At 71.5% G+C, this 55,263-nt stretch carries 55 protein-coding genes, 6 pseudogenes and 1 riboswitch (2 of these 62 running past the window's edge); of the genes and pseudogenes, 22 read left to right on the forward strand and 39 right to left on the reverse strand.

Annotated features, from left to right (window positions below):
- A protein-coding gene (locus WBG99_RS31045; RefSeq protein ID WP_338899509.1) for an alpha/beta fold hydrolase crosses the window boundary here: on the reverse strand, positions 1–730 show its 5' portion. It extends 104 nt beyond the left edge of the window; 730 of the gene's 834 nt are visible here — the first part of the coding sequence; its start codon is at positions 728–730; the stop codon falls past the left edge of the window.
- 158 nt (positions 731–888) lie between these two features.
- On the opposite strand from WBG99_RS31045, the gene sigJ reads away from it, so the two are divergent.
- Both sigJ and WBG99_RS31055 read left to right on the forward strand, forming a co-directional pair.
- Positions 889–1,770, forward strand: coding sequence for an RNA polymerase sigma factor SigJ (gene sigJ, locus WBG99_RS31050; RefSeq protein WP_338900538.1), 882 nt, complete (start codon positions 889–891; stop codon positions 1,768–1,770).
- Between the two features lie 175 nt (positions 1,771–1,945).
- On the forward strand, positions 1,946–2,704 hold the full coding sequence (locus WBG99_RS31055; RefSeq protein ID WP_338899510.1) for a GntR family transcriptional regulator: 759 nt from the start codon (positions 1,946–1,948) through the stop codon (positions 2,702–2,704).
- Between the two features lie 366 nt (positions 2,705–3,070).
- Here WBG99_RS31055 and WBG99_RS31060 read toward each other — a convergent pair.
- The 3 genes and pseudogenes from WBG99_RS31060 to WBG99_RS31070 all read right to left on the reverse strand — a co-directional run.
- A pseudogene (locus WBG99_RS31060) lies at positions 3,071–3,199 on the reverse strand (transcriptional regulator); the annotation flags it as partial.
- Between the two features lie 25 nt (positions 3,200–3,224).
- Complete coding sequence (locus tag WBG99_RS31065) at positions 3,225–3,890, reverse strand: response regulator transcription factor (RefSeq protein WP_338899511.1); 666 nt, start codon at positions 3,888–3,890, stop codon at positions 3,225–3,227.
- Positions 3,891–3,929: 39 nt separating this feature from the next.
- Complete coding sequence (locus WBG99_RS31070) at positions 3,930–5,087, reverse strand: histidine kinase (protein WP_338899512.1); 1,158 nt, start codon at positions 5,085–5,087, stop codon at positions 3,930–3,932.
- Between the two features lie 108 nt (positions 5,088–5,195).
- Between WBG99_RS31070 and WBG99_RS31075 the strand changes: the two genes are divergently transcribed.
- Positions 5,196–6,263, forward strand: a complete 1,068-nt coding sequence (locus WBG99_RS31075) for an ATP-binding cassette domain-containing protein (RefSeq protein ID WP_338899514.1) — start codon at positions 5,196–5,198, stop codon at positions 6,261–6,263.
- A 40-nt stretch (positions 6,264–6,303) separates the two neighbouring features.
- On the forward strand, positions 6,304–6,741 hold the full coding sequence (locus tag WBG99_RS31080) for a hypothetical protein (protein ID WP_338899515.1): 438 nt from the start codon (positions 6,304–6,306) through the stop codon (positions 6,739–6,741).
- A gap of 30 nt (positions 6,742–6,771) precedes the next feature.
- Here WBG99_RS31080 and mug read toward each other — a convergent pair whose 3' ends face one another.
- From mug to WBG99_RS31120, 8 genes and pseudogenes are all read right to left on the reverse strand, one after another.
- Positions 6,772–7,269: a G/U mismatch-specific DNA glycosylase gene (gene mug / locus WBG99_RS31085; protein ID WP_338899516.1), complete on the reverse strand. Its 498-nt coding sequence runs from the start codon at positions 7,267–7,269 to the stop codon at positions 6,772–6,774.
- 44 nt (positions 7,270–7,313) lie between these two features.
- A complete protein-coding gene (purB, locus tag WBG99_RS31090) occupies positions 7,314–8,756 on the reverse strand; it encodes an adenylosuccinate lyase (protein WP_338899518.1) in 1,443 nt (480 codons plus the stop codon).
- A gap of 11 nt (positions 8,757–8,767) precedes the next feature.
- Positions 8,768–9,183: pseudogene (locus WBG99_RS31095) on the reverse strand (DUF4326 domain-containing protein).
- A gap of 36 nt (positions 9,184–9,219) precedes the next feature.
- Positions 9,220–10,002, reverse strand: a complete 783-nt coding sequence (locus tag WBG99_RS31100) for an SGNH/GDSL hydrolase family protein (protein ID WP_338899519.1) — start codon at positions 10,000–10,002, stop codon at positions 9,220–9,222.
- 67 nt (positions 10,003–10,069) lie between these two features.
- A complete protein-coding gene (locus WBG99_RS31105; RefSeq protein WP_338899520.1) occupies positions 10,070–11,086 on the reverse strand; it encodes a hemolysin family protein in 1,017 nt (338 codons plus the stop codon).
- Positions 11,083–12,419 (reverse strand): annotated as a pseudogene (locus WBG99_RS31110) (hemolysin family protein). Before WBG99_RS31110 ends, WBG99_RS31105 begins: the two are co-directional and overlap by 4 nt.
- 232 nt (positions 12,420–12,651) lie before the next feature.
- Positions 12,652–12,882, reverse strand: a pseudogene (locus tag WBG99_RS31115) (GNAT family N-acetyltransferase); the annotation flags it as partial.
- 18 nt (positions 12,883–12,900) lie between these two features.
- Positions 12,901–13,320 carry a GNAT family N-acetyltransferase gene (locus WBG99_RS31120; RefSeq protein ID WP_338899521.1) on the reverse strand — a complete coding sequence of 140 codons (420 nt, stop codon included), beginning with the start codon at positions 13,318–13,320 and terminating at the stop codon, positions 12,901–12,903.
- A 314-nt stretch (positions 13,321–13,634) separates the two neighbouring features.
- Here WBG99_RS31120 and WBG99_RS31125 point away from each other — a divergent pair.
- Positions 13,635–13,856: pseudogene (locus WBG99_RS31125) on the forward strand (SCO5918 family protein); the annotation flags it as partial.
- A gap of 59 nt (positions 13,857–13,915) precedes the next feature.
- On the opposite strand, the gene WBG99_RS31130 reads toward WBG99_RS31125, so the two are convergent.
- Entirely contained in the window at positions 13,916–14,275 is a 360-nt protein-coding gene (locus WBG99_RS31130; RefSeq protein ID WP_338899522.1) for a hypothetical protein, read from the reverse strand.
- A gap of 46 nt (positions 14,276–14,321) precedes the next feature.
- Positions 14,322–14,522 carry a hypothetical protein gene (locus WBG99_RS31135; protein ID WP_338899523.1) on the reverse strand — a complete coding sequence of 67 codons (201 nt, stop codon included), beginning with the start codon at positions 14,520–14,522 and terminating at the stop codon, positions 14,322–14,324.
- 1,570 nt (positions 14,523–16,092) lie between these two features.
- Between WBG99_RS31135 and WBG99_RS31140 the strand changes: the two genes are divergently transcribed.
- The gene (locus tag WBG99_RS31140) at positions 16,093–16,431 is read left to right on the forward strand and encodes a MerR family transcriptional regulator (RefSeq protein ID WP_338899524.1); all 339 of its coding nucleotides are present in this window, start codon (positions 16,093–16,095) and stop codon (positions 16,429–16,431) included.
- Positions 16,432–16,688: 257 nt separating this feature from the next.
- Here WBG99_RS31140 and WBG99_RS31145 read toward each other — a convergent pair.
- The 3 genes and pseudogenes from WBG99_RS31145 to WBG99_RS31155 form a co-directional block, all read right to left on the reverse strand.
- A pseudogene (locus tag WBG99_RS31145) lies at positions 16,689–16,841 on the reverse strand (LLM class F420-dependent oxidoreductase); the annotation flags it as partial.
- 218 nt (positions 16,842–17,059) lie between these two features.
- The gene (locus WBG99_RS31150) at positions 17,060–19,630 is read right to left on the reverse strand and encodes an FtsX-like permease family protein (protein ID WP_338899526.1); all 2,571 of its coding nucleotides are present in this window, start codon (positions 19,628–19,630) and stop codon (positions 17,060–17,062) included.
- 4 nt (positions 19,631–19,634) lie between these two features.
- Positions 19,635–20,510: an ABC transporter ATP-binding protein gene (locus WBG99_RS31155; protein ID WP_338899527.1), complete on the reverse strand. Its 876-nt coding sequence runs from the start codon at positions 20,508–20,510 to the stop codon at positions 19,635–19,637.
- A 219-nt stretch (positions 20,511–20,729) separates the two neighbouring features.
- Between WBG99_RS31155 and WBG99_RS31160 the strand changes: the two genes are divergently transcribed.
- Together WBG99_RS31160 and WBG99_RS31165 are read left to right on the forward strand one after the other, a co-directional pair.
- Entirely contained in the window at positions 20,730–20,969 is a 240-nt protein-coding gene (locus WBG99_RS31160) for a toxin-antitoxin system HicB family antitoxin (RefSeq protein WP_338899528.1), read from the forward strand.
- Positions 20,970–20,973: 4 nt separating this feature from the next.
- On the forward strand, positions 20,974–21,348 hold the full coding sequence (locus WBG99_RS31165; protein WP_338899529.1) for a fic family toxin-antitoxin system, toxin component: 375 nt from the start codon (positions 20,974–20,976) through the stop codon (positions 21,346–21,348).
- Here the strand turns inward: WBG99_RS31165 and WBG99_RS31170 are convergent.
- The gene (locus WBG99_RS31170; protein ID WP_338899530.1) at positions 21,317–21,997 is read right to left on the reverse strand and encodes a class I SAM-dependent methyltransferase; all 681 of its coding nucleotides are present in this window, start codon (positions 21,995–21,997) and stop codon (positions 21,317–21,319) included. The genes WBG99_RS31165 and WBG99_RS31170 overlap by 32 nt on opposite strands.
- Positions 21,998–22,162: 165 nt before the next feature.
- Positions 22,163–22,849 (reverse strand): triacylglycerol lipase, encoded by a 687-nt coding sequence (locus tag WBG99_RS31175; protein ID WP_338899531.1) that lies wholly within the window; start codon positions 22,847–22,849, stop codon positions 22,163–22,165.
- Positions 22,850–22,958: 109 nt separating this feature from the next.
- On the opposite strand from WBG99_RS31175, the gene WBG99_RS31180 reads away from it, so the two are divergent.
- Entirely contained in the window at positions 22,959–25,181 is a 2,223-nt protein-coding gene (locus WBG99_RS31180) for a LuxR C-terminal-related transcriptional regulator (protein WP_338899532.1), read from the forward strand.
- An 84-nt stretch (positions 25,182–25,265) separates the two neighbouring features.
- Here the strand turns inward: WBG99_RS31180 and bioD are convergent, their stop codons facing one another.
- The 3 genes from bioD to bioB are packed head-to-tail and all read right to left on the reverse strand — an operon-like array spanning position 25,266 to position 28,495.
- Entirely contained in the window at positions 25,266–26,003 is a 738-nt protein-coding gene (gene bioD, locus WBG99_RS31185) for a dethiobiotin synthase (protein ID WP_338899533.1), read from the reverse strand.
- A gap of 1 nt (position 26,004) precedes the next feature.
- Positions 26,005–27,294: an adenosylmethionine--8-amino-7-oxononanoate transaminase gene (locus WBG99_RS31190; RefSeq protein ID WP_338899534.1), complete on the reverse strand. Its 1,290-nt coding sequence runs from the start codon at positions 27,292–27,294 to the stop codon at positions 26,005–26,007.
- Positions 27,287–28,495 carry a biotin synthase BioB gene (gene bioB / locus WBG99_RS31195; RefSeq protein ID WP_338899535.1) on the reverse strand — a complete coding sequence of 403 codons (1,209 nt, stop codon included), beginning with the start codon at positions 28,493–28,495 and terminating at the stop codon, positions 27,287–27,289. The genes WBG99_RS31190 and bioB overlap by 8 nt, the downstream gene beginning before the upstream one ends.
- Positions 28,496–28,734: 239 nt before the next feature.
- Here bioB and WBG99_RS31200 point away from each other — a divergent pair, with 239 nt between their 5' ends.
- Positions 28,735–29,862 carry an 8-amino-7-oxononanoate synthase gene (locus WBG99_RS31200; RefSeq protein ID WP_338899536.1) on the forward strand — a complete coding sequence of 376 codons (1,128 nt, stop codon included), beginning with the start codon at positions 28,735–28,737 and terminating at the stop codon, positions 29,860–29,862.
- Between the two features lie 57 nt (positions 29,863–29,919).
- Here WBG99_RS31200 and WBG99_RS31205 read toward each other — a convergent pair whose 3' ends face one another.
- Complete coding sequence (locus WBG99_RS31205; protein ID WP_338899537.1) at positions 29,920–30,144, reverse strand: DUF397 domain-containing protein; 225 nt, start codon at positions 30,142–30,144, stop codon at positions 29,920–29,922.
- 9 nt (positions 30,145–30,153) lie between these two features.
- Entirely contained in the window at positions 30,154–31,014 is an 861-nt protein-coding gene (locus WBG99_RS31210; protein WP_338899538.1) for a helix-turn-helix transcriptional regulator, read from the reverse strand.
- Between the two features lie 246 nt (positions 31,015–31,260).
- Here WBG99_RS31210 and WBG99_RS31215 point away from each other — a divergent pair, with 246 nt between their 5' ends.
- Complete coding sequence (locus WBG99_RS31215; RefSeq protein WP_338899539.1) at positions 31,261–31,686, forward strand: ATP-binding protein; 426 nt, start codon at positions 31,261–31,263, stop codon at positions 31,684–31,686.
- Between the two features lie 4 nt (positions 31,687–31,690).
- On the opposite strand, the gene WBG99_RS31220 is transcribed toward WBG99_RS31215, so the two are convergent.
- The 4 genes from WBG99_RS31220 to WBG99_RS31235 all read right to left on the reverse strand — a co-directional run bounded on the left by WBG99_RS31220 (position 31,691) and on the right by WBG99_RS31235 (position 34,308).
- Positions 31,691–32,239, reverse strand: a complete 549-nt coding sequence (locus tag WBG99_RS31220; protein WP_338899540.1) for a DUF6328 family protein — start codon at positions 32,237–32,239, stop codon at positions 31,691–31,693.
- Positions 32,240–32,314: 75 nt separating this feature from the next.
- Positions 32,315–32,788 (reverse strand): C40 family peptidase, encoded by a 474-nt coding sequence (locus tag WBG99_RS31225; protein ID WP_338899541.1) that lies wholly within the window; start codon positions 32,786–32,788, stop codon positions 32,315–32,317.
- Between the two features lie 3 nt (positions 32,789–32,791).
- Positions 32,792–33,011: riboswitch (cyclic di-AMP (ydaO/yuaA leader) on the reverse strand.
- Positions 33,012–33,342: 331 nt separating this feature from the next.
- Positions 33,343–33,660: a hypothetical protein gene (locus WBG99_RS31230; RefSeq protein ID WP_338899543.1), complete on the reverse strand. Its 318-nt coding sequence runs from the start codon at positions 33,658–33,660 to the stop codon at positions 33,343–33,345.
- 6 nt (positions 33,661–33,666) lie between these two features.
- Entirely contained in the window at positions 33,667–34,308 is a 642-nt protein-coding gene (locus WBG99_RS31235) for an ATP-dependent Clp protease proteolytic subunit (RefSeq protein ID WP_338899545.1), read from the reverse strand.
- Positions 34,309–35,112: 804 nt separating this feature from the next.
- Between WBG99_RS31235 and WBG99_RS31240 the strand changes: the two genes are divergently transcribed.
- The 7 genes from WBG99_RS31240 to WBG99_RS31270 all read left to right on the forward strand — a co-directional run bounded on the left by WBG99_RS31240 (position 35,113) and on the right by WBG99_RS31270 (position 40,461).
- The gene (locus WBG99_RS31240; RefSeq protein ID WP_338899546.1) at positions 35,113–35,391 is read left to right on the forward strand and encodes a type II toxin-antitoxin system Phd/YefM family antitoxin; all 279 of its coding nucleotides are present in this window, start codon (positions 35,113–35,115) and stop codon (positions 35,389–35,391) included.
- 316 nt (positions 35,392–35,707) lie between these two features.
- Positions 35,708–36,010: an urease subunit gamma gene (locus tag WBG99_RS31245; protein ID WP_048819736.1), complete on the forward strand. Its 303-nt coding sequence runs from the start codon at positions 35,708–35,710 to the stop codon at positions 36,008–36,010.
- 9 nt (positions 36,011–36,019) lie between these two features.
- On the forward strand, positions 36,020–36,331 hold the full coding sequence (locus WBG99_RS31250) for an urease subunit beta (protein WP_338899548.1): 312 nt from the start codon (positions 36,020–36,022) through the stop codon (positions 36,329–36,331).
- The gene (locus WBG99_RS31255; protein WP_338899549.1) at positions 36,324–38,045 is read left to right on the forward strand and encodes an urease subunit alpha; all 1,722 of its coding nucleotides are present in this window, start codon (positions 36,324–36,326) and stop codon (positions 38,043–38,045) included. The genes WBG99_RS31250 and WBG99_RS31255 overlap by 8 nt, the downstream gene beginning before the upstream one ends.
- 48 nt (positions 38,046–38,093) lie before the next feature.
- A complete protein-coding gene (locus WBG99_RS31260) occupies positions 38,094–38,768 on the forward strand; it encodes an urease accessory UreF family protein (RefSeq protein WP_338899550.1) in 675 nt (224 codons plus the stop codon).
- 203 nt (positions 38,769–38,971) lie between these two features.
- Positions 38,972–39,655: an urease accessory protein UreG gene (gene ureG, locus WBG99_RS31265; protein ID WP_338899551.1), complete on the forward strand. Its 684-nt coding sequence runs from the start codon at positions 38,972–38,974 to the stop codon at positions 39,653–39,655.
- Entirely contained in the window at positions 39,652–40,461 is an 810-nt protein-coding gene (locus WBG99_RS31270) for an urease accessory protein UreD (RefSeq protein WP_338900540.1), read from the forward strand. The genes ureG and WBG99_RS31270 overlap by 4 nt, the downstream gene beginning before the upstream one ends.
- A gap of 171 nt (positions 40,462–40,632) precedes the next feature.
- On the opposite strand, the gene WBG99_RS31275 is transcribed toward WBG99_RS31270, so the two are convergent.
- The 6 genes from WBG99_RS31275 to WBG99_RS31300 form a co-directional block, all read right to left on the reverse strand.
- The gene (locus WBG99_RS31275) at positions 40,633–41,658 is read right to left on the reverse strand and encodes an NAD(P)-dependent oxidoreductase (RefSeq protein WP_338900541.1); all 1,026 of its coding nucleotides are present in this window, start codon (positions 41,656–41,658) and stop codon (positions 40,633–40,635) included.
- Positions 41,659–41,777: 119 nt separating this feature from the next.
- Positions 41,778–42,497 carry a lysophospholipid acyltransferase family protein gene (locus WBG99_RS31280; RefSeq protein ID WP_338899552.1) on the reverse strand — a complete coding sequence of 240 codons (720 nt, stop codon included), beginning with the start codon at positions 42,495–42,497 and terminating at the stop codon, positions 41,778–41,780.
- A gap of 160 nt (positions 42,498–42,657) precedes the next feature.
- Positions 42,658–42,825 (reverse strand): helix-turn-helix domain-containing protein, encoded by a 168-nt coding sequence (locus WBG99_RS31285; protein WP_338899553.1) that lies wholly within the window; start codon positions 42,823–42,825, stop codon positions 42,658–42,660.
- A gap of 315 nt (positions 42,826–43,140) precedes the next feature.
- On the reverse strand, positions 43,141–44,373 hold the full coding sequence (gene rocD, locus WBG99_RS31290; protein ID WP_338899554.1) for an ornithine--oxo-acid transaminase: 1,233 nt from the start codon (positions 44,371–44,373) through the stop codon (positions 43,141–43,143).
- On the reverse strand, positions 44,370–45,200 hold the full coding sequence (gene ddaH, locus WBG99_RS31295) for a dimethylargininase (protein WP_338899555.1): 831 nt from the start codon (positions 45,198–45,200) through the stop codon (positions 44,370–44,372). Before ddaH ends, rocD begins: the two co-directional genes overlap by 4 nt.
- Before the next feature lie 121 nt (positions 45,201–45,321).
- On the reverse strand, positions 45,322–45,813 hold the full coding sequence (locus WBG99_RS31300; protein ID WP_338899556.1) for an Lrp/AsnC family transcriptional regulator: 492 nt from the start codon (positions 45,811–45,813) through the stop codon (positions 45,322–45,324).
- A gap of 102 nt (positions 45,814–45,915) precedes the next feature.
- Here WBG99_RS31300 and WBG99_RS31305 point away from each other — a divergent pair, with 102 nt between their 5' ends.
- From WBG99_RS31305 to WBG99_RS31320, 4 genes are all read left to right on the forward strand, one after another.
- Positions 45,916–46,671 (forward strand): LytTR family DNA-binding domain-containing protein, encoded by a 756-nt coding sequence (locus WBG99_RS31305; protein WP_338899557.1) that lies wholly within the window; start codon positions 45,916–45,918, stop codon positions 46,669–46,671.
- A gap of 9 nt (positions 46,672–46,680) precedes the next feature.
- The gene (locus WBG99_RS31310; protein ID WP_338899558.1) at positions 46,681–47,040 is read left to right on the forward strand and encodes a hypothetical protein; all 360 of its coding nucleotides are present in this window, start codon (positions 46,681–46,683) and stop codon (positions 47,038–47,040) included.
- A gap of 29 nt (positions 47,041–47,069) precedes the next feature.
- Complete coding sequence (locus WBG99_RS31315; protein ID WP_338899559.1) at positions 47,070–48,815, forward strand: cation acetate symporter; 1,746 nt, start codon at positions 47,070–47,072, stop codon at positions 48,813–48,815.
- A gap of 77 nt (positions 48,816–48,892) precedes the next feature.
- Positions 48,893–50,101 (forward strand): histidine kinase, encoded by a 1,209-nt coding sequence (locus tag WBG99_RS31320; RefSeq protein ID WP_338900542.1) that lies wholly within the window; start codon positions 48,893–48,895, stop codon positions 50,099–50,101.
- Between the two features lie 19 nt (positions 50,102–50,120).
- Here WBG99_RS31320 and WBG99_RS31325 read toward each other — a convergent pair whose 3' ends face one another.
- The 5 genes from WBG99_RS31325 to WBG99_RS31345 form a co-directional block, all read right to left on the reverse strand.
- Complete coding sequence (locus tag WBG99_RS31325) at positions 50,121–50,276, reverse strand: hypothetical protein (RefSeq protein WP_338899560.1); 156 nt, start codon at positions 50,274–50,276, stop codon at positions 50,121–50,123.
- Positions 50,277–50,290: 14 nt separating this feature from the next.
- Positions 50,291–52,147: a protein kinase gene (locus tag WBG99_RS31330; protein WP_338899561.1), complete on the reverse strand. Its 1,857-nt coding sequence runs from the start codon at positions 52,145–52,147 to the stop codon at positions 50,291–50,293.
- A 17-nt stretch (positions 52,148–52,164) separates the two neighbouring features.
- Positions 52,165–53,607 (reverse strand): PASTA domain-containing protein, encoded by a 1,443-nt coding sequence (locus WBG99_RS31335; protein WP_338899562.1) that lies wholly within the window; start codon positions 53,605–53,607, stop codon positions 52,165–52,167.
- A gap of 235 nt (positions 53,608–53,842) precedes the next feature.
- Complete coding sequence (locus WBG99_RS31340) at positions 53,843–54,787, reverse strand: cytochrome c oxidase assembly protein (RefSeq protein ID WP_338899563.1); 945 nt, start codon at positions 54,785–54,787, stop codon at positions 53,843–53,845.
- Positions 54,788–54,899: 112 nt separating this feature from the next.
- Positions 54,900–55,263: the 3' end of a 6-phosphofructokinase gene (locus WBG99_RS31345; protein ID WP_338899564.1), read on the reverse strand. Its footprint extends 662 nt past the window's final position; only the last 364 of its 1,026 coding nucleotides appear in the window; its start codon lies off the right edge, out of view — the gene reads right to left on this strand; it ends in the stop codon at positions 54,900–54,902.

Here is a 55,263-nt window from a genome sequence, read left to right on the forward strand (position 1 = left end):
CCCGCTTGGCGCGGACGCCCTGGCGGCGCACGAGCAGCCAGTCCCGGGTCCCCCAGGCCACGGTGACCGGGAGGCCCGGGATGTCGTCGGTGAACAGGACACTGCCGCCGGCCCGGAGGGTCTCGTCGAACCCGGTGGCCCCCGCCAGCGCGAGGGTCTCGGCGACCACAGCCTCGGGTGAACGGCGGCCCGGACGGGCGTAGATGGTGCTCGTCAGGGCGGAGCGGCCGGCCGCCGAACGGGACAGCGACTCGACCAGCGGCAGTGGCAGCCGCCGCGAGATGTGCCGCATGGTGAGCAGAACGCCGAACGCGTAACGCCGTTCGGCCTCGTTCCAGAACCCGGCCGGCGACAGAGCCGTGACGGACCGTACGAGCTTCTCGCGGGCCAGCTCCAGGGCGAGCAGTCCGCCCAGGGAGTTGCCCGCCACATGGGGGCGGTCGAGCTCCAGCGCCTCGCAGAAGGCACCGAACACGGCGGACGTCGTGGACAGGTCGTAGGTGAGGCCGTCCGGCAGCGCGGGGGACTCGCCGAAACCGGGCAGGTCCACGGTGATGACCTCGCGCTCGGCCGCCAGGAGGTGGACCACCGGGTCCCAGGCCTGCCGGTGGTGACCGATGCCGTGCAGCAGGAGCAGCGGCTCGCCGGTTCCCTCGCGCGCGTGGGAGACCGTCACGGGCCGCGGGCCGAGCGGGGAGGGGACCTGGAAGGAGACCGTGGCGGCTGACATGGTGCAGCTCCTCGTCCATGAGGTGGGCGGGCCGGCGTACGACATTCGGTAGACAGCTTGTCAGCAACTGCTACCGGCGGGTAGCCCTTGGCGGCAACAAGCCGTACGGGCCTTGGAATCGCCTGGACACGGCCGCGCTCCCCGAGATGGGTGGGACGGTGACCCCCGACATCGCGACCGACGTCTTCGAAGGGCACCGCCCCGTCCTCATGGGAGTCGCCTACCGCATGCTCGGCCGGGTCGCCGAGGACGTGGTCCAGGAGGCCTGGCTGCGTTGGTCCGGCGCCGACCGGTCCGAGGTGCGCGAACCGCGCGGTTACCTGGTCCGCGTCACCACCCGGCTCGCCGTCGACCGGCTGCGCCAGGTGCGTGCGCGCAACGAGGCCTACCCCGGCCCGTGGCTGCCCGGGCCGTACGTCACCGACTACGGGGCCACCGTCCCGGACACCGCCGAGCGGGCCGTCCTCGCCGACACCGTCTCGCTCGCCGTCCTCGTCGTCATGGAGTCCCTCTCGCCCCTGGAACGCGCGGTGTTCGTGCTGCGGGAGGCCTTCGGCCACCCGTACGCCGAGATCGCCGCCATGCTCGACCGCACCGAGCCCGCCGTGCGCCAGCTCGCCGGGCGGGCCCGCAGGCATGTCGACGAGCGGCGCCCGCGCTACGACGTCGACCCGGCCGAACGCCGCGAGCTGACCGAGCGGTTCCTCGCCGCCGCGGCCGGCGGGGACCTCAACGGCCTCATGTCGCTACTGGCTCCCGACGTCCGTCTGGTGGGCGACGGCGGCGGTCTCGGCAAGGCCCCGGTGCGGGTCCTCGAAACCGCAGACAAGGTGGGACGGTTCCTGCAGGGCGCGGCCGGCAAGGGCCTCGCCGAGGTGTCGTTCCGCCTCATGGAGATCAACGGCGGTACGGCGGTGGTCGTCCTGTCCGGCGGCAGGGTCGACAGCGTGTTCCAGCTCGATGTCGCCGACGGCCGCATCCAGTCCGTCTACATCGTGCGCAACCCGGAGAAGCTGCTCTCCCTGGTGGTGGAGCAGTAGCCCGCTCGCCTCGATGAACGCTGTGCCGCGCCCGGTCCGGCGGATGCCCGAGGGGCCGACGATTGGTCTTGACCAAGGGTGGGGGCAGGCCTATGGTCGCAGGAAAAGTGCAACAACCTTTAACAAACAAGGGGCGCTAAGAACGCCGGGCCACGGCGAAGCAGCGGAGGACAGGGTGGGGACCCAGCAGCTGGAATCGGTGCCGGAACCGAAATACTGGCATCTGAAGACCGTGCTCAGTGAGGCATTGGACTCCGACTTCTCGGTGGGCGAGATCCTGCCCAACGAACGCGATCTCGCGGCCCGCTTCGGCGTCGCGCGGGCCACGCTCCGCCAGGCGCTGGAGCAGCTCGAACTGGAGGGCCGGCTGCAGCGCCGGCGCGGCGTCGGCACCACCGTGGCCCCGCCGCGCGTGGGAGTCGCCGTCGGCGCCGAACAGCACGCGTGGCCCGGCACCGTCGGCGACGCCTGGCAGGCGGTGGACTGCGCGGACTCCGCGCCGCCCGCCGCGGTGGCCGACATCCTGGAGACCGAGCCCGGCGAGCAGGTGCACGTCGTGCGCCGCTCCCGTGTCTCGCACGGCCAGCCCGTCGCCGCCGAACTGCTCTACGTTCCGGCGGACTCGGTGCCCGCCCTCTCCGCCATCGAGCCCTCCGGTGCGGCACGCGCGCGTGCCGTGCTGCGCGAGCTGCAGTGCCTGGAGCTTGAAGGGCAGGATCGCTCGGTGGAGCTGGGCTCGGCCCGCGCGGACGACGCCAGGGAACTCGACCGGCTGCCCGGCGCGCCCGTCCTCGTCGTCACCACCCGCTTCTTCGCCGAGGGCCGCGCCGCGGCCGTCTCCCTGGCCACCTACCGCGCTGACACGTGCCGCCTGACCTTCGGCGACTCGGGCGGCGTCGAGATCCACCACGGCCCGGAACGCCGCGCCTCCTAGAAGGCCGATGAAGATCTTGCTCCGGCCGCCCGGCTCGCCCCGGATCGCCGGTAAATGTCAATCGGCATGAATGGGTGCAAGCCGGGCGTGACTTCAGGATTTTCAGGGCACTTCTAGGGCGGGTTGCGAAAGTGGCGTCGTCCGCCCGGAGGGCGGGGCCCGCGGCGTCCGGTGGGTGCTCTCGGAGTGCCGGCCGGGGATTCCTCCGTCGGGGAGGGCCTGCCACGCCTTGAGGAAGGGAGGGCGTGCCGGGCGCCGTGACGGGGCGAACGTCGCCGGCCGGGGCAGCAGCCCGCGCCGACCGCACCCGCCGCGCTCCGGACGTCCGGAGCGCGGCGTTCTTCCGCGTGCCCAGGTACCGGCTCGGCGTCGTGCCGTCACCGAGCCCTCCACCGTGAACAGCTGTTCCTCGACGTGGTCCAGGGCCAGCCGGAGCGCGCCCATGGCGACGGCCGCCTCGCCGAGCCGGGCGAGAGCCACGCGGGGCGGGCGCAGCCCGACCGGCCCGGGCCGACCGGGCTCAGCCGGGCCTCACGAAGCCCGACTCGTACGCCGCGATCACCGCCTGCGTACGGTCCCGCGCCCCCAGCTTCGCGAGCACGGCGCTGACGTGTGACTTCACCGTCTCGGCGCCGACGACCAGCCGAGCGGCGATCTCCGCGTTCGACAGACCCCGGGCCATCAGCCGCAGCACCTCCGCCTCCCGACCGGTCAGCGAGGCCCGCTCCATGACCGATCGCGCCGCCCCACCGCCCGCACCGTCGGCGTACTCGGCGGCCAACTGCCGCACGGAGGCCGGAAACAGCAGCGACTCGCCCTCCGCGACCAGCCGCACCGCGTGGACGATCTCGGCGGGCCGCGCCCGCTTCAGCAGGAAACCGTCCGCACCGGCGCGCAACGCCTCATACACGTACTCGTCGTTCTCGAAGGTCGTCACCACGAGGATCTTCGGGGGCTCCGGCACGGTCCGCAGCACCGCCCGGGTGGCCTCGATGCCGTCCAGCAGCGGCATGCGCACATCCATGGCGACGACACTCGGTTTCAGTTGCCGCACCAGGGGGATCACCGCCGCGCCGTCCGCCGCCTCGCCCACGACCTCGATGTCCGGCTGCGCCTCCAGAACGGCCCGCAGGCCGGCGCGTACGAGTGGTTCGTCGTCGACGAGCAGCACGGTGATCGGGGACATCCCGCCAGCGTAGATCAGCTCCTGGGGACGAACGGCTGTTCAGCTCAGCGGTAGTTCGACGTGGACCTGCCAGTCGCCCCGGTCGGGGCCGGTCCGCGCCCGCCCGCCGAGCAACGCGGCACGCTCGCGTATGCCACGCAGGCCACTGCCCCGGCCTCGTCCCGGTATGTCCGCCGTCAGCCGATTGCGGACCTCCAGGTCGAGACTCCCGTCCCCGACCGAGATCCGCACCCGGACCGGGACGTCGCCCGCATGCCGGAGCACATTGGTCAGCGACTCCTGGAGGATGCGGTAGCCCTCGCGGGACACCGGGCCGGGCACCGTCTCGAGCGGCCCCGCCACCTCGGCGTCCACCGTCGCGCCGGAGGCGCGCGCGGACTCCAGCAGCCGGTCGGCTTCGGCCAGCGTGGGTCTGCCCTGCACGGGCCCGCCGGTCTCCCGCAGCGCGCCCAGCACCCGCTCCAGGTCCTCCAGCGCGGCCCGGCCGGTGTCCTCGATGGCGGTGAGCGCCCTGCCGGTGAACACGGGATCGCCGGCCGCCCGCGCCGCGCCCGCCTGCACCACCGCCACCGTCAGCGCGTGCCCCAGGGAGTCGTGCAACTCCCGGGCGATCCGGTTGCGTTCCAGCAGCTGCTCGGTCCGCTCCTCCAAGGCGGTCAGCCGCTGGGCCGCCGAGGGTCCCAGGAGCCGGCGGGCGACGGCGGTGATCAGCTCGCCGAGGCCGATGACGGCGGCGAACGACAGGGCGAGCGGGAAAGGCGCCAGGAGGCCGTACGCCCAGTGCGGCGCGACACCCCTCAGCACAGGATTGTCCGTCGGCACGTGCCCGAACGCGACCGAGATCAGGTCGTACGTGAGGATGGGAAGCCAGACGGTGCCCCCTACGGCCAGCGCTCCGAGCGCCATCCGCAGCTCCAGCCACACCACTGTGCGGAACCGGTCCCGCCAACTGGCCGCCGGCACCACGGAGATCCCTGATTCCTCCTCTTCACCCGGTGTCAGCAGCAGCCGCGCCTGCACGCCCTCACCCAGTCGCACGGCGGGGATCAACCCGACCGGGATCAGGAACAGCGCCGGCACCCACGGGTGCGTGGGCAGGATGAACATCCACACGCTGATGATCAGCATCGGCACCCACAGGTGCAGCAAGCGCGTGTACGTCGTCCCCCGGAGCAACGGGCGCAGGAAGCGGGCCATTCGGTCATCGTGTCAGCCGCCACCGACAACGGGCCTCCCCCGGGCGGGGGAGAGGCCCCACACCCGCGGGGGAGGACGCGGCGTCCCACAGGCGGCCAGGCTGGTGCCATGACCAGCATCGACGTGCAGGACCTGACCAAGGAGTACGGCGCCGTCCGAGCCGTGGACCACCTCACTTTCCGTGTCGAGCCCGGCCGCGTCACCGGCTTCCTCGGCCCCAACGGCGCCGGGAAGTCCACCACCATGCGACTCGTCCTCGGCCTGGACCGGCCCACCACCGGCACCGCCACCGTCGGGGGCCGGGGCTACGCAGGCCTCGATGAACCGCTGCGCCACGTGGGCGCCCTGCTCGACGCGCAGGCCGCGCACGGATCACGCACCGCCCGCGACCATCTCCGGGCGCTCGCGGCGAGCAACCGCATCGCGCCCGCCCGCGTGGACGAGGTCCTGGAGGGGACGGGTCTCGGGAAGGTCGCACGGCGCCGGGTGAGGACGTACTCCCTGGGCATGCGCCAACGCCTCGGAATCGCGGCGGCCCTGCTCGGCGACCCGCCCGTGGTCCTGCTCGACGAACCGTCCAACGGCCTCGATCCCGAAGGGATCGTCTGGATCCGTGCGTTGTTGCGCCGCCTGGCTCGCGAGGGCCGTACCGTCCTGGTCTCCAGCCATCTCATGAACGAGACCGCCTCCTTCGCCGACCATCTGATCGTCCTCGGCCGAGGACGCCTCCTCGCCGACACCCCCATGCGGGAGTTCATCCACGCGCGCGTGCAGCCCCGCGTACGGGTGCGCGCCACCGACGGCGAGGCCCTCACCGACGCCGCCCTCGGGGACAGGGCGAGTGGGCTCTCGGCGGCCGAAGCTCTGCGGGGTGTCGTCGGCTGCGGCGTCTACCTCACCCTGATGGCGCTTCTCGCGGCCGGCCTGACCGCCCTCCTGCGCAGCGGCGTGGCCACCCTGGGCATCCTCGTCCCGTTCCTGCTCATCGTCTCCTTCGTCGTCGGTGGAGTCTCCGGTGGCGTCGCCGACTTCCTGCCCGACAAAGCGGGCCAGGTGATCCTCCACGAGACGTCCGACGGCGCGCTGGGCGCCTGGAGCGGCCTGGCGGTGACCGCGGTGTGGGCGGCGCTCGCGCTGGCGGCGGGAGCGTGGGGCGTGCGGCGGCGGGACGTCTGACGCCGCGCCGGTTGTCGGTGGTGCCCGGTTTACTGGACCCATGAGCATCACGCAGCACCTCGCCGTCATCGACCGGCTGTGCTCCGGGGATTTCCCGGCGGAGCCCGGCCGGTCGGACGTGGGCACGGCCGGGCCGGGTTATCACGTCGCCGAGTTACAGACGAGCGTCGACTTCTGGGAGGACGACGGCACGCGACGGGAGGAGACCGAGGAGCAGTACGAGGCGGACCGGGACGCCCTGTCACGGCTGCTCACCGAACGCTGGGGCGCCCCGGACGTGTTCAGCCTGTTCAGCGTCCTCGACCGATCCATGGGCGGCGAGGACATACCCGGCCCCTGGGCCGTGCTCAGCTCCCATGTCCCGGACGTGCACCTCTGGCGGGCCGACGGCCGTTGGGTGGCCCTCGGCGTCTCACAGTGGGACAAGGAACTGCCGTTCCAACTCGTCGCGCTGATAACGGAGACCGACCCACCCTGACACGTGGACCGCACCGACGAATCCCGCCGGTCAGCCCTCCGCCGCGACCCGCAGGCGTCCGAACTCCTCCGCCATCGTCGCCGTCGTCCAGTGCGCGTTCAGCCCGCTCGGGTTGGGCAGCACCCACACGCGCGAGTCCCCGATCGCCCGCTCCTGCGGACCGACGACGGCCTTGCGGTCGCCGAACGCGGCCCGGTAGGCGGTGACACCCACGACCGCGAGCCAGCGTGGCCGCAGCCGCTCCACCCTGGCGGTCAGCAGGCGCCCGCCCTCGACGTACTCCTCCGTCGTCAGCTCGTCCGCGCGGGCCGTGGCCCGGGCGACCACGTTCGTGATGCCGAGCCCGTGCGACGGCAACTCGCCCTGCTCGGCGGGCTTGAGCAAGCGGGGCGTGAAGCGGGACAGGTGCAGGACCGGCCAGAAGCGGTTGCCCGGGCGGGCGAAATGGTGGCCGGTCGCCGCCGTCGTCAGTCCCGGGTTGATGCCGCAGAAAAGGACCCGGAGGCCGTCCGCGGTGACATCCGGCACCAGCCGGTCGCGGGCGGCCTCCAGTTCGGCCTGGGTGAAGCGGTTCAGAGGATCGCTCCCGGTGTGTAGCCCGCGGCCTCCGGGCGCTGCTTCACGATCTCCTCGATCCGGCCGACGACGACGGCGACCTGGTCGGACGCGGCGCCCGTGAAGGAGAGCTTGTCGGCCATGAGCGCGTCGAGCTGGGTACGGTCCAGCGGGATGCGGTCGTCGGCGGCGAGCTTGTCGAGCAGTTCGTTGCGCTCGGCGCCCTGCTCGCGCATCGCGAGCGCGGAGGCGACGGCGTTCTCCTTGATGGCCTCGTGCGCGACCTCACGTCCGACGCCCGAGCGCACCGCGCCCATCAGCACCTTGGTCGTGGCGAGGAACGGCAGGTAGCGGTCCAGCTCCCGGGCGACGACGGCCGGGAAGGCACCGAACTCGTCCAGGACGGTCAGGAAGGTCTCCAGCAGCCCGTCCAGCGCGAAGAACGCGTCCGGCAGCGCGACGCGGCGCACCACCGAGCAGGACACGTCGCCCTCGTTCCACTGGTCGCCCGCCAGCTCACCCGTCATCGAGGCGTAGCCGCGCAGGATGACCATGAGGCCGTTGACGCGCTCGCAGGAGCGGGTGTTCATCTTGTGCGGCATGGCGGACGAGCCGACCTGCCCCGGTTTGAAGCCCTCGGTCACCAGCTCGTGCCCGGCCATCAGCCGGATCGTCTTCGCCAGCGAGGACGGTGCCGCCGCCACTTGCACCAGCGCGGTCACCACGTCGTAGTCCAGCGAGCGCGGGTAGACCTGGCCGACCGAGGTGAACGCCTGCGCGAAGCCGAGGTGCCCGGCGATCCGGTCCTCCAGCTCGGCCAGCTTGGCGGCGTCCCCGCCCAGCAGGTCCAGCATGTCCTGGGCCGTACCCACCGGGCCCTTGATGCCGCGCAGCGGGTAGCGCTCCAACAGCTCCTCGATGCGCCCGTACGCCACGAGCAGCTCGTCGGCGGCGGTCGCGAAACGCTTGCCGAGCGTGGTTGCCTGCGCGGCCACGTTGTGCGAGCGGCCGGCCATGACCAGCTCGCCGTACTCACCGGCCAGCCTGCCCAGCCGCGCCAGTACGGCCACCGCACGGTCGCGGATCAGCTCCAGCGAGAGACGGATCTGCAGCTGCTCGACGTTCTCGGTGAGGTCGCGGGACGTCATGCCCTTGTGCACGTGCTCGTGCCCGGCGAGGTCGTTGAACTCCTCGATCCTGGCCTTCACGTCGTGCCGTGTGACCTTCTCGCGCTCGGCGACGGAGGCCAGGTCGACGGTGTCCAGGACCCGCTCGTAGTCGGCGAGCGCCTCGTCCGGCACCTCGATGCCGAGGTCCTTCTGGGCCCGCAGCACGGCCAGCCAGAGCTGCCGCTCCAGCCTCACCTTCTGCTCGGGCGACCAGAGCGTGGCGAGCTCGGCGGAGGCGTAGCGTCCGGCGAGGACGTTCGGAATGCGGGGCTTGGCTGGCGCAGAAGTCACGTGTACGGAGTCTACTGGCGATTCGTGCAGGTGGGCGCAGCGGGTCTCTTCGGAGGAACCTGCGAAGAGGAGTCCGGCGCGTCGGCGACCTCCGCCAGCATGGCCCCGTGGCACGGCTCCGGCGCGCACCAGCAGGCCGGCGTCCTTCCGCGCAGCTCCGGCTCCAGGGCCAGCAGCTCGGGGGCGGCCATCAGATACTCCCGGTACTCGGCCATCACCCCGGCCCGCGTCCCGTCGCGCTTCTTCCTGGGGGTGTCGTAGGGAACGGGTTGTGGAGCGGGTGCCGGGGCAGGTCCCAGTGGCCCATGGTCCAGCGGCGGCCGACGTGGACGAGATCGGCGGGGGTGTGTTCCAGCCGGGTGCCGAAGTCGCGGATGCGGCCCTTGGGGTTGATGACGGTGGTGACCGCCTCAGGCGCGTCAGGCATGTCGGGCTCTTTCCGGCGACCGTCCGTCGGCGCCTCTTACGCTCTTGGCCCCTCCCACGGCAACAACTCGGGCCGCTTGGCCGGGAGGCCGTCGCCGGAGGAGCGCCCCGTGAGGCGGCGGCCTATCCATGGCAGCAGGTACTGCCTGGCGAACCGCACGTGGGCCAGCTGCCGTGCGGTCCATCCGGGCGGCGCCGCCACGGGCATCGGTGTCCGCCACTCCGTGTCCTCCGCCGCGTAGCCGAGCCCCTGCCAGACCGCCTCGGCGACCCGGCGGTGGCCCTCGGCGGTCAGGTGCAGCCGGTCCACGTCCCACATGCGGGGATCCCTCAGCGAGGGGGCGCCGTACAGGTCGACGACGAGGGCGCCGTGCCGGGCGGCCAGCCCGTCGACGCAGGCGAACAGCTCCTCCATGCGCGGCCGGAACCGCTCCAGGACGGGGCCCTGGCGTCCCGGGCTGCGCATCAGGACGAGCTGCTTGCAGGCGGGCGCCAGCCGCTCCACGGCCTCCTCCAGCAGGCCGCGCACCCTCTCCATGTCGCACTTCGGGCGCAGGGTGTCGTTCAGGCCGCCCACCAGCGTGATCACGTCCGCCTCCATGGCGGCGGCCACGTCCACCTGCTCGGCGACGATCTGTCCGATCAGCTTTCCGCGCACCGCGAGGTTGGCGTACCGGAATCCGGGCGTCCGCGCGGCCATCCGGCCCGCGAGGAGATCCGCCCAGCCCCGGTACGAACCGTCCGGCAACAGGTCGGACATGCCCTCGGTGAAGGAGTCGCCGACCGCGACAAGGCTGGAGTGTGTGGGATTCGTCTGCATGGCGGAAACGATGCTAACGCGTTCACATACCCGGCGGTCGGTCGACCTCTTCGCCTCCTCGGACGGGTCACACGGCGGGCTGTCCGAACAGCTCCCGCAGCACGTCCTCCATGGTCACGATGCCGGCCAGCCGCCCGTCCGCGCCTTGGACCGCCGCCAGATGCGTACGGCTGCGGCGCATCGCGGTGAGCACGTCGTCCAGTGGTGTGCTCTCCCGCACCCGGGCGATGGACCGCGTGTCGCGGACGGAGAACGGTACGTCACGCGGTGCCGCGTCGAGCGCGTCCTTCACATGGAGATAGCCGACGATCCGGCGCCCCTCGTCGACCACGGGGAAGCGGGAGAACCCGGACTCGGCCGACAGCCGCTCCAGTTCCTCCGGGGTGACCCCCATGCCCGCGTAGACGACGCGTTCCAGCGGGAGGACGACGTCGCGCACGGGTCGGCGGCCCAGCTCCAGCGCATCGCGCAGCCGCTCCCGCGCGCGGTCGTCGATGAGTCCGGCCTCGCTGGAGTCCCGGACGAGGCGGGCCAGTTCGGTGTCCGAGAAGGTCGCCGTGACCTCGTCCTTCGTCTCGATCCGCATCAGCCTCAGCAGCGTGTTCGCGAAGGCGTTGACCGTGAAGATCACCGGGCGGAGCGCCCGCGACAGGGTCACCAGCGGCGGGCCGAGCAGCAGGGCGCTGCGCACCGGCTCCGCGAGGGCGATGTTCTTCGGCACCATCTCGCCGAGCAGCATGTGCAGATAGGTGGCGAGCGCCAGGGCGATCACGAAGGACACCGCGTGGCCCGCGCTCTCCGGCACGCCGATCGCGTGGAACAGCGGCTCCAGCAGATGCTCGATCGCGGGCTCCGCGACCACACCGAGGACCAGGGTGCACAGTGTGATGCCGAGCTGCGCCGTCGCCATCAGCGCCGACACGTGCCGCAGCCCCCACAGCACGCTGCGCGCCCGCCGGTCGCCCTGTTCGGCGTACGGTTCGATCTGGCTGCGGCGTACGGAGATCAGGGCGAACTCGGCGCCCACGAAGAAGGCGTTGGCGACCAGCGTCGCGAAACCGATCAGCAGCTGGACGGCGGTCATCGCGTCTTCTCCTCGTGCTCCTCGTCGGCGGTGACCGGCGCGTGCAGCAGCACCCGCGCGGCCCGGCGGCCGGTGGAGTCCACCACGTCCAGTCGCCAGCCGGCGACCTCGACGGTGTCGCCGACGGCCGGGATACGACCCAGCTCGGTGGCGACGAGGCCGGCGAGCGTCTCGTACGGCCCCTCCGGCGCGCGCAGGCCGACGCGGGCGAGCTGGTCGGTGCGCGCCGAGCCGTCGGCCGAGTACAGCTCGCGGCCGTTCACGTCGGTGCCGACGGAGGCCAGGTCGGGCGTCTCGTGCGGGTCGTGCTCGTCCCGTACCTCGCCGACGACCTCCTCGACGATGTCCTCCAGGGTCACGACGCCGGCGGTGCCGCCGTACTCGTCGATGACGACGGCCATCGTGCGCTTGCCGGAGAGCCGGTCCAGGACCCGGTCGACGGTCAGCGACTCGGGGACGAGGAGCGGCTCACGCAGCAGCTCCGCCACGGAGGTGCGCAGTCGGCGCTCGGCGGGCACGGCGAGGACGTCCTTGATGTGCACCGTGCCGACGACCGAGTCGAGGCTGCCGCGGTAGACGGGGAAGCGGGACAGCCCGGTGGCCCGGGTCGCGTTCGCCACGTCCTCGCAGGTCGCCTGGGCATCGAGGGCGATGACCTGGACGCGGGGGGTCATCACGTTCTCCGCGGTCAGATCGGCGAGGTTCAGCGTCCGCACGAACAGCTCTGCGGTGTCCGCCTCCAGGGCGCCCTCCCTGGCCGAGTGCCGGGCGAGAGCCGCCAGCTCCTGAGGGCCGCGCGCGGAGGCCAGCTCCTCGGCCGGCTCGATGCCGAAGAGGCGTACCAGGTGGTTGGCGGTGTTGTTGAGGTGGCTGATGAAGGGCTGGAACGCGGCGCTGAACCAGCGCTGCGGGTTCGCCACCTTCTTCGCCACGGGCAGGGGCAGGAGATCGCCCAGTTCTTGGGCACCAGTTCGCCGACGACCATCAGTACGACGGTCGACAGGGCCGTACCGATCACCAGGGCCACCGAACTCGACGCGGAGCCCGGCACGCCGACCGCCTCCAGCGGGCCCGCGATCAGCTTGGCGATGGACGGCTCGGCGAGCATGCCGACCACCAGGTTGGTGACGGTGATGCCGAGCTGGGCGCCGGAGAGCTGGAACGTCAGATTCCGTACGGCCTTGAGGGCGCCGGCGGCACCCCGCTCACCGCGCTCCACGGCCCGCTCCAGCTGGCCGCGCTCGACCGTGGTCAGCGAGAACTCGGCGGCGACGAAGGCACCACAGATCAGCGAGAGCAGCACCGCCACCAGAAGGAGGAGTACTTCGGTCATCGGGTCACCTCCGCCCCATGGTCGGACAGGGGCGGGAGGACCGTGCGATGTCGGGCACGTGGTGTGCCGGGCGGGGTACTGGGAGGCTCGCCCATGGGCGGACGCTCACAACCTTTCCGTGGAGGCTGACTGGTCCACTCATGGTAAAGGGTCGGCAAAGTGCCGTTGTGCCACCTCTGACTCCGACTCCGCCCCCCGGTATCTACTCCCCGAGCGGCTTCACCCGCCGCCGTCAGGTCTCCTCGGGCGTATACCCGGCCGCCCGCCACGCGTGGTGGGCCGTCTCGTTCCGTACGAACAACCATCACGACGCGATGGTTGTTCGTACGGTCGCGCCGCGCCGCCCGCCGAGCCGGACGAACCGTTCCTCGGCGGCGCTGAGCAGGGCCGAGCCGATGCCCTGCCGCCATCGCTCCGGGTGCGCCGCCAGCCGTCGAATCCTGGCGGCTCCCAAACATTCGTCTGAGAGCCCTGCCCAGCCTTACAGGGGTTTGACCCAGCGCCGCCAGTGGTCCTCGCGATGGTAGCCAGCGGCGGCCCATGTGTGGTGGGCCTGTTCGTTGGCTTCCAGGACCATGGCGTCGACGCGTCGCCCGCCGAGGGCGGCGAAGCGTTGTTCGGCGGCTTCCAGGAGGGCGGTGGCGATGCCTTGCCGGCGGTGGTCGGGGTGTACGGCGAGTCGGTAGGCGGAGCATCGCCATCCATCGAAGCCGGCTATGACGGTTCCCGTGAGGAGACCGTCGCGCTCTGCGAGGAGCAGGGCTTCGGGGTCTGTCGTGACGAGTCGGGCCACTCCGTCGTGGTCGTCGCTGATGCTCGTGCCTTCCGCGGCTTCGCACCAGAAGTGCAACACGGTATCGATGTCCGAGAGGGTGGCGCTGCGGATGTGGAGATCGCTCATGGGACGAGCCAAGCAGAGCGCCGACCCGTCTGGCGAACCGTTGCCGTCCGACGAATCGAGAGCGGGCCATCCGCATGTCTTTGACGCCCGGTTGACGCTCGTTGATCACTGTCCCCATACATCACGGCCGACCAGGCACGATCTCGGCGAGCGGGTCCTCAAAGGGCGTGCGGCCGTGGCGGCCCGTTCGCCGGCCCGGTGGCAACCCACCGATGACGCAGAGCCTCAGGGCGGTCAGCGGGGGATAGCCGTGAGCCTGCCCCAGGACGCCGTTACGAGCTGCTCGTCGCCCGAGGCGTCAAGCCCGCACCGGCACCGGCGAATCCGTGGCCATCGGCCGCCGCCACTACCCGGTCAAGCAAGTCGGCCAGTTCATCACTGCCAGGACCGCCGTGACTTCAGCGCCGCCGAAGTCCTCCGGGCCATGACTCGGCTCGGCTTCACCTGCCGCACCCTCCCCCAGGGCCGCACCCGTACGCATCCCGAGCTCGCTCCAGCAAGCCTCCGGGGTGCCCGGCACCCCCGTATCCGTCTGACCGAAAGAACAGGCACGAGCCCACACCGCCGTTCAGGGGGTTCCCGTCGCAGTGGTTGCTCAGCGGTCGGAATAGCTGAAGTCGCCCACGGTCCAGGCGCTGACGTCCTCGATCGCGACACGGTACATTCCGCCTGTCTCCGGGATCCCCACCGTGCCCTGCAGGATCCGGGCGACATGGAAGTGAAGATGTGTGGGCGGCCCGTTCTTCTTCGCGGGGGCGTCGAAGACGGCGGAGAACTCGCCCAAGCGGTCCGAATCCGTCAGCACATCCGACACCCTCTGCCTCCAGACCGCTTCGGGAGCCAGCCGACCGGTGATGACAGCACCACTGGTGACCACGGTCAGGGACATCTGATTGCTCTGCCCGGACTCCACCAGGGTGGCGACGTCAACCAGCAGCTCGTCAGGCTTCGACATGGGGCAGATTATATTCACCGGCGATCCAGTTGCTTGAGCGGTGGCGCTACCGGGCGAGGCGGGCGCTCGCGGCCTTGCCGTCGGAGGCGTGGCGGGTGACCGCGGTGGCGCGGGCGAGGCCGTTGACCATGGGCCGGCCGAAGCCTCCGGTGCCGCCGTTCAGGTCAACGGTGCGTATGCGCGGCGCATGCCGACCGGCGTCGTGGACGGCCCCTCGATGGTGGCGGGGTGCGCAGTCGGTTCCCATGCGCAGCGGCGGCCCCCGCCGTGCGCCGGGCGTGGGTGACGAGCTCAGGCACGACCAGGACCACGATGCCCGCTTCGTCAGGGGCCACGGTCGGCTGCCGCAGGCATTCCCGGCTGCCGCAGGCATTCGAGGAAGGCCCGTGCCGAATCAGGTGCGTCGGCAACGGCTGTCGTGGAACGGACGGTTGTCGGCGTTGAGGCCATCATGTTCATCAGCGTCACCCTGATCTGTGGATCGTCCATGCCCGGCCTCTGCCTACCTGACCTCTGCGCCCCGCCCCTCCGCCCGCCGACCCGGCAGAGCAGCAGCGCTTGCCGGAGAAACTGACGGCCACAGTCGACGCGTGGTGGCCCGCTGCCGTGTGCCCGCAGCAGCCCGTGCCACGGTGCGGGCGCACGGCCTGCTCGAGTCGGGGGCCCGCGCCGGTTCGAGCCGACGGCCCATCCGAGGCGACGCTACCGGTGGGGCGACCACGAGAGAGAGTGGCCGCGGGCCGAAGAAGCAGTCCTCGTCGAGGCGCTGACGTGGCAACAGGAGCGCCCGTCTGCGAATCGCGGCACCAGCTCCGGCGTGCAGCGCTTCCAGGAGCTGCTCGGCCACCGGGCCAGGATCGTCAGGGTCGGCGCGGATCCTCGTGTGACGCCCGTCACCGGTCGACCTGTCGGGGTGACACGGCCGGAAGCATGAGTGCCCGGTGGTGGCCGGTACCTGCCGACAGTTGGGGCTGCGCGGCTGTGGGTCACTCCGAGTGCCGGACCTCATCCTCGGGGCTGCTACGACCATCCATGGGCCAGTTGAGGCGAGCTACCTCATCTTCGAGTGGGCGGAAATCTATGCCCGTCGGAGTAGACATTGGGTGGTGGTGTGGTTATGGTTTCTCTCGTAGTCGAGATCGAGCAAAGCCCGGCGGGGACGAACTGCCGGGCGCAGTACAGGCAGTCGCAGTGCGCAGGACGGTGCGGTGGTGGAGTTCCGAAGCCAGGGTTGTCGCATGACGGCGACGGGGCTGATGACCGGACCGGGTGGCCCGCAGTGATCAGGGGCCGCCGTGATCAGGGCCGCGGTTGACGCGGTGGCAGTACCCGTAAGTGCAGTTCGCGGTACGCAGCAGTGAAGTCAGTGAGCGGTACCTCGGTGAAGGCGTCGGCTGCGGGCGCGCGTGCCGGGAGGTTCGGCAGTGGGGTTCTGAGCCAGGGCAGTCGCAAGATGGGCGACGGGGCTGGCTGCCGAAGAGTGGCGCTGTCACAGGCCATCGAGTAGTTCGCTTCACCAGCAGTGCGCATTACCCCGCTTGGTGAGTAGCCGATCACCGAGGGAAGAACGGAGGAGCCAAGCGCCATCAGGATCGCCCGGGCGGAAGTCTCGAGCCCGGGTACCGCAGGACATCGATAGTGAGGTGGTCTCCGGTCAAGCAACCGCGATCCCCGCGCCCCCGACAGTATCTCGATCGGGTCAGCGGACACAGAAGGCCGACGCGGCACTAGGGTCGGCAGATGGTGTAGCAGTTCCTTCGGGGCCCTGGTGTCAGTACGGCACCAGGGCCCCTCGACGCGTTCCACAGAGAGGTGAGATGACAGCAGACGATTCCTTCGGCCGTCTCGACGACGATGATTACCCCGCCTACACCATGGGCCGGGCTGCCGAGATGCTCGGCACCACCCCCAACTTCCTCCGCGCCATCGGTGAGGCCAGGCTGATCACCCCGCTCCGCTCGGCGGGCGGACACCGCCGCTACTCCCGTTACCAACTGCGCATCGCGGCCCGCGCCCGGGAACTCGTCGACCACGGCACCCCCATCGAGGCCGCCTGCCGCATCGTCATTCTGGAAGACCAGCTCGAAGAGGCCCAGCGCATCAACGCCGAACACCGCCGTGCCGCCGGATCACCCAACCCCCCGGCCGCGGCATGAGATGAGCGTGGGGGCCTATGGGGAATTAGTGTGACTCGTCCGTTCGGCCTACAAGTTCCTTGGTGGGCTGTTCGGCCTCCACCCGTACGAGCACGGCGTCGAGGTCGTCGGGCGTCGCCCGCCCGTATGCGCAGCTCGGTCATGGAACGACCCCACCGCGGGGGCCGGACGGTGATCCGGAAACTCCAGGATGCGGACAGCGTCCGGGCGGCGACGGACCTGCCGGGGTCCCGCGGCCGTCCTCGCTCCGCCGCACGTCACCTCCCGCGCAACGCCTCGACGACCCGGGCGAACACCTCCATGTTCGGTTCCAGGACGGTCAGATACGAGAATCCGTACCGCTCCCGCTGCGCCAGCACCTGATCGACGATCTCCTCCAGGGTCCCCACGAGTACCAGCACTTCGCACGCCACTCCTCGGCGGACGTCGGGCTGAGCAGATTGACTCCGAAGCGGAACGGGTGCGGCATGAACTCTCCTCATCTCTAAGGGACTTGAGCCGGCACACCAGCGAGTACACCACTTGGGTACGCGTGCCGCCAGCACATGCGCGCGCCCACCGCGCGGCAGGAGCCCGGCCCCGACGGGCCATACCGCCGAGGCGACCCACGTGGCCGCCTGTACCCGGCTCATTCGTGCGCGATGGCCGCCAGCACGTTCATGCGGGACGCGCGCAGCGCGGGCAGCAGGGCGGCCACGACACCCACCACCGCCGACCCGATCACCACGGCGATGACCGTGCCCCACGGGATCGCCAGTGCCTTCATGCCCTGCAGCGCGAGCACCTGCTGCACGCACACGCCCCAGACCAGCCCCAGCGCGAGGCCGAGGACCGCGCCGAACACGGCGATCACCACCGACTCCAGCCGGATCATCCGCCGCAACTGCCGCCGGGACAGCCCGATCGCGCGCAGCAGCCCGATCTCACGGGTGCGCTCGACGACCGACAGAGCGAGGGTGTTGACCACGCCGAGCACCGCGATGACGATCGCGAGGCCGAGCAACGCGTAGACCAGATAGAGGAGTACGGCGATCTGGCCGCGGACCAGCTCCTTGTAGTCGGCCTGGTCACGGACCTGCACCTGCGGATAGGCCTCCAGCGTCCGCTCCAGGTCCGCCCGCAGCTCGTCGGCGCCGACGCCGGAGGCGGCGTTCACGTACAGTGCCGAGTCCTGGCCGTCGGGCACGTACTTCTCGATGGTGCCCATTCCGAAGTACAGCCCGCCCCGCATCCCGAAGCCGTCGGCGGTGTCCTGGTCGGTGAGCGCTCCCACCCGCAGCTCGGCGTTCTTCCCGGCGGGGAACCGCACGGGAATGGTGTCGCCGAGCGTCACGTCGTGGTCCCGCGCGAACTCCACGTCCATGGCGATGCTGCCGTCCGCCAGCGCGGCGGCGCTGTCGCCCTCGGCGTAGGTGACGTTCGCGACCTCGTCGAGCCGCGAGTCGTAGGCCGCGGCGGTCGTCTCCACCCGCTCGCCGTCCGGCAGCCGTACCGCGACCGGGGTGAACCGCTGCCGTACGACGAGGCCGGTGCCTTCCGTGGCGCGGATCTTGTCGGTGACCTCCTGTGGGAAGGGCGTGAAGTTCTGGTTCTGGACGACGAAGTCGGCGCCCAGCGTCTTGTCGATCTCGTCGTCGAACGACTCGGTCATCGACGCGCTGGCCACGGACATACCGCCGACCAGCGCGATCCCCACCATCAGCGCGGCGGCGGTGGCCCCGGTCCGGCGCGGGTTGCGCAGGGCGTTGCGCTGGCTCATCCGGCCGACGGAGCCGAACAGCGCGGGGAACGCGCCGCCGAGGACCCGGATCACCGGCCGAACGAGAAGCGGTCCCGCGATGACGGTCGCGACGAGTGTGAGGACCACGCCGAGACCGAGGAAGGCGGCCGCCGAACCCGTGTCCGACGACACCACGCACCCCACGAGCGCGGCGGCACCGGCCGCGGCGACGATCCCGCCGACCAGTGCGCGCACCCGCAGCGGCCGGCCCATTCCGGCGGTCTCGGCGTCCGAGAGCGCCGCCATCGGCGACACGGTCGCCGCCCGTCGCGCGGGCAGATAGGCCGCCACGAAGGTGACGCCCAGCCCGACGACGTACGCGGCGACGGGGGTGCCCACGCCGATCACCATCTCGGTGGACTTCAGGTTCATCCCGAGCAGGCCCATGAGCTCGATCAGCCCGAAGGCCAGCCCGATGCCCGCGGCGAGGCCGAGCGTCGACCCCACCAGGCCGAGCAGCGCCGCCTCGGCGAGCACCGACCGCCGCACCTGCCGCCGGTCGGCACCGAGCGCGCGCAACAGGCCCAGTTCACGGGTGCGCTGGGCGATGAGCATCGAGAAGGTGTTGACGATGAGGAAGATCCCGACGAGCGTGGCGATCCCGGCGAAGCCGAGCATCACGTACTTGATGACGTCGAGGAAGCCGCCGAGCGAGGCCGCGGCCGACTCGGCCTGCTCGTCGGCGGTCTGGTACTCGTACGTGCGCGGCCCGAGTTCGTCGGCGATCCGCTGCTTCAACTGTGCGTCGCTGACGTCGGGCGCCGCGGTCACCGAGATGCTCGTGGCGGCGTCGGGGTCGCCCAGCAGCCTGGCCTGCGCGGTCGGGGTGTCGAGGAAGACCAGCGCGGCGCCGGGGTTGGTGGTGGTGAAGGTGGCGATGCCGACGATCCTCACCTCGAAGGAGCCCGGCTGGGCGAGCACCGTCAGGGTGTCGCCGATCTCCACGTCCTTGTTCTTCGCGGTGTCCGCGTCGAGCAGCGCCTGGTCGGGACCCTCGGGCGCGTGTCCGCTGGTCAGTTCCACCGGGCTGCGGTCGGTGACGTACCAGTTGGTGGCGATGGTGGGGGCGCCCGTCGTCGGCCCCACCGACTCGTTCCCGCTGTCGACGATCGTGATGTTCTCCACGGCCGCGTCCACATGGGTGTCCGCGACGCCGTCGATCCCCGCGACCCGCTGCGCCAGCGAGGCGGGCACGGTCTGCACGGCCCCCGTCGGCAGCTGCCCCGACAGGTCGTCGTCCCTCGGGCCCACGGTCACGTCGGCCGAGGTGGAGGCGAAGAGGCGGTCGAAGGTGCGGGTGACCGTGTCCGAGAAGATCAGACTGCCCGCGACGAAGGCCACGGACAGGACGATCGCCAGCGCCGAGAGCAGCAGCCGCCCCTTGTGCGCGAGGAAACTCCGCAGGGTCGCCTTCAGCACGGTCTCAGTCCTTGTCGAGGTCGGCGGGCCCGGTCGTGGGGACGTCGCTGGGTGCGCCCGCCGCGTCCGCGGTCGCCCCGGCGGTGTCGAAACCGGGGCTCTGGGGGCTCGCCCCGGCGAAGAGGCGCATGCGCTCCAGCACCGCCTCGGCCGTAGGACGCTCCATCCGGTCCACGATCCGCCCGTCGGCGAGGAAGAGCACCAGGTCGGAGTGGGCGGCGGCGCCCGGATCGTGGGTGACCATGACGACCGTCTGGCCGAGCTGGTCGACGGCCTCGCGCAGGAAGCCGAGCACTTCGAGCCCGGCCCGGGAGTCGAGGTTGCCGGTCGGCTCGTCCGCGAAGATCAGCTCGGGCCGGGAGGCCAGCGCGCGGGCGCAGGCGACGCGCTGCTGCTGGCCGCCGGAGAGCTGGGAGGGCCGGTGCCCCAGCCTGTCCCGCAGCCCGAGCGTGTCGATGACCTGGTCCAGCCACTTGTCGTCGGGCTTCTTGCCCGCGATGTCCATGGGCAGGGTGATGTTCTCGGCCGCGTTCAGCGTGGGGATCAGGTTGAAGGACTGGAACATGAACCCGATCCGGTCCCGGCGCAGCCGGGTCAGATCGCGATCCCTGAGCCCGGTGATCTCGGTGTCCCCGAGCCACACCTGCCCGGCCGACACGGTGTCGAGCCCGGCGAGGCAGTGCATCAGGGTGGACTTTCCCGACCCCGAGGGGCCCATGACCGCGGTGAAGCGGCCACGCGCGATGTCCACGTCGACCGAGTCGAGGGCGAGCACCGTCGTCTCGCCCGAGCCGTACGCCTTCGTCAGGCCCCGGGCGCGGGCGGCGACGCCGTCGGCTTCCGCGCGGCCGAGGGGGTGCTCAGCGGCAGCAGTGGACAAAACGGCCTCCAGGCTCGAACCAGATCGAATTCCGGGCGTTCCCGGCCGAGCCTAGTGTGATCCAGTGCATACCCGGAATCCCCCCGAAGTTCGAGCCCGTCTCCGTCGCAGGTCGGGTCCTTGATTTCGATGTAGGGGGCACCCATGGGGGTGTCCTGGGTGTGGTGCGGGAGCAAGGCCCTCTTGCTTCTGCTAGCACTCCAGCGCTAGCGTCGAGGCATGGCCAAGACCCAGCTGAACGTACGGGTGGACGAAGACACCGCCCGAGCCGCCCGAGAGCGGGCCCTGGAGCGCGGGATGAGTGTGAACCGGTACATCGAGGAGCTGGTCAGGCAGGACACCGGCGAAGCGGGCCACACCTTCGTCGAGTCCGCCGCCGACTTCATGAAGCAGTACGAGGCGGTCTTCGTCGAGGAGTTCGGCGGAGAGCTCGAAGGCCGGCGCGAGGGACGTCACTGATCCCTTGAGCCAGCTCAGAATCGACCTCGCCTGGCTCCTGATGGTCGCCGAACAGAAGACGCCCGGAGATCCCCAGGTCGCCGACTGGGGCGCCCTCGTCGCGGCCGTCGCCCGCCACGAGGCCCAGATATTCGACGTCCCCGTCTATGACACCCCGCACGCCCGAGCCGCCGCCCTCCTCCAACTCCTCATGCACGTCCCCGCGCTGGAGCGCTCCAACGCGCTGTTCGCCTCCGCCGTCGCCTACGGCTACCTCGTGGCCAGCGGTGTCAAGGTCGTCACCTCCGCCGAGCAGGTGCGCGAACTGGCCAGACTGGTCAAGAGCGGCGAGGCCACCGTGCACGACATCACGCGGGAGTTGCGCCAGTGGAGTCTGTGAGGCCGGGCCGCCGGGCGCGGCCCACCACGCAGTAGGAGGTGGGCAGCCGGGGCCCCTGCTCGGGCATCAGGATCTCCCGGACCGTCCCGACCTCGAACCCGGCGGCCCGGATGGCGCCGACCGGGTCGCGGCCCACATGGCAGCCGCCGAACAGCAGCGGCCACACCGTACGGTCCAGCGCCCGCTGGGCCGTACGCATCGCCCGGCCGCCGCCCCGCCCGTGCTCGAAGAACCGCAGCTCACCGCCGGGGCGCAGCACCCGCCGAATCTCGCTCAGCGAGCGCCGTACGTCCCGCACGCTGCACAGTGCCAACGACACCACCGCCGCGTCGAACGCCTCGCTCTTGACGGGCAGCGCCTCCGCCACGCCCGGCACCACGTCCACGGGCACCTCGGCGCGCAGGGCGGCCTCCAGGGCCGACTTCCGCAGGGAGCGCTCGGGTTCGATTGCCACCACCTCCGAGACCGTGCCCGGGAAGCGCGCGAAGTTCAGGCCGTTGCCGGCGCCGATCTCGATGACCCGCCCCGAGAGCCCGGCGAGCAGTTCGTCGCGTACGGGCCCCACCCTCGGCTCCGCCGACACGCTCAGTCGGGCGTAGAACCGGGCGAAGACGGGGTGGTGAACGGCGTCCTTGGCGGCGCGGACCATCAGGACCTCCCGAGGAGGACGGCAGATACCGCGATTGTCCCCCGGGAAGCCCCCGTTCACCCGTCGCCGCCCCGAGGAGCCGAAACGGCGCACCCGCCGCGCGGCCCTGGGGAGGAGACCGTGCGACGGGTACGGGGCGATACGGCGGGCGAGGGACCGGGCAGGTCAGGCGATGAAGCCCCGGACCTGCTCGTAGACCCCCCTGTCGTTGTTCATCTCGTTGTGCGCGACACAGCCGACCTCGACGTTCGTCGCGCCGCTCAGGATCGCGGAGGTGTCCGGCGTGAGCGCGTCGTCGCAGTTCGACCAGTAGCTGGCGTACGACACACCGCCCGGGGTCTCGTCACCGGAGTTGAGCGCGGTCAGGAACGAGCTGCCGGTGTACATCTCGGCACAGGACGTGTAGAGCCACCGGCACCAACCGGCCACGGTCGTCCCGTGGTTCACCCCGGCCGTGGAGACGAAGTCGTCGACGTAGGCCGTCCCGCCGAGGTTCTTGAGGTAGTAGCGGGAGCTGAGCGCGCCCATCGAGTGGACGACCACGTCGACCTTGGAGGCGCCCGTCGAGGCGAGCACGCTCTGGATCTTGGTCTTGAGCTGCGCGGCCGTCGTGACGTTGGACTTGCCCCAGTCGTAGGACCAGGAGTGCAGCTCGGCGGAGGTGTAGCCGTCCGCCTTGAAGTACGCGATCCAGTCGTCCCAGGTGCCGGACGAACTGCTCAGACCGTGCACGAAGACGACGGGGTCGCGGGTCGCGGCCTGAGCGGGGGTCGCGGAGAACGAGAGCGACAGAAGGAGCGTGGTGGTCACGGTCGCGAGGGCCGTGGCGATACGGCGCATGCGGCGATGCATGGAGCCTCCTGAAAGGGGTGGGGTTCGTCTGGAGTGTCAGGGGGGTCTACGCGCGCCGCATCGGCGAAGTCGCCGGTCTTTACTGGCCGGTTAACTCGCAAGTAACGTGATGGGTGTGGTGACTCCGGTGAACCCCCCACACCATCCGCATCGCTCGCCACCGTCCCCCCTGCACGTGTGGTCGAGCCCGGACACAGCGTCGGCCGCCGTGCCCACGCTGTCCGAAGGCGTGCGCGTACGCCTGCTGCACGCCGCACACGGCGATCCGTGGGCCGCCGCGGAACTCGCCGCCGCCCTGACCCACCGCCAGGCCACGGGCCTCGACCCGCTCCCCGCCGAGCCCCTGACGCTGGCCCCCGCCCTGCTGCGGGCCCACCGGCGCGACGTACGGGCCCTGCCCGACGACACCCGGTTCCTGCTGCTCCTCGCCGCCGCCGACCAGCATCCGGTCCCCACGCACGCCTACGCACGGGCCGTCACGGCGGCCCGGCTCGACACCCGCCCCCTCGACACGGCGGAGGCGGCGGGCCTCGCGCACCCCACGGCCCAGGGCGTCGTCTTCCGTGACGCGTGGACGAGGATCGCCGTGTACGAGTCCGCGTCCATGGCCGACCGGCGCGAGGCCCACCGCCTCCTTGCCGCCGTCCTGAGCGACGAGGGTGAGAGACCCGGCCGCTCCTGGCACCGGGCCGCCGCCGCCCTCGGACCCAGCCGCCGCCTCGCCGCCGAACTCCGCCTGGCGGCACGGGTGGCACGTGCCATCGGCGGCGACCCGGCCCTGGCCTCCGCCCTCGCCGAACGCGCCGCCACGCTCACCCCCGAACCGGCCGAACGCACGCCCCTGTTCGCCCTGGCCGCCGCCGAGGCCTGGCGGTCCGGCGACGGCGACCGGGCCCGCCGCCTGGTCGCCGCCACCGACGACGACGCCCTCGGCGGCCTCCTCGCCCTCCGCGCCGGCAACGCCGCCGAAGCCTTCGACGCCCTGCTCACCGCCACGGTCCGGCACGGCGGCGACCACGCCTCGGACACGGCCGCCCATCTGCTGGCACGGGCCACCGAGGCCGCCATCTACACCGGGGACCTCCGCCGCTGCCGCGAGGCCGCCGCCGTCGCCGGCGAACTCGGCATCCTCCCGTCGAGCACCCTCGGCGCGCTCGCCGCCGCCTTCGAGGGCCGTTACGACGACGCCCGCGACGTCCTCGAAGCCACCGCCGGACGCTGCGGGCCCGGGGGTGACCCCACCCAGCTGATCCACGCCGGGATCGCCGCCCTGCTCCTCGGCGACCACACCCGCGCCTTCACCGCCACCGCCCGCGCCGCCGCCTCGGCCCGCGCCCGGGGCGAGACCGTGACCGTGCCGCAGGCCATGGAGTTCCGGGCGTACGCCGAGTTCTGGACCGGACGTCCCAAGGCCGCCGAGGCCGCCGCCGTGGACGCCCTGCGCCTGGCGTACGCCACCGGGCAGGACAACGGGGCCTGCCATCTCCAGGCCGCGCTCGCGATGTTCGCGGCCGTGACCGGCGACGAGCAGGTCTGCCGGGAGCGCGCCGAGTCGGCCCGCGCGTACGCCCTGGAACGCGGACTCGGACTGCCCGCCGCGCTCGCCATGTTCGCCCTCGCCTTCCTCGACCTCAGCACCGGCCGCTACGCCGCCTCGGCCGCCCGGCTGCGCGCCCTCGCCGGCTTCGGCCCCGGACACGGGCACCGGGCCATCCGGCACCTCGCCACCCCGCACTACGTCGAAGCCGCCGTCCGCACCGGCGACACCCGTGTGGCCCGCGCCGCGCACGCCGACTACGACCGCTGGGCCCGCACCGTCCGCAGCGCCGACGACCTCGCCCTCAGCGCCCGCTGCCGCGCCCTGCTCGCCACCGGGAAGGAAGCCGTCGAGCACTTCCGCACGGCTCTGGACCTGCATGCCTCCGGCACCCGCGACTTCGAACGCGCCCGCACCGAACTGCTCTTCGGCAGCGCCCTGCGCCGGCTCCGCGACCGCACCGAGGCCCGCGACCGCCTCCACAGCGCCCTGGAGGCCTTCGAGTACTTCGGCTCCCCGCACTGCGCCGTCCAGGCCCGCGCCGAACTCCGGGCCCTGGGGGAGCGCGCCGCCGTGACACCCGGCGGCGAGGACCTCGCCACCCGCCTCACGGCCCAGCAACTCCTGATCGCCCGCATGGCCGCCGACGGTGCCACCAACCGGGAGATCGCCGCCCGCCTGCAACTCAGCCCTCGCACGATCGACCACCATCTGCGGGGCGTGTTCTCCCGGTTGGGTATCAGGTCGAGGATCGAGTTGGTACGGCTGCTGGGGGAGGGCGATGCCCGCGGCTGACGCTGTTACCGCTGCGCCCACCCGTTCCGCGGGGCAGAAGGGGTGGGCGCAGCCGGACAGCGCCGGGCGCACTGTCCGTGGGGCTCAGGGGCAACGGGGGAGGGCTTTCGCGATCTCCCGCGCGGTGAAGGCCCCGGCGTCCCACGTACCACCGAGCGTCGGCGCCAGCCAGTTTCCCGCCGCCGCCCGGAAGCCAACCGGCTCCAACGCCCCCGCCCCCGCCGGCACCGCCCCCAGCAGTGGAGCCCCGGCGACCACCGGAAGGTCGGTGAGGTTGCAACGGGACGCCAGATCCGGGGCCTTCGGCCAGCTGCCGATGACGACGCCCGTCAACCGCACCCCTCGCACGGCGAGTTCACGGGCCGTCAGCTCGGTCGTGTTCAGGGTGCCCAGTCCCGCCGAGGCGACCAGCAGCACGGGAGCGCCGAGCGACCGCGCGGCGTCCGCCAGCGTGCCGCCCTCCTCGTCGAACCGTACGAGCAGCCCGCCCGCGCCCTCGACCAGCACCAGGTCGTGTTCGACGGCCAGCTTGGCCGCCGCCTCGGCGACGTCCTCGGGCCGCACCGGCGGGAGCCGGGACCGCCGGGCGGCCGTCGCGGGGGCCAACGGTTCGGGATAGCGGGCGAGTTCACGAGCCGTGGCGGCGCCCGCGAGCCGGGCCACCTCGGCCGCGTCACCACGCTCGTCCGGCCGTACACCGGTCTGCGCGGGCTTGAGGACGGCCACGGACCGGCCGGACGCGAGGGCCACCGCCGCGACGGCCGCCGTGGTGACCGTCTTGCCGACCTCCGTGCCCGTCCCCGTGATCACCAGGACCGTCATGTCATCCCTCCGTCGCCGCCGCGCGCACCGCGCGGGCGATCCGTGCCACGTCCTCGTCGCCCGTGACGTACGGCGGCATCGTGTAGACGAGATCGCGGAACGGTCGTAGCCACACGCCCTCGCGCACGGCGGCGGAGGTGGCCGCCTCCATGTCCACCGCGTGGTCGAGCTGGACCACGCCGATGGCGCCGAGGACGCGTACGTCCTTCACCCCCGGCACGTCGCGAGCCGGTGCCAGCCCCTCCCGCAGTCCCCTCCCGATCCGCTCGACCTCCGCGAGCCAGTCCTGGCCCAGCAGCAGCTCGATCGACGCACAGGCGACGGCCGCCGCCAGTGGATTGCCCATGAAGGTGGGCCCGTGGGCCAGCACCGGCACCTCGCCCCGCGAGATGCCCTCGGCCACCCGGGCGGTGCACAGGGCAGCCGCCATGGTCATATAGCCGCCTGTCAGCGCCTTGCCGACGCACATCACGTCCGGCGTCACCGCCGCGTGGTCCGCCGCGAACAGTGCGCCCGTACGCCCGAACCCGGTGGCGATCTCGTCGAACACCAGCAGCACGTCATGCGCGTCGCACGCCTCGCGCAGCACCCGCAGATAGGCGGGGGAGTGGAACCGCATCCCGCCCGCGCCCTGCACCACCGGCTCCACGATCACGGCGGCCAGTTCGTCCGCGTGCCGCTCGATCGCCGCGCGCAGCAGCTCCGCGTAGGACTCCTCGTAGTCCGCCGGCGGCGCGTCCACGAACACCTGCCGGGGCAGGACGCCCTGCCACAGCTCGTGCATCCCGCCCTCGGGGTCGCACACCGACATCGGCTGCCAGGTGTCGCCGTGGTAGCCGCCGCGCCAGGTGAGCAGGCGCCGTTTGCCGGGGCGGCCGAGCGAACGCCAGTGCTGCAGGCACATCTTGACCGCGACCTCGACGGAGACCGACCCCGAGTCGGCGAGGAAGACATGCTCCAGACCTTCGGGCGCCATGTCGACCAGGTGTTTCGCCAGCCGCACGGCGGGCTCATGGGTGAGCCCGCCGAACATGACGTGACTCATCCGCCCCAGCTGTTCGCGCGCCGCCTCGTTGAGCACCGGGTGGTTGTAGCCGTGGATCGCCGACCACCAGGACGACATGCCGTCCACCAGCTCGCCCGAGCCGTCGGTGAGCTTCAGCCGGACCCCGCTCGCGGACTCCACGACGAGCGGTTCCCGCCGGCCGGGCATGGGCCCGTACGGATGCCACACGTGCCGCCGGTCGAGTTCCAGCAGCTCGGGCACGGTCGGGTGGGGCAGGTCAGGCATTGGGCGCGAGATCCGTTCCGGCACCCCGACGGCGTACGGAGACGAGGTCCGTACGAGCCTCTCCCGCCGGTGCCTCGGCGGGAGAACCGCACACGCCACCGCCCTCGTGAGACCCGCACCCGGCGCCCTCAGGGGACCCGCACCCGGCTGCCTCGTGAGACCCGCACCCGGCGCTCTCCCGGCCCCCGCAGCCACCGCCCCGGTGCTCCGGCAGCGTCACCCGGTCCGTGCCCTCGACCTCGAACCCGGCGTCCGCGATCATCTCCAGGTCGGCCTTGCCGGCCTGGCCCTCGCTGGTCAGATAGTCACCGAGGAAGATCGAGTTGGCAAGGTGCAGGGCGAGCGGCTGCATCGTACGGAGATGGACCTCACGGCCGCCCGCGATCCGCACCTCGACGTCCGGACAGACGAACCGCACCATGGCCAGGATCCGCAGACAGCGCTGCGGGGTGAGGTTCCACTCCTTGGCGAGCGGGGTGCCCTCGAACGGGATCAGGAAGTTGACCGGTACCGAGTCCGGGTCCAGTTCGCGGAGGGAGAAGACCACGTCGACCAGGTCCTCGTCGCTCTCCCCCATGCCCGCGATCAGGCCGGAGCAGGCCGAGAGCCCCGCCGCGTGCGCCTTCTGGACCGTGTCGACACGGTCGGCGTACGTGTGCGTCGTCGTGATCTCGCCGTACGTCGACTCCGACGTGTTGAGGTTGTGGTTGTAGGCGTCTGCGCCCGCCTCACGCAGCCGTTCGGCCTGGCCGTCGGAGAGCAGACCGAGACAGGCGCACACCTCGACGCCCTCGTTCTGCTCCTTGATCGTCTTGATGGTGCCGGCGACCCGGTCCACGTCCCGGTCGGTCGGACCGCGCCCGGACGCCACCAGACAGACCCGCTTGGCGCCCCCGGCGAGCCCGGCCGCGGCGGCCTCGGAGGCCTGGTCGGGCTTGAGCCAGGTGTACTTGAGGATGCCGGCGGTGGAGCCGAGCCGCTGGGAGCAGTAGGAGCAGTCCTCCGGGCACAGGCCCGACTTGAGGTTGACCAGATAGTTCAGTTTCACCCGGTGGCCGAACCAGTGCCGGCGCACCTTCCCGGCCGCGGCCACCACGTCCAACAGCTCGTCGTCGGAGGTGCCGAGGACGGCGAGCGCCTCGGCACGGCTCAGCGGCTCGCGCCGGAGCCCCTTGTCCACCAGCGTGTTCAGCAGGTCCATGAGAGCCGATCCTGTCCTACGGGACCGCTCCCGGCCAAGGAGACTCCCGACAACAGAGTCGGTTCGACGTGTGGGTATCGCCACATCGTGGGCGGCCGTTCGTGCCATTAGTGTCTGTGCACTGCCTACAAATCGTTGCCCACAAAGCCCTGCCCGCGAGCACTGTCCGCGAAAGCCCCCGCCGCGCTGCCCGTGACCGCTCCGACGCCGTGGGCCGCCCACACCACCCCGGAGGACCCATGGCGTTCGGCTGGATCGACGAGCAGGCGTCGGCGCGCCGCCGGGCCGGGCTCGTACGGACCCTGCGCCCCCGCCCCGCCGACTCGCCGCTCCTCGACCTCGCGAGCAACGACTACCTGGGTCTGGCCCGACACCCGGAGATCACCGAGGGAGCCGCCGGGGCGGCGCGCCGGTGGGGCGGCGGGGCCACCGGGTCCCGGCTGGTCACCGGCACCACCGAGCTCCACGGCGAGCTGGAGCGGGAACTGGCCGACTTCTGCGGCTTCGAGGCCGCCCTGGTCTTCTCCTCCGGCTACGCGGCCAACCTCGCCGCCGTCACCGCGCTCGCCCCGCACGGCTCCCTGGTCGTGTCGGACGCGGGCAACCACGCCTCCCTCATCGACGGCTGCAGGCTGGCCCGGGGCACCACCCAGGTCGTGGCCCACGCGGCCCCCGACGCCGTCCGCAAGGCGCTGAGCACCCGCCGAGGTCCTGCCGTCGCCGTCTCCGACACGGTCTTCTCCGTGGACGGGGACGCCGCCCCGCTGACCGCACTGGCCGCCGCCTGCCGCGAGTACGGCGCCGGGCTCGTCGTCGACGACGCGCACGGCCTCGGTGTCCTGGGCGACGGCGGCCGGGGCGCGCCGCAGGCGGCCGGGCTCGCGGGCGACCCCGATGTCGTCGTGACGGTCACCCTGTCGAAGTCGCTGGGCAGCCAGGGCGGCGCGGTCCTCGGCCCGGCGCCCGTCATCGACCATCTGGTCAACGCCGCCCGTACGTTCATCTTCGACACCGGCCTCGCCCCGGCCGCGGCCGGCGCGGCCCTCGCCGCGCTCCGGCTGCTGCGCCGTGAGCCGGAGCGCGCCGCGCGGGCTCGCGAGGTGGCGAGAGAGCTGCACGCACGGCTGACGGCGTCGGGCCATGAAGCGGTGCGGCCCGACGCCGCCGTGGTGTCCGTGCGCGCACCGTCCCCCGAGCAGGCGGTGCGGTGGGCGGCGGACTGCCGGTCGGCGGGTCTCGCCGTCGGCTGCTTCCGCCCACCGTCCGTGCCCGACGGCATTTCGAGGCTGCGGCTGACCGCCCGGGCGGATCTCACCGAGGGGCAGATCGACCGAGCCGTGGGGATCATCGGCGATACGCGACCGTGAGTCGGCGTCCCGGCCGAGTGCCGCCGTGAGCGGATGTGCGTGTGTTGCCGTTGGTGCTCATCGAAGCGTGGTGACGAATCCCTCCCAGGCCTCGGGGTCGAACAGCAGGGCGGGCCCCGCCGTGTTCTTCGAGTCGCGCACGGCCACGAGTCCGGCCCAGCGGCCGGACCCGGGGCGGGCCGTTTCGACGCAGTTGTTCATTCCGGTGCTGCGGCTGCTGCGCAGCCATCGCACCCCGTGCAGTTCGGTACTGGTGGTCACGTTCCGAGGCAGTGCGGACATGGTGCCTCCTTACGCGCCGGCAGCGAGCCCGGCGATGTAATCCAACGAGTCCTCGAGTGAAAGGGCGTGGACTTGAAGGGTGTTGAAGGCCTCGACATAGGCCTTGAGGTCTTCTTTCCGCTCAAGGTAGAGGCTACTCGTCAAGTGGTCGAGAACAACCACGTCAAGATCAGATGTGCTCTTAAATGAGAAGATTACGAAAGGGCCGGTGACGCCGATGTGTGCCCCGGCAGTGAACGGCAGCACCTGTAGTCGTACCTGAGGGAGTCGCGCCGCCTCGACCAGACGGCCCAGCTGCCGGGCCATGATCTCGGGACCGCCCACCTCGCGTCGTAGAACGCCCTCGTCGAGCACGGCGCTCAGCTCCATCGGCGGGTCCGCGCGCAGGACTTCCTGCCGGGCGAGCCGCACTTCCACCAGCGCGTCGAGTTTGTCGTCTTCCAAACCCTCCACGGCGGCCCGGGTCACCGCCCGGGCGTACTCGGGAATCTGCAGGAGGCCCGGCACGACCGAGGTCTCCAACGTCCGTATCCCGCCGGCCTGCGACTCCAGGCTGATGAAGTCCCGGTACGTCGGCGGCAGTACGCCCCGGTAGGCGTGCCACCAGTTGTGCCGTCCACCACCGTCCTCAAAGCCCGCCAACGCCAGGAGCAGCTCCCGGAGCTCGCTGTCGTCGACCCCGTACGCGTCCAGGAGCCTGCGTACATCCACGGGCTTCACCCCGCTGGCGCCCGTCTCGATCCGGCTCACCTTGGACTGGTGCCAGCCGACCCGATGGGCCGCCTCGATGCTCGTCAGACCGCAGCGGGTACGCAGAACGCGTAACTCGGCACCGAGCTTGCGGCGGCGCACAGCCGGACCGTACTGCATGGGTTCTCCTTCCGCTCGGCGTGCGAAGCCGGGGTGACGACAGAGGATGGACGAAGACCCCGCCCGAATACGGTCGGTCGTCGGAGAGTTCACCGCTTCGAGCGACAGATATATGCACATCCTGGTGGATCGCCACCCGTGACGGCCCAGGTAGTGGCAGTCTGGCGCGAAGCACCAGTCCGGGACCGTACTCGAACCATCCGCTCCCTGTCGGACACCGGTCCCGTGGGAAAGGGACGACTCGCCATGGCAGATCACCAGGAAGCATCCGTCACTCTGCCGAGCGATCCCGCCTCGGTGTCCGCGGCCCGAAGATACGTCGCCCAGGTGCTGGCCGAATGGGGCCTGCCGAGCGGCACGGACATCGCGGAGACCGTGCGCCTGATCGTGTCCGAACTCGCCACCAACGCCGTCCAGCACACCTTCGGTCAGTCGCCCACGTTCACCGTGGACATCGCGCTGGACCGGGACGAGCAGCTGCGCATCGGCGTCACCGACAGCCATCCGCGCTTTCCGAAACGTCTGCCCGCCGCCGTCCAGCAGGACAACGGCCGGGGCATGGTCATCGTCCGCTGCCTGACCGCCGAGTGCGGCGGCAGGCTGAGCGTCAGACCCACCCGGGAGGGCGGCAAGACGGTGGCGATCGAACTGCCCTGGACGGTTCCCGCGTAACCGGTCAGGTCCGGTGGTCCGCAGGAGCCCTGACGGGGGTCTCGCCCGGAGGCGGTGTCGGCGTCGTGCCGGTGTTACCGGCGGACCGTCCCACGAGCTTCGGGAGCACGGCCCACAGGGTCAGGCACGCGAGGAACGTGCCCGCCCCGGCGACGATCCCGGCCGCCCGGCCGAGCGTCACGTCCACGACGAGCAGGACGGACCCGGCGAGGGCCGGCATCAGCACGATGAGGCCCGCGGTGGCCAGCCGGGACGACACCTGGACGATGGCGGGCTTGGCGTTCTGCTGGAAGAGCGAGCGGTGCAGGGCGGCCGGGGCGGTGAAGAGCGCCGCCGCGAGGACCGCCAGCAGCAGGGTGGTGACATAGGTGGCGCGCTGTACGGAGTCCAGGTCCGGGAAGCGCGGCGTGAAGGCCAGCGTCAGCAGGAACGCGAAGAGGATCTGCACCCCGGTCTGGGTGACCCGCAGCTCCTGCAGCAGCTCGGAGAAGTTGCGGTCGGCGCGTTCGAGGGGCGTCTCGTTGCGTGCGGGGCGGGTGCGTTCGTCGGCCATGGGCGAACGAGTAACCAGTTCGGCCCGTGGCACGCCCGTGGGGGCGGCGGAGATCTCCGCCGCCCCCACGGCTGGTCAGCGGACCCGGCCGTACCAGACGCTCTTCGTCCAGAGCTTCTGCAGCCGGACGACGTCACCCGTCTTCGGGGAGTGCCAGATCTTTCCCTTCCCCGCGTAGATACCGACGTGGTAGACGCTCGATCCCGAGTGGAAGAAGACGAGGTCTCCGAGTTTGCGGTTGCTCGCGGAGATGTGCTTCGTCTTGTTGTACTGCTGCTGAGCAGTACGGGGCAGCTTCTTGCCCGCCTTCTTGAACGAGTAGAGCGTCAGCCCTGAGCAGTCGAACCTGCCTGGACCGGCGGCTCCGTACTGGTAAGGGGAGCCCTTCTTGGAAGCCGCGACCTTGAGTGCCTTCGACGCCGCGGTGGCGGCCTCGGCGCCGGATGCGGCGCCCGGTACCACGATGCTGCCGCTCACGGCGGCGATGGTGAGAGCCGAGGCCGTACCGGCCCGGGTCAACAGCGACGGGACACGATTCAGCGCAGTCATGCGCAACCCTTCGTCAGCCGCCTGTGAAGGATGACCTGTCGGATTCGGGCTGGCGAAGTTGCCCGGCCGCTGACGCGGCTTCACCCCAAGGGCTGCTCGGCGCGGCGTCTCCATGTGGAGCCGACCGTTCCGGCGACCCGTCGTACTTGGGTCCTCCACTCCTGCCGATGCACTCCTGTCGACCGGTCATCCGGGCGGCGGCAGGACTCGGCGTCCACCCGGATCGCCCCGCCGCTGTGGCGGGGGCTTGTCGTCAGGAAGGGATCTTGACGCACTCAAGTCCGAAATTCCCAACGGAACCGGTGGTTTGTGGTCTTACTCACCACTCACCCGTTCGGGTGGACAGAGCCTTTTCGGCTGTTGTGTCCAACGGGTCGAGGAGGCCCGTACCAGCACCGGAATGATGTATTCCGGCTGTGCGGTAGGCGCGTTGCGCAACTTCACAGCTCCTTGCGACGTATGGGCCGATAGGTCGATCGTGCTACGCCGTCCGGAGTGCGCGAACCCCGGGCCGGACGGCCCGTCAGTAGTACGGCGGCCGACCCGGGATGGGTTCAGGCAGGCGAGTCCTCCGGTTTCGGCGGCAGTGAGACCAGGGCCGCCCGCCGCTCGCCGTCGAGCACGCGCAGGGACCGCGCGAGGGTGGGGGCGTGTACCTCGTTCTCGCCGCGCCTGTGCATCAGTTCGAGCGCGTCGCGCAGGGCGGTCGCCTTGGCGACGAGCGCCTGCGCCGCCCGCAGTCCGCGGTACGTGTCACCGGGGCGCGCCGGATTGATCCGGCCGACCAGGTCGACGACGTCCAGATAGCGGTCGATCAGCTCAGCCTCGGCGCGCGTGAGGGCGGGCAGCGGCGGCAGTTCGGGAGGGAGCATCGACACTCACCTCGCGCCGGGGAGCGCGCCCGAGGCCCTGCGGCTCGGGACGACCTGGTCGGCCAGCCCGTACTCGACCGCCGCCTCAGCGTCGAGGAACGTGTCCCGCTCGATGTCGGCGCTGATCCGCTCCGGGCTCTGCCCCGTGTGCCGGACGAACATCTCCTCCAGCTTCCGGCGATTGCGCGTCAACTCCGCGGCCTGGATCGCGAGGTCACTCGCCTGGCCCTCGATCCGGCCGGCCAGCGCCGGCTGGTGGATCACCACGCGCGCGCCCGGCAGTACGAACCGCCTGCCCGGTGTGCCCGCTGCCAGCAGCACCGCGGCGGACGATCCCGCCTGCCCCAGGCAGATCGTCTCCACGTCACAGGTGACGAACCGGATCGTGTCGTAGATCGCCGTCATCGCGCTGAACGAGCCGCCGGGCGAGTTGACGTACAGCGAGATGTCCCGGTCGGGCGACTGGTGTTCGAGGTGCATGAACTGGGCCATCACGTCGTTCGCCGACGTGTCGTCGATCTGCGTCCCGAGGAACACGATCCGCTCTTCCAGGAGCTTGGCATACGGATCCATCGTCCGGTGACCCGCACTGGTGTGCTCGGTGAACTCGGGCAGCACATAACGGGCCGTCGGTCGGTTCGCGGGCATGGGGCACGCCTCCTCAGATCGATTTCTGTACAGAATGTACAGGACGTACGAGATCGTGGAAAGCCGCTCGCCTACGGCGGCGCCCCGGACCGATGTGGTCCGGGGCGCCGTGAAGTGCGCGGCGAACGAGGTCGGTTGATGGCCACGGGGGTCGGCCTGCCCGAGAAGGTGATCGGCGGTCAGCCCTTCGGGGCGGCGAACTCGGAGAGTGCGTTCGCGACCTCGGCAGGTATGACGTCGTGGCCCTCGGGCGCCGAGTCCGCGCCGTTCACCGAAGCGATCTCGACCGTGAGCCGATCGCCAGGGATCAGTAGGCGTCCTCCCCCTCCACGCTCTCGCGCTCAGGCCGGAGCCGCCGGAGGACTCGGTGCCGGGCGGGGGACTCCACCGAGGCCGTCCCGCTCTCGGACTGGACATGGTTCCCCCTACTGTTCGGTTGTCATCGCGGAGCAGAAGGGGATCTTCCGCTCGGGGTGGTGGGGTGACGGGGCGAGGGGGCGACGGGGCGCGGCCCGGTCCAAGGTGTCCTCGCACTGTGAGCGCCCGGGTCGAGCGGCCTGGCACCGCGCCTCGCCGCGTTGCCGAGAAGCCCTGGTGGCTCCTTCCCACGCTCGACCTCGCTCGCGCGGGAAAGGCCCCCATCGAGGGCTCTCCGGCGCCTTGCGATGCACGGCACCAGACCGCGCGACCTACACGAGGAGGACGTGGACCAGGGCCGTCGCCAGACACAGGACCACGGCGGCGCTCGTCCCCGCCCTCAGGACATCGGGTGCTCATAGTGCAAGGACCCCTAAGCTGGACTGCATGGCCTACGAGATTCCGGTGACGCAAGCCAGGGCTGAGCTCGCCGATCTGATCAACCGCGTGGTCTACGGCGGCGAGCGCGTCGTCGTGACGCGGCACGGGAAGCCCCTCGTCGCCCTGGTCTCCGCAGCCGACCTGGAGCACCTCGAAGCCCTCCAGGACTCCGCCGACGATTCGGTGATCAGCGCGGTCTCCAGCGTCCGCGAGGTCGCATCGGCCCCGAGGGAACAACAGCGCTTCGGGATCGCCGCGGAGCATCGGCGGGCGGGGGGTTCCTAGGCGCCGCGGGCTTCGCGTGCGGCTGTACGCCCGCTCGGGCGACCGGCGCGCGCCTTCCCGCCGGGAAGTCGCGGAGACCGTACGGACCCGACCGCCCGCAAGCGGGCGCAGCGCCCTGATGCGGCATGCCGAGCGACCCCCGTCGGCGTGCCGAGTGGCCGGCGCCGACGGGGACCGACACGCGGTCGATCACGGTCCGGTTAACGTCGCCGAAACGCCACCCGATTAGCCTGCGCCCATGCCACCTGCGAATTTGCCGGGTGGTCGCGGCAACCGGGCCCCGCACGGTCCGGAGCGAGGATGTGAGGTGGACGCCGTGCAACTGACCCCGCACGAGCAGGAGAGGCTGCTGATCCATGTGGCGGCCGATGTGGCGGAGAAGCGCCGGGCCCGTGGGCTGAAACTGAACCATCCCGAGGCCGTCGCGCTCATCACCGCGCACATCCTCGAGGGCGCGCGGGACGGCCGTACGGTGGCCGAGCTCATGGCGTCCGGACGGAAACTGCTCACCCGGGACGACGTCATGGAGGGCATCCCCGAGATGATCCACGACGTGCAGGTCGAGGCGACCTTCCCGGACGGCACCAAGCTCGTCACCGTCCACGACCCGATCGTCTGAGAGGCCTCGATGATTCCCGGAGAGATCCTCTTCGCCGAGGACGCGATCGTCTGCAACGAGGGCCGTGAGGTCACCCGGCTCACCGTCCTCAACGCCGCCGACCGGCCCGTCCAGGTCGGCTCCCACTACCACTTCGCGGAGGCCAACCCAGGCCTGGAGTTCGACCGCGCCGCCGCACGCGGGAAGCGGCTGAACGTCGCCGCCGGCACCGCCGTGCGCTTCGAGCCCGGCATCCCGGTCGACGTGGAACTCGTACCGCTCACCGGCGCCCGTGTCGTGCCCGGACTGCGCGGGGAGACCGGAGGTGCCCTCGATGCCTGAGATCTCGCGTGCCGCATACGCCGACCTGTTCGGCCCCACCACCGGCGACCGCATCCGGCTCGCCGACACCGACCTGCTCGTCGAGATCGAGGATGACCACTCCGGCGGGCCCGGACGGGCCGGTGACGAGGCCGTGTTCGGCGGCGGCAAGGTCATCCGCGAATCCATGGGCCAGTCGCGTGCCACGCGCGCGGAAGGCACCCCGGACACGGTCATCACGGGCGCGGTGATCATCGACCACTGGGGCATCGTCAAGGCCGACATCGGCATCCGCGACGGCCGGATCACCGGCATCGGCAAGGCCGGCAACCCCGACACCATGGACGGCGTCCACCCCGACCTGGTCATCGGCCCCGAGACGGAGATCATCGCGGGGAACGGCCGGATCGTCACCGCCGGTGCCATCGACGCCCACGTCCACTTCATCTGTCCGCAGATCGCCGACGAGGCGCTGTCGTCCGGCATCACCACGCTCGTCGGCGGCGGAACCGGCCCCGCCGAGGGTTCCAAGGCCACCACCGTCACACCCGGACCCTGGCACCTCGCCCGGATGCTGGAGGCGATGGAGCAGTACCCGCTCAACATCGGCTTCCTCGGCAAGGGGAACACGGTGTCGCACGAGGCGATGCTGTCCCAGATCCGCGGGGGCGCGCTGGGGCTGAAGCTCCACGAGGACTGGGGCTCGACGCCGGCCGTCATCGACGCCTCGCTGACCGTCGCCGACCGGACCGGCATCCAGGTCGCCATCCACACGGACACGCTGAACGAGGCCGGGTTCGTCGGTGACACGCTCGCCGCGATCGCCGGACGCGGCATCCACGCCTACCACACCGAGGGCGCGGGCGGCGGGCACGCGCCCGACATCATGACCGTGGTGTCCGAGCCGCACGTCCTGCCCAGTTCCACCAACCCGACCCGGCCCTACACCGTCAACACCGCCGAAGAACACCTCGACATGCTGATGGTCTGCCACCACCTGAACGCGGCCGTCCCGGAGGACCTGGCGTTCGCCGAGTCCCGTATCCGCCCATCGACCATCGGGGCCGAGGACATCCTGCACGACCTGGGCGCCATCTCGATCATCTCCTCCGACTCGCAGGCCATGGGCCGGGTCGGCGAGGTCATCCTGCGGACCTGGCAGACCGCGCATGTGATGAAGCGGCGCCGGGGCGCGCTGCCCGGGGACGGGCGCGCGGACAACCGGCGGGTACGTCGATATGTCGCCAAGTACACGATCAACCCCGCGCTCGCGCAGGGCCTCGCCCGCGAGATCGGGTCCGTCGAGACCGGCAAGCTCGCCGACCTCGTCGTGTGGGAGCCCGCGTTCTTCGGCGTCAAGCCGCAGCTCGTGATCAAGGGCGGACAGATCGCCTACGCGCAGATGGGCGACGCGAACGCCTCGATCCCCACCCCGCAGCCGATCCTCCCGCGTCCCATGTACGGGGCCATCGGACGGGCGCCCGCCGCGAACTCGTTCAACTTCGTGGCGCCGCTCGCCATCGAGGACGGACTGCCGGAACGGCTCTCGCTGGGGAAGCGCTTCGTCGCCATCGAGTCGACGCGTGGGGTGACCAAGGCCGACATGCGCGAGAACGACGCGCGGCCCGAGGTGCGCGTCGACCCCGACAGCTTCGCCGTGCACATCGACGGGGAACTGGTGGAGGCCACACCGGCGGCCGAACTGCCCATGGCTCAGCGGTACTTCCTCTTCTGATGGCCGCACAGAGGTCGGAACTCCGACACCTTGCCTCGGGGGTCCGCGATGTCTAGGGCCGCGCTTCTCGTGCTGGCCGACGGCCGCTTCCCCGCCGGGGGGCACGCACACTCCGGCGGGGCCGAGGTGGCCGTCAAAGCCGGGCTGGTCACCGGGGCGGAGGGGCTGGAGGCGTTCTGCCGGGGGCGGTTGCACACGGCGGGGCTGGTTTCGGCGGCGTTGGCCGCCGCGGCGGCGCTCGGTGTGGACGCCCTGTCGCTGGACGCCGCCGCCGACGCCCGGACATCATCCGTGGCCCTGCGGGTCGCCTCGCGCAAACTGGGGCGGCAGTTGATGCGGGCGGCTCGGGCGACCTGGCCGTCTCAGGAGCTGGACGCGCTGGCACGGGAGTTCCCGAAGGGGGCGCACCAGCCGGTCGTGCTGGGGGTGGCGGCGAGGGCGGCCGGGCTTTCGGCCGAGGACGCGGCGTACTGCTCCGCGTACGAGAGTGTCAGTGGGCCGGCGAGTGCGACGGTGCGGTTGCTGAGTCTTGATCCGTTCGAGGCGACCGGGGCGTTGGCGCGGTTGGCTCCCGAGGTGGATGCGGTGGTGCGGGCGGCGGTGGAGAGCGCCCGGGGGGCGGGGGCGGGTGGGGTGGACGGCTTGCCCGCGGCCTCCGCGCCGTTGTTGGAGGTCGGGGCGGAGGTGCATGCGGCTTGGTCTGTGCGGTTGTTCGCGTCCTGAGTCGGTCGCCCCCGCCGCCCCTGCCCTCTCACCCCCAGGGGCTGTGCCCCTTCGCCCCCCTGCGCGCGGGGAGAGCTCGGGTGGGTGGGGTTCGTGGGCGGGTGCGGATCGTTTGGGGTTGCTCGCGCAGTTCCCCGCGCCCGCCCCCACAACCCTCACCCCCGAGTTCTCCCGCGATCCCTATCCGACAAGGAGCCGCTTCCATGCATCTCGACCACCCCCACTCCCACGACGGCCCCGCCGCCGTCAGCGCCGACGCGCACCGCCCCGACGGCACGCGCCGTGCCCTGCGGATCGGGCTCGGCGGCCCGGTCGGGTCCGGTAAGACGGCGACCGTCGCCGCGCTCTGCCGGGCCTTGCGGGAGGAGTTGTCGCTCGCTGTCGTGACGAACGACATCTACACGCGGGAGGACGCCGAGTTCCTGCTCCGGGAGGCCGTGTTGCCGCCCGAGCGGATCACGGCCGTGGAGACGGGGGCGTGCCCGCACACGGCCATTCGGGATGACATCTCCGCCAATCTGGAAGCCGTGGAGGACCTGGAGGACGAGGTCGGGCCGCTCGATCTGATTCTGGTCGAGTCGGGCGGCGACAACCTGACCGCGACCTTCTCCAGGGGGCTCGTGGACGAGCAGATCTTCGTCATCGATGTGGCGGGCGGGGACGACATCCCCCGCAAGGGCGGGCCCGGCGTCACCACCGCCGACCTGCTCATCGTCAACAAGACGGACCTCGCGCCGCACGTCGGGTCGGACCTCGCCCGGATGGCCGCGGACGCGAAGGCGCAGAGGGCGGAGTTGCCCGTGGTGTTCCAGTCGCTGCGCGGTGAGGCGGGGGTCGGGGAGGTCGCCGCCTGGGTTCGGGAGAAGCTCGCGGCGTGGACGGCATGACGACGGCCGGGGAGACGGCGGCGGCCGGAGGCATGACGACCGCCGGGGTCGAGGCCACCGCGCGGATCGCGGCCCGCGCCGACGGGCGGGGCGGTACCGCTCTGCCCGTGCTGGAGAGCGAGGGGCCGTTGGCGTTGCGCCGGACTCGGGGGAGTGGTGACGAGGCGCGGGTCATGCTGGTGGGGGCGATGAGCGGGCCGCTCGGCGGAGACCGGTTCGCCGTGGAGGCGGAGGTCGGGGCGGGGGCGCGGCTGCGGGTCGGATCGGCCGCGGCGACGATCGCGCTGCCGGGGCAGGCCAAGGGGAAGGGCCGTGACGAGGCGCGCTACGACGTACGGATCGAGGTCGCCGACGGGGGCGAACTGCGGTGGCTGCCCGAGCAGTTGATCTCCGTGCAGGGGAGCGACCTGTATGTGGCGACGCGGGTGGAGCTCGCCGTAGGGGCCCGGCTGGTGTTCCGGGAGGAGCAGGTGCTCGGGCGGGCCGGGGAGGGGCCCGGGCGGCTCGGCAGCCGGCTCACCGTGCGGCTGGGCGGGCGGCCGTTGCTCGATCAGGAGGTGGTGTGCGGGCCGGGGGCGCCGGGTGGCTGGGACGGTCCCGCCGTGCTGGGCGGGCGCCGTGCGCTGGGCCAACTCGTCGTCGTGCGGCCGGAGTTCGCCGAGCGGACGCCTGCGCCGCGGGTGCTGGGGGAGTCGGCCGCGCTCACTCCGCTCGCCGGGCCCGCCGTCCTCGTCAGCGCGCTCGCGCCCGACGCGCTGCGGCTGCGGCGCGTGCTCGACGAGGCCCTCGCCCAACTGGACGGGTGACGCAGCGCCACAACCGATCCGCTGAACGGGGCTTTCCCCACCGGCTCACCGGCTCACCGTCAAGGCGGGCAAGGCCGACGTGACGTGCGCGCCGCATGCCACGCCGAAGCCGTAGGCACCTGAGCGGAGGGAGGGGACGACCGGGGGCCGGTCGTCCCCTCCCTCACGCGGTCATGCCGCCCGGCCCGCCAGCCAGGCGTCCTCCGCCGCGTAGTCGAAGAGCTCCCCGTACGTCGCGAACATCCTGGGACAGGCCTCCTTCCAGTCCCGGCAGCCCGCCAGCCGGTCCTCGATCCACGCGACCGTCTCCGGCAGCGACCGCGCGTACCGGACCACCGGGCGGTAGCCCAGCTCCCGCTCCGCCGCCGACATGTCGCACACCACGGGCACCGGCACGGACCACGGGGTGTCGCCCACGGCGGGCGCCGGGGGAGCCCCGTCGACCAGCACGTTCTCCGCTTCGACGCCCATCACGGCGTCGATCGCGGCGGCGATCTCCGCCACGGTCGGTGCGTCGGGGTCGACGGCGTTCAGCGCCCGCGTGCCCGGCCGGGCCGCGGCGAGACGGATCAGCTCGGCGATGTTGTGCACGCTCGCCGGATGGAAGCGGCTCGCACCGCCGTACGCGAGGACCCGGCGGGACCGGCCGTCGAGGTTGCGCTTCACGAAGTACAGCTCGCGCGGCGTACGGCAGTGCGGTCCGTGGATGGCGCCCGCGCGCAGCAGGGTGGTGGGCAACCGGTCGCCCCCGGCGAGGAGTTCGCGCTCCAGCCCCGCCTTGCGGGTGCTGTACGAGGAGTCGCCGGGCCGGATCGTGCGATGGCTCTCGGGGAGGGGCACGGGGTACTCGGGGAAGCCGTCCGGCTCCGCCTGGGTGTCGAAGTTGCGCCCCTTGTCGTCCTCGTACACCGACACGCTGGAGACGACGACCGCCGAGCCGACCCGGTCGGCCAGGGTGAGCAGCTGCCGGGCGTGTTCGGGACCGTACGCGACCATGTCCACCAGGACGTCGCAACCGCCGCCGACCGCTGCCGCCAGCGCCGCGTCGTCACCCCGGTCCGCCGGTACGACCCGCACGTCCTCCGGCCAGCCGTCATCCCGGCCGCCGCCCCGCGAGACGGCCGTCACCGCCCAGCCGTCCCGCGCCAGCGCGCCCACGGCCACCCGGCCGATCTGTCCCGTCGCCCCGATCACCACAGCACGTCGCGTCATGCCCCGACCGTACGACGCCCGCGCCCGGTTCGCCGCGAGCCTCTGCTGTCGGCAGAACTCCCTCAAATCGACGACAGCCGCAGGAGGTTGCTAGTGCTGCGGCACTAGCTCAGGGGCATCCGGGGGAACTTTCGCTCCTTCGCCGCCGCGGCCTCCTCCGCCTTCGCGACGGCCGCGTACTGGTCGACGTACTCCTGCTCGGAGAGCGAGAGGATGGCGTACATGATCTCGTCGGTGATGGCGCGCAGGACGGCCTTCTCGTTCTCCATGCCCTCATAGCGGGAGAAGTCCAGGGGCTCGCCGAAGCGGATGACGACGGGGTGGACGTTCGGGATGACCTTGCCGGGCGGCTGCGCCTCGAAGGTGCCGATCATCGCGCAGGGGACCACGGGCACGCGCGCCTTGAGCGCCATGACCGCCACGCCGAGCTTGCCCTTGTAGAGGCGGCCGTCGTGCGAGCGCGTGCCCTCCGGGTAGATGCCGAGGAGTTCGTCCTTGCTCAGCACGCCGAGCCCCTCGCGGATGGCGGCCTGCCCCGCCTCCTTGCCGGAGCGGTCCACCGGGATCTGGCCGGCGCTGCGGAAGAAGAACGCCGTGAGCCGGCCCTTGATGCCCGGCCCGGTGAAGTACTCGGCCTTCGCCAGGAAGGTGATGCGCCGCTTGAGGATGGCGGGCATCAGGAAGTGGTCCGAGAACGACAGATGGTTGCCGGCGACAATGGCGGCGCCCGACGACGGGACGTGTTCGAGACCCTCGATCCGAGGCCGGAAGACCAGTCTCAGCAGCGGGCCAAGCAGCACGTACTTGAGCAGGTAATAGAACACCGCGCACTCCTCCGCACCCCAGGGGAGCGATCAGTCTAGGCGGCGGCCGTCGTCGCACGGAACCGCCGGGAGTCACTCTGCGTCGCCGTCGGCCGATTCAGGTGTCCGAGGCCGTGGCGCCGCCGCCCATCCGGTCGGCCGGGCAGGGAGGGACAGAGGGTCATGCACGTGCGGTGGTCACGCGGGGGCGCCCGGTGATCTGCTCGATCTTCTGCATGCGGTGGACGACGGTGTTGCGGTGGACGTGCAGGGCCGCCGCCGCGCGTACGAGGTTGAAGCCGCTCTCGCACCAGGCCGGGGGGGCGCGGTCGCCCGCGCGAGCCGTCACTGTCCGGGCCAGTGGTTCGACGATCCGGACGACCTGGCCGGCCTGATCCGTGGCCCCTGGTCGGCGGGCGGCCCTTCCTCCCCGACGGGCTCCCGGTCATCGACCGGGTACCGGGACAGGACAACGCCTTCGTCGCCACCGGCCACGGCATGCTCGGCGTCGCCCTGGGCCCGGACACCGGCTCGCCGAGTACGTCCGCACAGGCCGACGGCCCGACGCTCTCACGCCGTTCCGCTTCGACCGTCCGCGCGCATGAGGGCCGCCGCCCCAGGCCCCGCCCAGGGGCGGGGCCTGGGGGTTCAGGAACCTGGGGGTTCAGGAACCCGAACCCTTTCTCAGAACCTCCCCCAACGTGCCCAGCGCCGAGCGGAGCTCCGCGCCCGTGATGGTGAGCGGCGGGGCCAGCCGGATGGTCGAGCCATGGGTGTCCTTGACCAGGATTCCCTCCGCCATGAGGCGGTGGCTGATCTCGCGGCCGGTGCCGATCGCGGGGTCGATGTCGACGCCCGCCCACAGCCCGCGCGCCCGGAACCCGACCACGCCCCGGCCCACCATCGCCGCCAGCCCGTCCCGCAGCAGCTCTCCCAGCTCGGCGGCCCTGCGCTGGAACTCGCCGGTCCGCAGCAGTTCGACCACCGCCGAACCGACCGCCGCGGCCAGGGGATTGCCGCCGAAGGTCGACCCGTGCTCACCGGGGCGGAGGACGGACAGCACCTCCCGGCGGGCCACCACCGCCGACACCGGCACGATGCCGCCGCCGAGCGCCTTGCCCAGCAGCACGGCATCGGGCCGGACGTCCTCGTGCTCGACGGCGAGCGTCCGGCCGGTGCGGCCGAGGCCCGACTGGATCTCGTCCGCGATGAAGAGGCAGCCGGTGCGGCGGGTCAGCTCGCTGACCGCGGGCAGATAGCCGTCGTCCGGGATGAGCACGCCCGCCTCGCCCTGGATGGGCTCGATCAGCACCGCGGCCGTCGTCTGGTCGATCGCCGCCTCCAGCGCGGCGAGATCGTTGTACGGGACCACGCGGAAGCCCGGTGTGAACGGGCCGAAGCCGTCGCGGGCCACCGGGTCCGTGGAGAAGCTCACGATGGTCGTCGTACGGCCGTGGAAGTTGTCGGCGGCGACCACGATCGTCGCCTGGTCGGCGGGGACGCCCTTCACCTCGTACGCCCATTTGCGGGCCACCTTGATCGCGCTCTCCACGGCCTCGGCGCCGGTGTTCATCGGCAGCACCATGTCCAGGCCGGTCAGCTCGGCCAGGGCCTCGGCGAACCCGGCGAGCCGGTCGTTGTGAAAGGCCCGCGAGGTGAGGGTGAGTGTGTCGAGCTGGCGGTGCGCGGCGTCGATCAGCGCCGGGTGGCGGTGGCCGAAGTTGAGTGCGGAGTAACCGGCCAGCATGTCCAGATAGCGGCGGCCCTCGACGTCCTCGACCCAGGTGCCCTCGGCCCGTGCGACGACCACGGGCAGCGGGTGGTAGTTGTGTGCGAGGACGGGCTCCTCGGCGCGGATGAGGTCGGCCGACGAACGCGTGTGGACGGGAGCGGTCATGAGCGGATCTCCTGAGTGACGCACTTGATGCCGCCGCCGGCCTTCTGGAACTCCGAGAGGTCGACGGGGACGGGGACGTAGCCCTGCCGGGCGAGCTGGTCGGCGAGTTCCTTGGCACGGGGCGAGATGAACACATGGCGGCCGTCGGACACCGAGTTCAGACCGAAGGCCATGGCGTCCTCACGGGTGGCGATCACCGCGTCGGGGTAGAGCCGGGCCAGGACCGCGCGGCTACCGGGTGAGAAGGCCTCAGGGTAGTACGCGATGTTGCCCGGGTGGCCGTCGCCGCCGTCGTCGAGGACGAACAGCGCGGTGTCCAGATGGTAGAAGCGCGGGTCCACCAGCTGGAGGCTGATCACCGGGACGCCGAAGAACTCCTGCGCCTGGCGATGGGCCTCACGGGTGGTGCGGAAGCCGGTCCCGGCGAGCAGATGGCGGGTGGTCGGCACCAGGTCGCCCTCTCCTTCGCAGACCGACTCGGAGCGGAACACCTCGTACCCGGCGCTCTTGAACCAGGCGTCGTAGGCGACGGACTCGGGGCGCCGCTCGGGTGCGTGGAACAGCGAGCCGAGGACACGGCCGCCGAGGACGAGCGCGCAGTTGGCCGCGAACACCATGTCGGGCAGCGCCGCCACCGGCTCCACGGTGTCCACGGTGTGGCCATGGGCGCGGTAGGCGCGGATCAGCTCCCGCCACTGATCCCGCGCGAGGTCGACGTCCACGGGAGTGTCCGGGTGCATCCAGGGATTGATCGAGTACTGCACGGCGAAATGTCTGGGTTCGCAGACGAGAAAGCGCCGAAGGCGCGGCACACGGCTGTCGGGCACAGAGGGTCTCTCCGCTTCCTGCGGTGTCGGCTGGGATGACACCACGGTAGGAATCGGGACAGGCGCACGACAAGGAACAAACGTTGCGTGTTCGCGCAGTGATGCTGCGTGTTTACCCGGCTCAGTGCAGGTTCGCTGCGTCCTGGGTCGCCCCGGCCTCCGGCGCCTCCGGCAACAGGTGCGACAGCACCATGTAACTGATCGTCTTCCGGATGAACGGCTCGGTGCGGATCCGCTCCAGCACCTCCTCGAAGTGCTCCACGTCGACGGCCCGCACGTGCAGCAGCGCGTCCGCGCCGCCGGTCACCGTCATCGCCGCCGTGATCTCCGGATGGTTGCGCACCACCTCCGCCAGGCGCCGGGGCGGCGCCGCGCCCTCGCAGTACACCTCCACGTACGCCTCCGTGCGCCAGCCGAGTGCCGCCGGCTGCACCGTGGCCGTGAACCCGGTGATCACCCCGGTCTCGCGCAGCCGGTCCACCCGCCGCTTCACCGCGGTGGCCGAAAGACCGACGGCCGAGCCGATCTCGGCGAAGCTGGTCCTCGCGTTCGCCATCAACGCCGTGATGATCTTGCGATCGAGTTGGTCGAACGCCGCGGACTTGCTGTTCATGCCGGCACTGTATCCAGCGGTGGGCGCCCGCGGCGCCCACCGCGAAGGCGTCCGACGCGCACACATGTGCAGCCGTACGAATTACTCCTACACTCCGGGTTCATGCTGCGCGCGCTCGCCGTCGATGACGAGAAACCCTCCCTCGAGGAGCTGCTGTACCTCCTGAACGCGGATCCACGGGTCGGCAGCGCCGAGGGCGCGAGCGACGCCACCGAGGCGCTGCGGCGGATCAACCGCGCCCTGGAGTCCGGCCCCGACGGACCGGAGGCGATCGACGTCGTCTTCCTCGACATCCACATGGCCGGACTCGACGGCCTCGACCTCGCCCGCCTCCTCACCGGCTTCGCCCGGCCCCCGCTCGTCGTCTTCGTCACCGCGCACGAGGGCTTCGCCGTCCAGGCCTTCGACCTCAAGGCCGTCGACTACGTCCTCAAGCCCGTCCGCCGAGAACGCCTCGCCGAGGCGATCCGCCGAGCCGCCCAGTTCCGCGACGCGGCCCCGCCGATACCGGTCCACGAGCCCGACCCCGACCAGATACCCGTCGAACTCGGCGGAGTGACCCGCTTCGTCCCCGTCGACGACATCACCCACGTCGAGGCCCAGGGCGACTACGCCCGACTGCACACATCCCAGGGCAGCCACCTCGTCCGCATCCCTCTCTCCACCCTCGAAGAACGCTGGCGCGCACGCGGCTTCGTCCGCATCCACCGCCGTCACCTCGTCGCCCTGCGCCACGTCGGCGAACTCCGCCTGGACACCGGCACGGTCAGCGTCCTCATCGGCTCGCTGGAACTCCAGGTCAGCCGCCGCCACGCACGCGAACTGCGCGATCTGCTGATGCGCCGGACCACGGGCTGAGGAGCCGCCATGCCCCACGAACCCACCGAACGGCGCGTCGTCGTCACCGGAGTGCCCCGCCGCACGCGCCGCACCTCCGGCCACCACCGACCACGCACCGAGATCGACGAACAGACCACACTCGGCCACACCTACGTCCGCTCCCTCATGCGCAGCCAGCTCCGCGCCGCCCTCGGCGTGTTCGCGGTCCTGGTCCTGCTGGTCGCCCCGTTGCCCCTGGTCTTCGCCGCGATGCCGGACGGCGCCGGCCTGGAGTGGGCCGTCCTCGGCTTCGGCGTCTACCCGCCGCTCGTCCTCCTCGCCCGCCGGCACGTACGCCGTGCCGAACGCAACGAGCAGGACCTCGTCCGGCTCGTCGAGGACCGCTGAGGCGGGCGAACGGACGGAACAGAGAACTCGTGAACGACAACTACACCGTCCCCGCGGTCGCCCTCGTGGTCGTGGCGACCGTCTTCGTCGGCGCCTTCGGCCTGCGGATCTCCCGGACCACCTCCGACTTCTACGTAGCCTCCCGCACCGTCGGCCCCCGCCTCAACGCCGCCGCCATCAGCGGCGAGTACCTGTCCGCCGCCTCCTTCCTCGGCATCGCCGGCCTCGTCCTGGTGCAGGGCCCCGACATGCTCTGGTACCCGGTCGGCTACACCGCCGGCTATCTCGTCCTGCTGCTGTTCGTCGCCGCCCCGCTGCGCCGCTCCGGCGCGTACACCCTGCCGGACTTCGCCGAGGCCCGGCTCGCCTCCAAGACCGTACGACGGCTCGCGGGGGCCTTCGTGGTCGGCGTCGGCTGGCTGTATCTGCTGCCTCAGCTCCAGGGCGCCGGGCTGACGCTGAACGTGCTCACCGACGCGCCCGGATGGCTCGGCGGGGTCATCGTCGCCGTCGTGGTCTCCGCCACGGTCGCCGCCGGCGGGATGCGCAGCATCACCTTCGTCCAGGCCTTCCAGTACTGGCTCAAACTCACCGCCCTCCTGGTCCCCGCCCTCTTCCTCGTCCTCGCCTGGCAGGGCGACGGCGCCCCACGGCACGCCTTCGACGAACCCGCCGAGTTCCGCGAGCAACGGGTGGTCCGTATCGACGAGACCATCGACCTGAAGCTCGCGAGCCCGCTGACCGTCACCGCATCCGGCACGATCGACGGCCGCCGCCACGACGGCCGCCGCGTCGACCTGCCCGCCGGCACCCACCGCGTCGACCGGGGCACCCGCCTGACCTTCACCAAGGGCGACACCGTCCCCGTCGCCGAGCGCGGCGGCAACGGCGGCATGTCCACCTCCCTCGCCGCAGGGCGTGAGGAACGCCCCCTGTACGCCACCTACGGGCTGATCCTCGCCACCTTCCTCGGCACCATGGGCCTGCCCCACGTCGTCGTCCGCTTCTACACCAGCCCGCACGGCGTCGCCGCCCGCCGCACCACCGTCGTCGTCCTCGGCCTGGTCGGCGCCTTCTACCTCCTGCCACCGGTCTACGGGGCACTCGGCCGGCTCTACGCCCCCGAACTCACCCTCACCGGCGACGCCGACGCGGCCGTACTGCTCCTCCCGGACCGCATGATCGGCGGCCTCGGCGGCGATCTGCTCGGCGCACTGGTCGCGGGCGGCGCGTTCGCGGCGTTCCTGTCCACCGCGTCCGGTCTGACCATGGCCATCGCCGGCGTGCTCACCCAGGACGTCCTGCCCTCACGCGGCGTACGGCACTTCCGGCTCGCCGCGGTCCTCGCCATGGCCGTACCGCTCGCGGCGAGTGTCCTGGTCGGAGGGCTGCCGGTCGCCGACGCGGTCGGCCTCGCCTTCGCCGTCTCCGCCTCCTCCTTCTGCCCGCTGCTCGTCCTCGGCATCTGGTGGCGGCGCCTCACCCCGCCGGGCGCCGCCGCGGGGATGCTCGTCGGCGGCGGAGCAGCCCTCCTCGCGGTCGCCGCGACCATGGCCGGATACCCCGGCACCGGCACCCTGCACGCCCTGCTGGCCTGGCCCGCCCTCTGGTCCGTCCCCCTCGGCTTCCTCACGATGGTCCTGGTGTCCCTGGCCACCGCCGGCAAGGTCCCGGCGGAGACACCGGCGATCCTGGCGCGCTTCCACCTCCCGGAGGAACTGGTCGGCGGGCGGACGCGCGCGGCCACCAAGGAGATCGAACTGTGGCGGCGGTGACCGGTGAGAGGCGCGAGAGACAGGGCCACGCGTGATGACTGCAGGAAACAGGCGGGCGGTGCGCGATGAGCGGTGAGATCACCGGGTTCCTCGCCGGGCTGTTCGTGGCCGCGCTCCCCCTGCTCGCGGCCGGGTTCTGGCTCGGCCGCCGCACCGCCCGGCCTCGCAGCAGCCTCGGCGGACTCGGCACGCCCGTCGAGCACGCCACCTTCCAGACCCTGCACACCGCCACGCTCGCCGCGCCCCCGCTGCGCGCCGGCCTCACCGAGGAGACCGCCCGCAGATCCGCCAAGCGGCTGCGCACCCTGCTCGGCACGGACGCCCTGTGCCTCACCGACCACGAGTCGGTCCTGGCCTGGGAGGGCGTGGGGGAGCACCACCGCGCCGAGATCATGGAACGGCTGGCGGGGCCCCTGGAGACCGGCCGGGGCGAGGCCTTCCAGCTGACCTGCGACCTCCTCGACTGCCCGGTGCGCTGGGCGGTCGTCGCCCCCCTCACCGTCGACGACCGCGTCCACGGGGCTCTCGTCGCCTGCGCCCCGCATGAGTCCGCCGTCCTCGTCCGGGCGGCCGGGGAGGTCGCCCGCTGGGTCTCCGTCCAGCTCGAACTGGCCGATCTCGACCAGTCCCGCACCCGGTTGATCGAGGCCGAGATCAAGGCACTGCGCGCCCAGATCTCTCCGCACTTCATCTTCAACTCGCTTGCGGTGATCGCCTCGTTCGTCCGCACAGACCCCGAACGCGCCCGTGAGCTCCTCCTGGAATTCGCCGACTTCACCCGCTACTCGTTCCGCAGGCACGGCGACTTCACCACCCTCGCCGACGAGCTGCACGCCATCGACCACTACCTGGCGCTGGTCCGGGCCCGCTTCGGCGACCGGCTCTCGGTCACCCTCCAGATCGCCCCCGAGGTCCTGCCGGTCACCCTGCCGTTCCTGTGCCTCCAGCCCCTCGTCGAGAACGCGGTGAAGCACGGCCTCGAAGGCAGGACCGACAACAGCCACATCAGCATCACCGCCCAGGACGCCGGCGCCGAGGCTCTCGTCGTCATCGAGGACGACGGCGTCGGCATGGAACCCGAGGTCCTGCGCGGCATCCTGGCCGGCGGGACCAGCCCCTCGGGCGGTATCGGCCTCAGCAACGTCGACGAACGGCTCCGCCAGGTGTACGGCGACGACCACGGCCTCGTCATCGAGACCGCGGTCGGCGCGGGCATGAAAATCACCGCCCGGCTGCCGAAGTACCAGCCGGGTGTACACCCGGACGGGGGAATCCCCCGGGCATGAGAGTCACTGTGTGTGAGCCTCAGCTGCGTGACGCCACCATCCCCAGCGTCAGCAGCCCCAGGACGACCCATCCGAACCACAGCCAGCCGTTGCTGCCCAGCGTCGCCGAGTAGGCCGACACCACGACCAGCCCACCGACGGTGAGCACTCCCATGGCCTTCGTCGAATCGGGCATTGCGACACCCTTCCTCAGGCTTCCTCTCCCTCCAGGGTGCCCCCACTGGCGGAAATAACCGTGCACACGACGTAACGTGCGCCCTTCTTCCAGCCGTCCTCACTGATCCAGAAACCGGAAGCGGTGAGACCGGGTTCGTAGCCGTACTGCTGCGGCGGCAGGTTCTTCTCGCAGGCGGCGAGAGCCTGGTCCTGAGCGCCCCCGTACGTGGTCCCGGGACTCATCTCGTGGAAGCCGAGCACCTTCTGCCAGTGCCGGTCCTGGCAGGAGACCAGTCGGATCCTGTTACCGGAGATCGGGTCGAGGCAGTCCTGCTTCTGCAGGGTGGCCACGTCGTCGAGCACCGTCTCACCCACCTCGCGATGCTCGCCGATCGGCCCGTACACGGGCCTGCGCTCGCCCAGCAGCAGACAGGCCACCCGGTGCCCGGCGGCGTCGAAGCCGTCGTCGGTCGGGTGGACGGCGTAGCCGCGGATGTCCATGAGCTTGTCGCGGGCCTCCACCGTGAGCTGCTCGCACCTGACGGCCCCGCCCGCCCGGGCGTCCTCGGCGGACGACGCCTCGTAGGACGCCATCACCTGCCCGTCCATCGCACGCCCCGCGCACTCCGCCACGACCTGTAGCCGGGGCGCGCCGGTGAAGGGGGCGCCCGTCCACGTCACGTCCACGCAGTCGCCCTCCCGCAACGGCTCCGTCAGCCCCACGGTCCTCCCGTACGGCAGTCCGCCGCCCCCGGTGCCACCACTGCCGCCGAGCCCGCCCGGCAGGTCCTTCATGTTCCCCATGGCGTACCAGGCCCCGCCGACCACGAAGGTCAGGCCGAGGGCGGTGGCCATGCCCGCGAGGAGTGCCCGGCTGCGGTGCCGGCGGCGGCGTCCGCCGACGCCGGTGGGCCGTGGGAGACCGCCGGAGGCGACCGAAATCCCCGGCTCTCCCGTGTGTGTGGTCTCGCTCGCCCACTGCGGCTGCGAACCAAGGTCGGGCTCGGTGCGGGGGCGGCCCCGCGGCGTGACGATCGCGGAGAGTTCGGCCTCGGTCTCGCCGGCGGTGATCCGGCCCACGGGGTCCTTGGCGAGCATGGCGGCCAGCAGCGGCTCCAGCGCGCCCGCCCGCAGCATGGGGCGCGGTTCCTCCAGAACGACGGCGGTCAGCGCCGCGATCTCCGAGTCGCGGTCGAAGGGCCCGTACCCCTCGACGGCGTGGTACAGCGTGCAGCCCAGCGAGAACAGGTCGGCGGCGGCGGTCGGCGGCCCGCCCTGGGCCCGCTCGGGCGCGAGGTATCCGGAGGTCCCGACGACGACGTGTGTACCGGTGTACCGGGTCTCCTGGGTGTCGGGCTGGACGGAGATGCCGTAGTCGGTGAGGAGGACGCGCGCGTACGGCGATCCGGTGCGGTCCGGGGCGAGCAGGATGTTGGCCGGCTTGACGTCCCGGTGCATGATGCCGCGCTCGTGCCCGGCGGTCAGCGCGTCCAGCACGGCGAGCCCGATCCGGGCGCCCTCGGCGGGTGCCAGGGGGCCGCGCCGGGTGACGAGCGCCTTGAGGTCGAGGGCGCCGGGCACGTACTCCATGACGATCCACGGCAGTTCGTCGTGCTCCAGGACGTCGTGCACGGTCACCACGTTCGGGTGGGCGCGCAGTCCGGCGGCGTGCCGCGCCTCGGCCCGGGCGCGGGCCACCCGGGCGGTGCGCTCCCGCTCGGCCTCGTCCGGATCGCGGAACACGATCTCCTTGAGCGCCACCTCGCAGTCCAGCTCCCGGTCGTGCGCCAGCCAGACATGGCCCATGCCGCCGCTGCCGAGCCGGTTCAGCAGGAGGTAGCGGCCGGCGATGACCCGGCCGACTCCCGATTGCGGTGTTTCTGACTGCATCGGTCACTCCCCAGGGTTCAGGGTCGTACGGGCTGGGCCGGGTCCTCGGCGGGGGCGCCCGCACCGCTGGGATCCACCGGGTCCCCCAGGCCGTCGGACGGCGGATCGCCGGGCGGCCCGGGATCGCTCGTCGTCGGCCGGTCGGCGGGCGGGCCGCCGTCTACCGGCGGGGCGGGGCCGGGAGGTGACGGGGCCCTGGTCGACCTGGACGGGGCGGGCGGCGCCGACGGGACGGTGGCGGTGGGTGCGGGGTCCGGCGGCGGCTTCTCGGACTCCTTGGACGGCGTCGGGGCCAACGACATGCCACCACCCGCCGACGCGGAGCCCTCACCCGCCGACGCGGAGCCCTTGTCCGTCGGCGACGACCCGCCGCCCGTCGAAGGAGACCCCCTGCCTGTCGGTGACCCGCCCGACGGTGACCGATCCGCCCCCGAGGGCCCGGTCGGATCCGGATCCGTCCCAGTGGAGCCCGAGCCCGAGTCACGATCCGAGCCCGGATCACGGTCCGACCCGGACCCGGACCCTGGCCCGGAACCCTCCGTGCTGTCCTTGGACGACGCCGCCGGCCGGTCCACGTGCAGTGCCACCGCCGCGCCGAACGTCAGCCGGGTGCCCGGTCCGGGGCTCGACCCGGTCACCGGCGCGTCACTCGGCGGCAGCCCGTCCCCGGCGACCGCGACGGCCAGGCCCTTGTCCGCCATGGCCGCGCCGGCCTCGCCGAAGGTCATCCCGCGCACCTGCGGCACGGCCTGAGGCACCCGCGTGTCGAAGCTCTTGTCGGACTCGCCCGTGGTGCCGACCTCCCGGATGATGCCCTGGTCCGGGTTTTCCACGTCGACGAGTTTGATCTCCGTCAACTGACTGGGCGCGGGCTTGACGACGACCACGTCGGACTTGTCGAAGCCGTACCACTCGTCGTTGCCGTCGGCGAACTCCACGGTGATGCGTCCGGGGTCGCCGTCGAAGGCGCGCAGGGGATTTCCGCAGCCGCACTTCACGGCGGGCAGCCCCTGATCGTCGACCAGTACCGCGATGCCGGCTTCCAGCAGCGCGTCGAAGGGGACGGCCTTGCCCTTCTTGTAGTCGTGGTTCTTCACGAGGGTGTCGTGGCGCAGGAGAACGGGTGTGAGTTCTTCGAGATAATTTCCGATGCCGTCCTTCTTGATACCGGCGATCCGGGCCCATTCCTGAGCCTTTTTCCTGTTCTCGGGGGCGGTGAGGAAATTCTCCAGCTTGCGGACGTCACAGATCTTCGGCTTCCGCGTGCCGCCGTACAGGCCGGGGGTGTTGCCCTGCTGCAGTCCGCTGTGCGGATCCAGGGACGCGAGGTCGCGCTCGTCCCGGCCCAGCCTTTTGCTCTCGTCGAAGAAGGGTGCGAGGGACGGCACGCCCGCGGCCACCGCCTTCACGACGAACATCGGCCCCGAGTCGCCGCATCCGCTGAGGATCACCACGCCCACCAGCAGGACGGCGATTCTCCGGGCGGCCGATTTCCCCGCTTTTCGTAAACACGTTCGCAAGCATGCCTGCATTGTCATGACCGCTCCCCCCGGCGGTTTCCCCCGTCGCCCAGCAGAACGGACGCGAGGCTCACGCCATCATGTTACTGAAGGGCAAAGCCTCTCGGTCAAGGAAAAAGAGGAGTGCGGTCGTGTGGTCGAACAAACGAAAGAGGGGCACGACAAAGAAATGTGGTCAGCGGCTACGTGCGTCGAGTGAGGCCAGATAGGCGTTGTACGCCTCCAGCTCCTTGTCGCCGTCCCGGTCGGCCGCGCGGTCCGTGCGCCGGGCCTGCCGCTGCTCGGAGCCGTACCACTGGAAGAGCAGCGCCAGCAGGACGAGCACCGAGGGGATCTCGCTGAACGCCCAGGCGATGCCGCCGGCCGCGTTCTGGTCGGCGAGCGCGTCGATGCCCAGGGAGGCCGGGGGGTTCTCGTACGTCTTCACCATCGGCGTGGACGCCATCATCAGCGCGATGCCGAAGAACGCGTGGAACGGCATGCCCGCGAACAGCTCCAGCATCCGCATCAGATAGCCCGGCCGGTGCGGCCCCGGGTCCACGCCCATGATCGGCCAGAAGAAGAACAGCCCCACCGCGAGGAAGTGCGTCATCATCGCGATGTGCCCCGGCTTCGACCCCATCAGGAAGTCGAACATCGGGGTGAAGTACAGCGCGTACAGGCTCGCGATGAACATCGGGATCGTGAACGCCGGATGCGTGACGATCTTCATGTACCAGCTGTGCAGGAACATCAGCAGCAGCTCACGCGGCCCCTTCCGCCCCTTGCCCGCCACCGGCAGCGCACGCAGCGCCAACGTGATCGGAGCGCCCAGCAACAGCAGGATCGGCGCCAGCATGCTGATCACCATGTGCTGCACCATGTGCACGCTGAACATGACCATGCCGTAGTCGTTCAGCCCCGTACACATCATCAGCAGCACGAGCAGCACACCGAGGACGAACGCGACCGAGCGTCCCATCGGCCACTTGTCCCCGCGCCGCACGAGCCGCACGACCCCCCAGCCGTAGAGGGACAGCCCTACCAGGCAGGCGACGAGGAAGAAGGGATCCGCCGACCACTGGAGCCCCCGCCCCAGGGTGAAGGGCAAAAGCCCCATACCGTGCCCGCTGTGGTCCATCCGCCGGCTCCTGCTTCGTGGGGGGTTGAGCTGTCTGCCCGCCCCCAGACTAGAACCGCCCCCGGCCACGCCGGTGACCGGGGGCAAGCCCGTGAAGGGCGCGAGTCGGAACTCAGAGCACGCACTCGGCCTCTTCGTACCGGTCCTCCGGCACGGTCTTCAACGTCTCCACCGCCTCGGCGAGGGGCACCATCACGATGTCCGTCCCCCGAAGCGCCGTCATCTTCCCGAACTCCCCCCGGTGCACGGCCTCCACCGCATGCCACCCGAAGCGCGTGGCGAGCACCCGGTCGTACGCGGTCGGCGTACCACCCCGCTGGACATGCCCGAGGATCACCGGCCGCGCCTCCTTCCCGAGCCGGGACTCCAGCTCGACGGAGAGCTGCCGCGCGATCCCGGCGAACCGCTCGTGCCCGTAGATGTCCCTGCCGCCCTCGTCGAAGTCCATGGACCCGGCCCTCGGCTTGGCCCCCTCC

This window comes from Streptomyces sp. TG1A-60 (assembly GCF_037201975.1).
GTDB lineage: Bacteria > Actinomycetota > Actinomycetes > Streptomycetales > Streptomycetaceae > Streptomyces.

What these genes read in the sequence shown, in the direction of transcription:
- rocD (WP_338899554.1), bottom strand. Translation starts at nt 44,373, where the DNA reads ATGACCGCTCCCGTCCACACGCGTTCGTCGGCCGACCTCATCCGCGCC.
- WBG99_RS31340 (WP_338899563.1), bottom strand. Translation starts at nt 54,787, where the DNA reads ATGGACCACAGCGGGCACGGTATGGGGCTTTTGCCCTTCACCCTGGGG.
- WBG99_RS31100 (WP_338899519.1), bottom strand. Translation starts at nt 10,002, where the DNA reads ATGCAGACGAATCCCACACACTCCAGCCTTGTCGCGGTCGGCGACTCC.
- WBG99_RS31300 (WP_338899556.1), bottom strand. Translation starts at nt 45,813, where the DNA reads ATGAACAGCAAGTCCGCGGCGTTCGACCAACTCGATCGCAAGATCATC.
- WBG99_RS31220 (WP_338899540.1), bottom strand. Translation starts at nt 32,239, where the DNA reads ATGGCCGACGAACGCACCCGCCCCGCACGCAACGAGACGCCCCTCGAA.
- WBG99_RS31260 (WP_338899550.1), top strand. Translation starts at nt 38,094, where the DNA reads ATGTCTAGGGCCGCGCTTCTCGTGCTGGCCGACGGCCGCTTCCCCGCC.
- ureG (WP_338899551.1), top strand. Translation starts at nt 38,972, where the DNA reads ATGCATCTCGACCACCCCCACTCCCACGACGGCCCCGCCGCCGTCAGC.
- WBG99_RS31175 (WP_338899531.1), bottom strand. Translation starts at nt 22,849, where the DNA reads ATGCATCGCCGCATGCGCCGTATCGCCACGGCCCTCGCGACCGTGACC.
- WBG99_RS31075 (WP_338899514.1), top strand. Translation starts at nt 5,196, where the DNA reads ATGACCAGCATCGACGTGCAGGACCTGACCAAGGAGTACGGCGCCGTC.
- WBG99_RS31325 (WP_338899560.1), bottom strand. Translation starts at nt 50,276, where the DNA reads ATGCCCGATTCGACGAAGGCCATGGGAGTGCTCACCGTCGGTGGGCTG.
- WBG99_RS31170 (WP_338899530.1), bottom strand. Translation starts at nt 21,997, where the DNA reads ATGGTCCGCGCCGCCAAGGACGCCGTTCACCACCCCGTCTTCGCCCGG.
- WBG99_RS31200 (WP_338899536.1), top strand. Translation starts at nt 28,735, where the DNA reads ATGGCGTTCGGCTGGATCGACGAGCAGGCGTCGGCGCGCCGCCGGGCC.
- WBG99_RS31310 (WP_338899558.1), top strand. Translation starts at nt 46,681, where the DNA reads ATGCCCCACGAACCCACCGAACGGCGCGTCGTCGTCACCGGAGTGCCC.
- WBG99_RS31105 (WP_338899520.1), bottom strand. Translation starts at nt 11,086, where the DNA reads ATGACCGCCGTCCAGCTGCTGATCGGTTTCGCGACGCTGGTCGCCAAC.
- WBG99_RS31180 (WP_338899532.1), top strand. Translation starts at nt 22,959, where the DNA reads ATGGGTGTGGTGACTCCGGTGAACCCCCCACACCATCCGCATCGCTCG.
- WBG99_RS31215 (WP_338899539.1), top strand. Translation starts at nt 31,261, where the DNA reads ATGGCAGATCACCAGGAAGCATCCGTCACTCTGCCGAGCGATCCCGCC.
- WBG99_RS31255 (WP_338899549.1), top strand. Translation starts at nt 36,324, where the DNA reads ATGCCTGAGATCTCGCGTGCCGCATACGCCGACCTGTTCGGCCCCACC.
- WBG99_RS31135 (WP_338899523.1), bottom strand. Translation starts at nt 14,522, where the DNA reads ATGGGAACCGACTGCGCACCCCGCCACCATCGAGGGGCCGTCCACGAC.
- WBG99_RS31250 (WP_338899548.1), top strand. Translation starts at nt 36,020, where the DNA reads ATGATTCCCGGAGAGATCCTCTTCGCCGAGGACGCGATCGTCTGCAAC.
- WBG99_RS31240 (WP_338899546.1), top strand. Translation starts at nt 35,113, where the DNA reads ATGGCCTACGAGATTCCGGTGACGCAAGCCAGGGCTGAGCTCGCCGAT.
- WBG99_RS31210 (WP_338899538.1), bottom strand. Translation starts at nt 31,014, where the DNA reads ATGCAGTACGGTCCGGCTGTGCGCCGCCGCAAGCTCGGTGCCGAGTTA.
- WBG99_RS31230 (WP_338899543.1), bottom strand. Translation starts at nt 33,660, where the DNA reads ATGCTCCCTCCCGAACTGCCGCCGCTGCCCGCCCTCACGCGCGCCGAG.
- WBG99_RS31225 (WP_338899541.1), bottom strand. Translation starts at nt 32,788, where the DNA reads ATGACTGCGCTGAATCGTGTCCCGTCGCTGTTGACCCGGGCCGGTACG.
- bioB (WP_338899535.1), bottom strand. Translation starts at nt 28,495, where the DNA reads ATGGACCTGCTGAACACGCTGGTGGACAAGGGGCTCCGGCGCGAGCCG.
- WBG99_RS31065 (WP_338899511.1), bottom strand. Translation starts at nt 3,890, where the DNA reads ATGTCCCCGATCACCGTGCTGCTCGTCGACGACGAACCACTCGTACGC.
- bioD (WP_338899533.1), bottom strand. Translation starts at nt 26,003, where the DNA reads ATGACGGTCCTGGTGATCACGGGGACGGGCACGGAGGTCGGCAAGACG.
- WBG99_RS31205 (WP_338899537.1), bottom strand. Translation starts at nt 30,144, where the DNA reads ATGTCCGCACTGCCTCGGAACGTGACCACCAGTACCGAACTGCACGGG.
- WBG99_RS31140 (WP_338899524.1), top strand. Translation starts at nt 16,093, where the DNA reads ATGACAGCAGACGATTCCTTCGGCCGTCTCGACGACGATGATTACCCC.
- WBG99_RS31190 (WP_338899534.1), bottom strand. Translation starts at nt 27,294, where the DNA reads ATGCCTGACCTGCCCCACCCGACCGTGCCCGAGCTGCTGGAACTCGAC.
- WBG99_RS31235 (WP_338899545.1), bottom strand. Translation starts at nt 34,308, where the DNA reads ATGCCCGCGAACCGACCGACGGCCCGTTATGTGCTGCCCGAGTTCACC.
- WBG99_RS31070 (WP_338899512.1), bottom strand. Translation starts at nt 5,087, where the DNA reads ATGGCCCGCTTCCTGCGCCCGTTGCTCCGGGGGACGACGTACACGCGC.
- WBG99_RS31120 (WP_338899521.1), bottom strand. Translation starts at nt 13,320, where the DNA reads ATGAGCGATCTCCACATCCGCAGCGCCACCCTCTCGGACATCGATACC.
- WBG99_RS31130 (WP_338899522.1), bottom strand. Translation starts at nt 14,275, where the DNA reads ATGTCGAAGCCTGACGAGCTGCTGGTTGACGTCGCCACCCTGGTGGAG.
- WBG99_RS31160 (WP_338899528.1), top strand. Translation starts at nt 20,730, where the DNA reads ATGGCCAAGACCCAGCTGAACGTACGGGTGGACGAAGACACCGCCCGA.
- WBG99_RS31305 (WP_338899557.1), top strand. Translation starts at nt 45,916, where the DNA reads ATGCTGCGCGCGCTCGCCGTCGATGACGAGAAACCCTCCCTCGAGGAG.
- WBG99_RS31270 (WP_338900540.1), top strand. Translation starts at nt 39,652, where the DNA reads ATGACGACGGCCGGGGAGACGGCGGCGGCCGGAGGCATGACGACCGCC.
- WBG99_RS31080 (WP_338899515.1), top strand. Translation starts at nt 6,304, where the DNA reads ATGAGCATCACGCAGCACCTCGCCGTCATCGACCGGCTGTGCTCCGGG.
- WBG99_RS31330 (WP_338899561.1), bottom strand. Translation starts at nt 52,147, where the DNA reads ATGCAGTCAGAAACACCGCAATCGGGAGTCGGCCGGGTCATCGCCGGC.